This window comes from Flavobacterium sp. A45, assembly GCF_002001005.1.
Classification (GTDB): domain Bacteria; phylum Bacteroidota; class Bacteroidia; order Flavobacteriales; family Flavobacteriaceae; genus Flavobacterium.
The window spans coordinates 57,672-115,342 of record NZ_MUNX01000146.1; the positions used below are offsets into that span (position 1 = coordinate 57,672).

The 57,671-nt window shown below is 36.2% G+C and carries 43 protein-coding genes (2 of these 43 cut by a window edge); 19 read left to right on the forward strand and 24 right to left on the reverse strand.

All coding sequences use genetic code 11. The annotated features are described in order from the left end of the window. The 4 genes from B0E44_RS16750 to B0E44_RS16765 form a co-directional block, all read left to right on the forward strand. Positions 1–55, forward strand: the 3' end of a protein-coding gene (locus tag B0E44_RS16750; protein WP_077378369.1) for a UDP-glucose--hexose-1-phosphate uridylyltransferase. The gene continues 995 nt to the left of window position 1, outside the view; the window shows 55 of its 1,050 coding nt (coding positions 996–1,050); its start codon lies beyond the left edge, outside the window; its stop codon occupies positions 53–55. Next, on the forward strand, positions 56–3,181 hold the full coding sequence (locus tag B0E44_RS16755; RefSeq protein ID WP_077377902.1) for a glycoside hydrolase family 2 TIM barrel-domain containing protein: 3,126 nt from the start codon (positions 56–58) through the stop codon (positions 3,179–3,181). It begins immediately after the preceding gene. A 48-nt stretch (positions 3,182–3,229) separates the two neighbouring features. Beyond that, positions 3,230–4,261, forward strand: coding sequence for a UDP-glucose 4-epimerase GalE (gene galE, locus B0E44_RS16760; protein WP_077377905.1), 1,032 nt, complete (start codon positions 3,230–3,232; stop codon positions 4,259–4,261). Positions 4,262–4,581: 320 nt separating this feature from the next. Beyond that, positions 4,582–6,267 (forward strand): sodium/sugar symporter, encoded by a 1,686-nt coding sequence (locus B0E44_RS16765; RefSeq protein WP_077377908.1) that lies wholly within the window; start codon positions 4,582–4,584, stop codon positions 6,265–6,267. Between the two features lie 322 nt (positions 6,268–6,589). Here the strand turns inward: B0E44_RS16765 and B0E44_RS16770 are convergent, their stop codons facing one another. From B0E44_RS16770 to B0E44_RS16790, 5 genes are all read right to left on the reverse strand, one after another. Beyond that, a complete protein-coding gene (locus tag B0E44_RS16770) occupies positions 6,590–7,426 on the reverse strand; it encodes a polysaccharide deacetylase family protein (protein ID WP_254423314.1) in 837 nt (278 codons plus the stop codon). A gap of 238 nt (positions 7,427–7,664) precedes the next feature. Continuing rightward, entirely contained in the window at positions 7,665–8,105 is a 441-nt protein-coding gene (locus B0E44_RS16775) for a LexA family transcriptional regulator (RefSeq protein WP_077377911.1), read from the reverse strand. Beyond that, complete coding sequence (locus tag B0E44_RS16780) at positions 8,096–9,370, reverse strand: Y-family DNA polymerase (RefSeq protein WP_077377914.1); 1,275 nt, start codon at positions 9,368–9,370, stop codon at positions 8,096–8,098. The genes B0E44_RS16775 and B0E44_RS16780 overlap by 10 nt, the downstream gene beginning before the upstream one ends. A 128-nt stretch (positions 9,371–9,498) precedes the next feature. Next, positions 9,499–10,191, reverse strand: coding sequence for an NUDIX domain-containing protein (locus tag B0E44_RS16785; RefSeq protein ID WP_077377917.1), 693 nt, complete (start codon positions 10,189–10,191; stop codon positions 9,499–9,501). A 65-nt stretch (positions 10,192–10,256) separates the two neighbouring features. Continuing rightward, complete coding sequence (locus B0E44_RS16790; RefSeq protein WP_077377920.1) at positions 10,257–10,976, reverse strand: NUDIX domain-containing protein; 720 nt, start codon at positions 10,974–10,976, stop codon at positions 10,257–10,259. 393 nt (positions 10,977–11,369) lie between these two features. On the opposite strand from B0E44_RS16790, the gene B0E44_RS16795 reads away from it, so the two are divergent. From B0E44_RS16795 to B0E44_RS16865, 14 genes are all read left to right on the forward strand, one after another. Beyond that, positions 11,370–12,863, forward strand: a complete 1,494-nt coding sequence (locus B0E44_RS16795) for an FGGY-family carbohydrate kinase (protein WP_077377923.1) — start codon at positions 11,370–11,372, stop codon at positions 12,861–12,863. A gap of 4 nt (positions 12,864–12,867) precedes the next feature. Then, entirely contained in the window at positions 12,868–14,190 is a 1,323-nt protein-coding gene (gene xylA / locus B0E44_RS16800; RefSeq protein ID WP_077377926.1) for a xylose isomerase, read from the forward strand. 49 nt (positions 14,191–14,239) lie between these two features. Continuing rightward, positions 14,240–17,326: a TonB-dependent receptor gene (locus tag B0E44_RS16805; RefSeq protein ID WP_077377929.1), complete on the forward strand. Its 3,087-nt coding sequence runs from the start codon at positions 14,240–14,242 to the stop codon at positions 17,324–17,326. An 11-nt stretch (positions 17,327–17,337) separates the two neighbouring features. After that, positions 17,338–18,915 carry a RagB/SusD family nutrient uptake outer membrane protein gene (locus B0E44_RS16810; RefSeq protein WP_077378375.1) on the forward strand — a complete coding sequence of 526 codons (1,578 nt, stop codon included), beginning with the start codon at positions 17,338–17,340 and terminating at the stop codon, positions 18,913–18,915. A gap of 23 nt (positions 18,916–18,938) precedes the next feature. Beyond that, positions 18,939–19,784 (forward strand): hypothetical protein, encoded by an 846-nt coding sequence (locus B0E44_RS16815; protein ID WP_077377932.1) that lies wholly within the window; start codon positions 18,939–18,941, stop codon positions 19,782–19,784. Between the two features lie 234 nt (positions 19,785–20,018). Beyond that, positions 20,019–22,505, forward strand: a complete 2,487-nt coding sequence (locus B0E44_RS16820; protein ID WP_077377935.1) for a glycoside hydrolase family 2 — start codon at positions 20,019–20,021, stop codon at positions 22,503–22,505. A gap of 29 nt (positions 22,506–22,534) precedes the next feature. After that, positions 22,535–24,934: an alpha-xylosidase gene (locus B0E44_RS16825; protein WP_077377937.1), complete on the forward strand. Its 2,400-nt coding sequence runs from the start codon at positions 22,535–22,537 to the stop codon at positions 24,932–24,934. 87 nt (positions 24,935–25,021) lie between these two features. Continuing rightward, positions 25,022–27,028, forward strand: coding sequence for a glycoside hydrolase family 97 protein (locus B0E44_RS16830; protein ID WP_077377940.1), 2,007 nt, complete (start codon positions 25,022–25,024; stop codon positions 27,026–27,028). Positions 27,029–27,328: 300 nt separating this feature from the next. Next, positions 27,329–29,488 carry a glycoside hydrolase family 3 C-terminal domain-containing protein gene (locus tag B0E44_RS16840; protein ID WP_077377946.1) on the forward strand — a complete coding sequence of 720 codons (2,160 nt, stop codon included), beginning with the start codon at positions 27,329–27,331 and terminating at the stop codon, positions 29,486–29,488. Between the two features lie 6 nt (positions 29,489–29,494). Further along, on the forward strand, positions 29,495–31,069 hold the full coding sequence (locus B0E44_RS16845) for a glycoside hydrolase (protein WP_077377949.1): 1,575 nt from the start codon (positions 29,495–29,497) through the stop codon (positions 31,067–31,069). Between the two features lie 133 nt (positions 31,070–31,202). Further along, on the forward strand, positions 31,203–33,437 hold the full coding sequence (locus tag B0E44_RS16850; RefSeq protein ID WP_077377953.1) for a glycoside hydrolase family 3 C-terminal domain-containing protein: 2,235 nt from the start codon (positions 31,203–31,205) through the stop codon (positions 33,435–33,437). 93 nt (positions 33,438–33,530) lie between these two features. Beyond that, on the forward strand, positions 33,531–35,039 hold the full coding sequence (locus B0E44_RS16855; RefSeq protein ID WP_077377956.1) for a cellulase family glycosylhydrolase: 1,509 nt from the start codon (positions 33,531–33,533) through the stop codon (positions 35,037–35,039). A gap of 106 nt (positions 35,040–35,145) precedes the next feature. Beyond that, positions 35,146–37,095, forward strand: coding sequence for a sialate O-acetylesterase (locus B0E44_RS16860; RefSeq protein ID WP_077377959.1), 1,950 nt, complete (start codon positions 35,146–35,148; stop codon positions 37,093–37,095). Positions 37,096–37,256: 161 nt separating this feature from the next. Then, positions 37,257–39,665 carry a glycoside hydrolase N-terminal domain-containing protein gene (locus B0E44_RS16865; RefSeq protein ID WP_077377962.1) on the forward strand — a complete coding sequence of 803 codons (2,409 nt, stop codon included), beginning with the start codon at positions 37,257–37,259 and terminating at the stop codon, positions 39,663–39,665. 88 nt (positions 39,666–39,753) lie between these two features. On the opposite strand, the gene B0E44_RS16870 is transcribed toward B0E44_RS16865, so the two are convergent. From B0E44_RS16870 to B0E44_RS16880, 3 genes are all read right to left on the reverse strand, one after another. Continuing rightward, entirely contained in the window at positions 39,754–40,734 is a 981-nt protein-coding gene (locus B0E44_RS16870; protein WP_077378378.1) for a Gfo/Idh/MocA family protein, read from the reverse strand. Between the two features lie 10 nt (positions 40,735–40,744). Continuing rightward, the gene (locus B0E44_RS16875; protein ID WP_077377965.1) at positions 40,745–41,461 is read right to left on the reverse strand and encodes a DsbA family protein; all 717 of its coding nucleotides are present in this window, start codon (positions 41,459–41,461) and stop codon (positions 40,745–40,747) included. 94 nt (positions 41,462–41,555) lie between these two features. Then, positions 41,556–41,999, reverse strand: a complete 444-nt coding sequence (locus B0E44_RS16880) for a helix-turn-helix transcriptional regulator (RefSeq protein ID WP_077377969.1) — start codon at positions 41,997–41,999, stop codon at positions 41,556–41,558. A 331-nt stretch (positions 42,000–42,330) separates the two neighbouring features. Between B0E44_RS16880 and B0E44_RS16885 the strand changes: the two genes are divergently transcribed. Beyond that, positions 42,331–43,593, forward strand: a complete 1,263-nt coding sequence (locus B0E44_RS16885; protein WP_124019368.1) for a hypothetical protein — start codon at positions 42,331–42,333, stop codon at positions 43,591–43,593. 210 nt (positions 43,594–43,803) lie between these two features. On the opposite strand, the gene B0E44_RS16890 is transcribed toward B0E44_RS16885, so the two are convergent. The 16 genes from B0E44_RS16890 to aspS all read right to left on the reverse strand — a co-directional run. Continuing rightward, the gene (locus tag B0E44_RS16890; RefSeq protein WP_077377975.1) at positions 43,804–45,174 is read right to left on the reverse strand and encodes an NADH-quinone oxidoreductase subunit N; all 1,371 of its coding nucleotides are present in this window, start codon (positions 45,172–45,174) and stop codon (positions 43,804–43,806) included. 17 nt (positions 45,175–45,191) lie between these two features. Further along, positions 45,192–46,637, reverse strand: a complete 1,446-nt coding sequence (locus B0E44_RS16895) for a NuoM family protein (protein WP_077377978.1) — start codon at positions 46,635–46,637, stop codon at positions 45,192–45,194. Positions 46,638–46,646: 9 nt separating this feature from the next. Further along, a complete protein-coding gene (gene nuoL / locus B0E44_RS16900) occupies positions 46,647–48,530 on the reverse strand; it encodes an NADH-quinone oxidoreductase subunit L (RefSeq protein ID WP_077378381.1) in 1,884 nt (627 codons plus the stop codon). A 6-nt stretch (positions 48,531–48,536) separates the two neighbouring features. Then, on the reverse strand, positions 48,537–48,857 hold the full coding sequence (gene nuoK, locus B0E44_RS16905) for an NADH-quinone oxidoreductase subunit NuoK (RefSeq protein WP_077377981.1): 321 nt from the start codon (positions 48,855–48,857) through the stop codon (positions 48,537–48,539). After that, on the reverse strand, positions 48,857–49,366 hold the full coding sequence (locus B0E44_RS16910) for an NADH-quinone oxidoreductase subunit J (protein WP_077377984.1): 510 nt from the start codon (positions 49,364–49,366) through the stop codon (positions 48,857–48,859). Before B0E44_RS16910 ends, nuoK begins: the two co-directional genes overlap by 1 nt. Then, positions 49,366–49,911, reverse strand: a complete 546-nt coding sequence (locus tag B0E44_RS16915; protein WP_077377987.1) for an NADH-quinone oxidoreductase subunit I — start codon at positions 49,909–49,911, stop codon at positions 49,366–49,368. The genes B0E44_RS16910 and B0E44_RS16915 overlap by 1 nt, the downstream gene beginning before the upstream one ends. Before the next feature lie 124 nt (positions 49,912–50,035). Then, a complete protein-coding gene (gene nuoH / locus B0E44_RS16920) occupies positions 50,036–51,088 on the reverse strand; it encodes an NADH-quinone oxidoreductase subunit NuoH (protein ID WP_077377990.1) in 1,053 nt (350 codons plus the stop codon). A gap of 3 nt (positions 51,089–51,091) precedes the next feature. Continuing rightward, a complete protein-coding gene (locus B0E44_RS16925) occupies positions 51,092–52,123 on the reverse strand; it encodes a 2Fe-2S iron-sulfur cluster-binding protein (protein WP_077377993.1) in 1,032 nt (343 codons plus the stop codon). An 84-nt stretch (positions 52,124–52,207) separates the two neighbouring features. Next, complete coding sequence (gene nuoF, locus B0E44_RS16930) at positions 52,208–53,575, reverse strand: NADH-quinone oxidoreductase subunit NuoF (RefSeq protein WP_077377996.1); 1,368 nt, start codon at positions 53,573–53,575, stop codon at positions 52,208–52,210. Between the two features lies 1 nt (position 53,576). Further along, a complete protein-coding gene (locus B0E44_RS16935; RefSeq protein WP_077377999.1) occupies positions 53,577–54,107 on the reverse strand; it encodes an NAD(P)H-dependent oxidoreductase subunit E in 531 nt (176 codons plus the stop codon). Between the two features lie 76 nt (positions 54,108–54,183). Further along, complete coding sequence (locus tag B0E44_RS16940) at positions 54,184–55,422, reverse strand: NADH-quinone oxidoreductase subunit D (RefSeq protein ID WP_077378002.1); 1,239 nt, start codon at positions 55,420–55,422, stop codon at positions 54,184–54,186. Positions 55,423–55,445: 23 nt separating this feature from the next. Next, positions 55,446–55,979 (reverse strand): NADH-quinone oxidoreductase subunit C, encoded by a 534-nt coding sequence (locus B0E44_RS16945; RefSeq protein WP_077378005.1) that lies wholly within the window; start codon positions 55,977–55,979, stop codon positions 55,446–55,448. A 5-nt stretch (positions 55,980–55,984) separates the two neighbouring features. Continuing rightward, on the reverse strand, positions 55,985–56,533 hold the full coding sequence (locus B0E44_RS16950; RefSeq protein WP_077378384.1) for an NADH-quinone oxidoreductase subunit B: 549 nt from the start codon (positions 56,531–56,533) through the stop codon (positions 55,985–55,987). Positions 56,534–56,620: 87 nt separating this feature from the next. Next, complete coding sequence (locus tag B0E44_RS16955) at positions 56,621–56,986, reverse strand: NADH-quinone oxidoreductase subunit A (protein ID WP_077378008.1); 366 nt, start codon at positions 56,984–56,986, stop codon at positions 56,621–56,623. 235 nt (positions 56,987–57,221) lie between these two features. Then, on the reverse strand, positions 57,222–57,416 hold the full coding sequence (locus B0E44_RS16960) for a cold-shock protein (protein WP_077378011.1): 195 nt from the start codon (positions 57,414–57,416) through the stop codon (positions 57,222–57,224). Positions 57,417–57,525: 109 nt separating this feature from the next. Continuing rightward, a protein-coding gene (gene aspS / locus B0E44_RS16965) for an aspartate--tRNA ligase (RefSeq protein WP_077378014.1) crosses the window boundary here: on the reverse strand, positions 57,526–57,671 show its 3' portion. It continues 1,609 nt past the right edge of the window; the window shows 146 of its 1,755 coding nt (coding positions 1,610–1,755); its start codon lies off the right edge, out of view; its stop codon occupies positions 57,526–57,528.

The window sequence follows — 57,671 nt, forward strand, 5'->3', positions numbered from 1 at the left end:
GAAAAGTGCAGCAGTATTGAAAGCATTACCAGAGGTGCATTATAAAAACAAATAGATGAAAAAGTCAATCCTTTTAAGCTTTGTTTTTCTTTCTTTAGCTGTAGCGGCACAAGAAAAGAAAACGGTTAATGACTGGGAAAATCCAGAAGTATTCCAAATTAATAGAGAACCGGCTAGAGCGGCATTTTTGCCGTATGCTGATGAGTCGTCTGCTATTGCAGATGATTATATTCGTTCTCCGTGGTTTCTAAGTTTGAATGGAATGTGGAAATTCAATTGGTCTCCAACGCCAGATGAAAGGCCAATTGATTTTTTCAAAACTAATTTTAATACAACAAACTGGAAAGAAATTTCAGTGCCTGCTAATTGGGAACTGCAGGGTTATGGAATTCCTATCTACACGAATATTACTTATCCGTTTGTCAAAAATCCGCCATTTATAGACCATGCCGATAATCCGGTGGGTTCTTATAAACGTACATTTGAGTTGCCTGAAAATTGGAACAATCGTCGGGTATATATTCATTTTGAAGCAGGAACTTCGGCAATGTATGTTTGGGTAAATGGAGAGAAAGTAGGCTACAGCGAAAACACGAAAAGCCCAACGGAGTTTGATATCACTAAATATGTAAAAGCTGGTAAAAATCAGTTAGCTGTTGAGGTGTACCGCTGGAGCGATGGTTCCTATTTAGAAGATCAGGATTTTTGGCGTTTATCAGGAATCGACCGTGATGTTTATTTGTACAGTACAGCTAATATTCGAATTGCCGATTTTTTTGCGCGTCCAGATTTAGATGCTTCATATAAAAACGGAAGTTTATCTGTTGATGTAAAACTTCAGAATAAGAATTCGGCATCAAAAAACAATCAAACGATTGAAGCAAAATTGGTAGATAAAAACGGAACAGTGCTTTTTACAAAAGAAGTTAAGGTAAATGTAAAAGCCAATTCAGCAGAATCAGTTACGTTCAGCCAGAATGTTGAATCACCTAAATTATGGAGTAATGAAAATCCTAATTTATATACGCTATTGCTTTCACTGAAAGATGAAAATGGAAAGCTTATAGAAACGGTTGGGACTTCAATAGGTTTCCGCAAAGTAGAATTGAAAAACGGTCAATTATTAGTCAATGGTATTCGAATCATGGTTCATGGTGTAAATATTCATGAGCATAATCCTAAAACTGGTCATTATCAGGACGAGGAAACGATGATGAAGGATATTAAGATGATGAAAGAATTAAACATTAATGCCGTGCGCTGCAGTCATTATCCTATGAATCTGCTATGGGTAAAATTGTGTAATAAATACGGTTTGTTTTTGGTAGATGAAGCTAATATTGAGAGTCATGGTATGGGTTCTTTGAATTGGATTTCTGATTATGCTAATCATCCAGCTTATAGACCGGAATGGCACGCTGCGCACATGGATCGTATTTACAGTTTGGTAGAACGGGACAAAAATCAGCCTTCGGTTATTCTTTGGTCTTTAGGAAATGAATGCGGAAATGGACAAGTTTTTAAAGATGCTTACAAGTGGATTAAAAACAGGGACAAAACCCGATTGGTTCAATTTGAGCAAGCCATGGAAGAGGACAATACAGATATCGTCTGTCCGATGTATCCAAGTATTGAGTATATGAAAGAATATGCTGGGCGCAAGGATGTAAAACGTCCGTTTATTATGTGTGAGTATTCACATGCAATGGGAAATAGCAGTGGTAATTTTCAAGAATATTGGGATATTATTCACGGAAGTGAAAACATGCAGGGCGGATTTATCTGGGATTGGGTAGATCAGGGATTTGAAATGACTGATGAAGTAGGTCGTAAATATTGGTCTTATGGAGGAGACATGGGAAGCCAAAATTACACCAATGATGAAAACTTTTGTCATAACGGATTGGTTTGGCCAGACCGAAAACCACATCCAGGCGCTTTTGAAGTAAAGAAAGTATATCAGGATATTTTATTCAAAAGTGTTGATTTGAATAAAGGAATTATAGAGATTGTAAACGGTTTTGGTTTCACTAATCTTGACAATTATATTTTTAAATACGAAGTTTTAGAAAACGGTTTGGTTATAAAATCAGCTGTAATAGATGTAAATCTTGCTCCTCAATCCAAAAAGGAAATACAACTGGAATTACCTAAGTTAACTGCAAAAGACGGCACAGAATATCTTTTGAATATTTATGCTTACACACGCAATGGTACCGAAGTTTTACCTCAAAAATTTGAAGTAGCCAGAGAACAGTTTTCAATTGGCATTAATAATTATTTTGTTAAAGCCACAAAGAAAACTGCAAATCCTACGGTAAAAGAGACTAAAGATGAAGTTACGCTTAGTTCGTCAGGTGTTGAGGTCGTAATAAGCAAGAAATCAGGTTTGATTCAGGATTATAAATCAAAAGGAGAACGATTTTTCAATCAATTGCCAGTTCCAAATTTCTGGCGCGCTCCAACAGATAATGATTTTGGGAATAATATGCAGGCGGAAAGCAATGTGTGGAGAGCTGCAGGGAAATTCAGCAAATTGAATTCTTTAGAAATTAAAGAAATAGCTGGGAAATCAAGTGTTGTGGCTACTCTTTTCTTAAGGGATATTGCGTCTACATATACAATTGTTTATACGATGAATGCCGACGGAAGTTTAGAGATTTCAAATTCATTCAAGGCTGGTAGCAATCCATTGTCCGAAATGCCACGTTTTGGAATGATATTCTCTCTCAAAAAAGAGCTGGATAATTTTAATTTCTATGGAAGAGGTCCTTGGGAAAATTATCAGGATAGAAATACTGCTTCTTTTAAAGGAATTTATAGCAGTAAAGTTGCCGATCAATATGTTCCTTATACTCGTCCTCAGGAAAATGGTTATAAAACCGATGTCCGTTGGTTAACGCTTACAAATAATTCTGGAAGCGGAATCGAAATAAATGGTTTACAGCCTTTAGGAGTAAGTGCCCTGCATAATTACCCAGAAGATTTTGATCCGGGATTAACCAAGAAATATCGTCATATCAATGATATAACTCCTCGAAATGAGGTTGTAGTCTGTATTGATTTAGCCCAAAGAGGAGTAGGCGGGGATAACAGCTGGGGTGCATTGCCACATGAAAAGTATCTATTAAAAGGGAAGGAGTATAGTTATGGTTTTGTTATAAAACCTAAAAGAATGTAATTTATTGAGCAGTAGTTGAGCATTTATTAAAGATTAAAAAGAAATAAAATGAGTAAGATAGTAGTAACAGGCGGTTTGGGTTTCATAGGATCCCATACTGTTGTCGAATTGCAAAATCAGGGTTTTGAAGTTGTCGTGATTGATAATCTTTCTAATTCTTCTATTGAAGTTTTGGACGGTATCGAACGCATTACAGGTAAAAAACCTATTTTTTCTTCAATCGATTTGAGAGAAAAAATGGCTGTGCAAAATTTTTTTATGGAACATAACGATGTTGTAGGAGTCATTCATTTTGCCGCCTCGAAAGCTGTTGGCGAAAGCGTTAAAAACCCATTGTTGTATTATGAAAACAACTTGGGAGCCTTAGTTTATATTTTGCAGGAATTGGAGAAAAAGGCAGCAGCTCATTTTATCTTCAGTTCGTCTTGTACGGTTTACGGTCAAGCCGAAGTAATGCCAATTGCGGAAACAACTCCGATTCAACCGGCTTTGTCTCCTTACGGAAATACTAAACAGATAGGTGAGGAAATTATTTCCGATGTAGTGAAAGTAAGCGGCATTAATGCTATTTTACTTCGTTATTTCAATCCTATCGGAGCACATCCGTCTGGTGAAATTGGAGAATTGCCTATTGGTGTACCTCAAAATTTAGTTCCATTTATCACTCAAGCAGGAATGGGCTTGCGTGCCGAATTATCGGTTTACGGAAATGATTATCCAACAGTTGATGGAACTTGCGTTCGCGATTATATTCACGTAGTCGATTTGGCGAAAGCCCACGTAATTGCATTGCAAAGATTATTGGATGAAAAGAATGAAGAACCATTAGAGATTTTCAATCTTGGAACGGGAACAGGGAGTTCAGTATTGGAAGTGATTGCAGCTTTTGAAAAAGTGAGCGGACAAAAATTGCCATACAAAATCGTGGAAAGAAGAGAAGGAGATGTAACTGAGGCTTACGCCAATACCGATAAAGCGAATAACGTTTTGGGCTGGAAAACCGCATCTACTTTAGAAGAAGCCATGTCTAGTGCGTGGAAATGGGAACAAAAGATTCGAACAAGCCCAGAATTTGCATAGTAATAAGAATATTTAAACAGGATAATCGTACTGTTTGAAGTTGTTAAGGTGTAAATTTAAAATAAATGTAAAAAACACATTTATAAATGATGAAAATAAATATTTTTATTTTACATTTGGCTTCAATAATTCATAAAAAAAGAATGAAATTAAAACGCATCTGATATTTTACAGTTGATTACATTGTCGAATTGCAAAATTTTTTCTAAAAAAAGAAGTGTTTTTAATGCCAAAAAGAGCAGTAGATTTCAGATTACAAAATATAAGCATAAAGAATAACCACAATTTATTAATATTAATTCAATAACAACTATTTACTCATGAGCCAGAACCTAGCTTTTGCGGATTACGCAGTATTTATTATTTATTTTGTCGTGGTATCCACTTATGGATACATGATTTATCGCAAGCGTGAAAAAAATGAACACGATGCCAAAGCTTATTTCCTTGCAGAAGGAACATTGACTTGGTGGGCTATCGGAGCTTCATTGATTGCTTCAAATATATCGGCTGAACAATTTATTGGGATGAGTGGTGAAGGTTTCTTTTTGGGAATCGCTGTTGCTGCATACGAATGGATTGCTGCCATTGCCTTAATTATTATCGCTATTTGGTTTATTCCTGTTTATTTGAAAAACAAGATTTATACCATGCCTCAATTTTTGAAAACAAGATATAACGAATCTACTGCTTTGATTATGGCTGTTTTTTGGTTGTTTTTATATGTTTTCGTGAACTTGACTTCTATTTTATACTTAGGGGCTGTTGCTATCAACGGATTGGCAGGTGGAGAATATCTGCATACAATTATGATAGGTTTAGCAGTTTTTGCTTTGCTTATCTCTTTAGGAGGTATGAAAGTGGTAGCTTATACCGACGTAATTCAGGTGGCGGTTTTAATCATTGGAGGATTGGTAACTTCGTACATTGCTTTGACAACAGTTGCTAATTATTTTGGTTTTGGCCAAGATGCAATCGCCGGTTTCAATGTATTGATGGAAAAAGCGCCAGAGCATTTCAAAATGATTATTCCTAGGCCAACAGAAGCGTCTTCTCAGTTGGAAATCAATAAGTATCTTACTTTTCCAGGAATGATGTCTTATTTGGCAGGTATCTGGATTATCAATCTTAACTATTGGGGCTGTAACCAATACATCACTCAAAGAGCTTTGGGAGCTGATTTGCAAACGGCACGTACTGGTATTTTATTCGCAGGATTCTTGAAATTATTAATGCCAGTTATCGTAATGTTACCAGGTATTGCTGCTTTTGTTTTATATGAAAACGGACATTTACCTCAATTGGTTGGAGGAAAAGACGGAGCGTATTCTGCTATGTTAACGTTCCTTCCTACAGGTTTGAAAGGATTGTCTGTAGCGGCTTTGACAGCAGCTATTGTAGCTTCTTTGGCTGGTAAAGTAAACAGTATCTCTACTATTTATACTTTGGACGTACACAAAAAATACATTCAAAAAGATGCTACAGATAGAGCTCAGGTGAATATCGGGAAGTATGCTGTTTTTGCGGCGATGCTTCTTGCTGTTATGTTTACTTGGAATGATGTGCTAGGAATTGGTGGTGTGGGTGGTTTTACATACATCCAAAAATATACAGGATTTATTAGCCCAGGGGTATTTGCAATGTTTATTCTTGGTATGTTCTGGAAAAGAACGACTGGTACAGCTGCGATTGTAGGTGTAATTGCAGGTTTCTTATTGTCAGTTTTATTCAATGAATTTGCGCCAGCTCTATTTGGAAATGAAACTTTGTTGTATACTGCTTGGCCTAACGGACATGGCGGTTACGAAATTCCATTTCATATTTGTATGGGATTGTCATTTGTGTTCACAATGCTTCTTATGATTGGTATCAGTTTTGCCGGTCCAAAAGTGAATCCAAAAGCATTCGAATTGGATACAGAAATGTTCAAGATAAAACCTCAAACAACAGTGATGATTGTATTGACACTAGTAATTATTGCTGCCTTATACGTGAAATTCTGGTAATAAAATTTGTTAGTTATTTAAAAAGGGTGAAGCTAAATTCGTTTGGCTTCACCCTTTTTTTTTACGAAGGAGATTTTGTGCTTAAATCGTAATTATACCAAACACAAGTATAAATTAAACCAAATACTTTGCTCTCCCAAAGCGCTTCTTAAGGCTTGTTTTTTCAAGCAAAGGCGCAAAGTAACATGGTGATAAATTTTGCGACTTCGCGTCTCTGCGTGAGTAATTTTTAGAATAAAACTTGCAAAAAATTCTTAGTCTTATTGATAACAACGCATCTACAAAGTAGAAGTGTTGAACTAATTTATATTAGTGTTTGGTATTAATTAGTCTGCTGTTTTTGAATGTATTTACCCAAATCCACCATTGTCGTAACCCAGATGTCTTTTTCTCTGTTTTTTAAGTAGAGGAGTAATTTTTGATGTTCTTCTAAATCTACATTCATTGGATGTTCACCGCCAACACCATGAAATAAGAAAACAATAAACGATTCAGCCTTTTCGGCTTCTTCAATCTGGGCAATCATTTGTGCTGCGGTAGTTCCATCTTCTACAAAAGAATTGACATTGGCCAAATCTACAGTTTTTGCTCGAAGGAATCCTGATTGCACTCCTCTTGCGCCTACAAAATCCTTTTTCAGATAATCATAATAAAGCGTATCTCCAATTTTTAGATCGCCGCAGGGATAGGCAAAAGTGCGTTCAGATTTGCCATCAATATCTTTTAGAATTTGGTTTGCTGTTCGTATCTCTTTCACGGATCTAGCAACCGTATATTTAGAAAGATCGGTTTCTTTGGTTACAAAACCGCGTCCTGGCAAACTGCCGTCGCAGGGATGATTTAAGGTGTGGTTGCCTAATTCATGGCCTTTTTCAGAAGCAGTTTTCCATTCCTTAATTCTGTTTGTAACGACAGGCAAAGAGGCGATAAGATAAAAAGTCCCTTGGAAGCTGAATGAATTAAGCGCTGGGATTACTTTGTCCAGATGAATATTCAAGGCGTCATCATAGGTTAACACGACGGCACATTTTTTACCATTCCAGTTTTTGGATTCTTTTTGTGCAAAGGATATATTATTGACCAACAGCAATAAGGTAAGCATAAGGAAATTTTTGAATTTCATGGGAAATAAGTCTTGGATAGGGATTATAGTTGTCATAACGCCGCTTCTAGAAAAGCTTTGCTTTGTAAACATACCCACTATTTTTTATAAATCAAAAAGTTGAGGTGGCTTTTATATTGGCAGTAAGTGATTTAATCTGTGTAAATATTTTGAATGCTTAAAAAAAAACCGCGGTCGGTATAACCGCAAGGGTCGCAAAGAATTAAGCTAAGTTCGCTAAGTTTCGTGTTCCTTGCGCTTTCTTTGCGAACATTGCGGTAAAATGTTAAACAAGTTAGACTTTCTTTATCACATAAGTAACCATTCCCCAAATGATAAGCTGGTTTTCTTCGGTTACTTTTATGGGTTCGTAACTTGAATTTTCGGGCATGAGGTAAAGGCAGTCTTTTTCGACCTGAATGCGTTTTACAGTAAACTCGCCATCGATACAGCAAATCGCAATTTTGTTGTTTTGTGGTTCCAGACTTCGGTCGACAACCAAAACATCTTTGTCATTGATACCAGCGTCAATCATCGAGTTGCCTTTGACTTTTATATAAAAAGTTGCCAAAGGATTTTCGCTTAACTCTTTGTTCAAATCAATATTGGTTTCCATAAAGTCGGCAGCAGGCGAGGGAAAACCCGCCGAAACGCCTTCGTTTATGTACAGAATTCGCTCGTCACTTTCAAAGTCGGGACGGAAAAAAATAAGTTTTTGTTCTTTTTTTATTGACATTGTATTTCCAATATTTCTTTAAACTTGGTAGTGTATTTTGGAGAAAGATGATTCTGATTCATATTCCAAGTCAGGCTTAAATTTTGTGAGGCTAATTTTATTTTGGTGTCACCAATTTTGTGGTTCAGTCGATCCATCACTTTCATTAAAGCCAAATGTTTTGGATTTTCTTCTTCAAATAAATGAAACTGTTTTCGATTCTCATCGATCAATTCCGTGACGATAACTCCCGCTTTTTTGAATTTGATTCCCTCGTTGCCTTTGTGCAATTTCTTTAGCATTTCAACGGCTGCATTGGTTATGGTCAAAGTTGAATTGCTTGCAAAAGGTAACGTCACCGCCATATTAAAATAATATTTGGATGTTTTAACCGAATGTTTATCGACTACCAACATCACAATGATGGTGTGGCAACAAGAATGTTGTTTACGCAGTTTTTCGGCACAAACGGCAGCAAAAGTGGTTACCCGTTCTCGGAGTAAATCAAAATCGGCAATTTGTTTCGGGAAACTTCGGGTGGTGGTAATGCTCTTTTTTTGTTCGGCAATAGGTTCTAAATCCAAAACTGATTTCCCCTCCAATTCATATTTTAGGCGAAGGCCAACAACTCCCATTTCTTTCTTGATCCAGGCTTCGTGTTGCGGTTGGGTAAAATCGAGTGCGGTATTGATATTGCGTAGTTTGACTTTCTTGATGGTTCGGTAACCAATTCCCCAAACATCTTCAATTTTGGTCCATTTCAAGGCTTTAAGGCGTTTTTCTTCGCTGTCTATTACATAAACACCTTGGGTTCTATTTTGGAATTTCTTTGCGATTTTATTGGCTACTTTCGACAAAGCTTTGGTTTCGGCAAAGCCAATGCAAACCGGAATACCCACCCATTTCTGAACGCGGTTTTTCATTTGAAGCCCATATTCGTGATAATCCAAAACATTCAAGCCGTCAAAATTCAAGAAGGCTTCATCAATACTATAAATTTCTACGTTGGGAGTAAACTGCCCCAAAATGGACATCACCCGATTACTCAAATCACCATACAGCGGATAATTGGAAGAGAATATGGCAATGTTTTTTTCTTTAATCAATTCCTTAATTTGAAATGCCGGGGCTCCCATTGGCACTCCTGCAGCTTTGGCTTCATTGCTTCTTGAAATGACGCAGCCGTCGTTATTGGATAATATTGCAACCGGTTTTCCGTTGAATTTCGGTTGAAAAACACGTTCGCAGGAAGCATAGAAATTATTACAATCGACTAAAGCATACATGATGCAAAATTACGCAATACTGCCGTATGCTTTCGGATAACGAAAGTTAATTTTTAGAACTGTTGATAAGTCGTTTGGGTTAGTAATATGTTTTTTTGAATTCGCAATTCCTTAATTTTAATTGCTGACTAAAATTCAAAGTTGAAACCTTTCTCAGTCAGTTTTTCGTAAATTTCAGCATCAAATTTATACAGTTTTGCAGCTCTATGCGAAACATCCTGTTGCTTTTCATCCAATGGAACCAGCAATTTCATGTGCAGAATTTTTCTTCGGAAATTAGATTTATCCAATTCGATGCTTAGTATTTCTTCGTAGAGATGCATTAATTGCAATAATGTGAATTTTTCAGGCAAAAGATTAAAACCAATAGGAGCCTGTCGTACTCGATTGCGCAATTGTGTCAAGCTAAAGTCTAAAATTTCGTTGTGATCAAAAATCAAATTTGGTATATCTTTGATTTTAAACCATTTGGCTTCTCTTAGGGTGGCGCTGGCTTTTATGTTATAGTCTTCTCGGTTCACCAATGTATAATAGGCAATGGTTACAACTCTTTGGCTACTCACTCTGTTTGGATCGGTAAAAGCTTTTAATTGCTCCAAATAAATGTTGTCAAGGCTGGTTAGTTCATACAATATTCGCTGGGCAGCGTCATCGGCACTTTCCTCTTTTCGCATCCATCCTCCAAGCAATCCCCATTTACCAATACTTTCACCTTCTGCATGTTGCACCAGAAGAATTTCGAGGCTTTGTTTATTAAAACCAAATATAACGCAGTCAATAGTGATTCCTTCATTTGTTGATTCCTTATTGGCTATAGTCATATTATGGTTAATTTTTTTGATTTTTTATAAAGAAAAAATGCTTTTTTTGATTTTGCAAGTAAGCTTTAAAACTCAAAATTAAAACCTTTCTGAGTTAACTTATCGTAAATTTCAGAGTCAAATTTATACAATTGAGCGGCTCGGTGAGATACATCCTGTTGTTTTTCGTCCAGAGCAACCAGTAATTTCATGTGCAGAATTTTTCTGCGAAAATTTGATTTATCCATCTCAATTCCTAAAATTTCTTCATACAAGTGCATGAGTTGCAGTAAAGTGAATTTTTCGGGTAGCAGATTAAATCCTATTGGCGCTTGACGCACTCTATTGCGCAGATTTTTTATGCTGTAGGATAGAATTTCATTATGGTCATAAATTAAATCGGGGATTTCATTAATCTTATACCATTTTGCATCCGAAGCCGTAAAACCTGCTTTAATATTATAGTCTTCTCTTTTTACTAGAGCATAATAACCAATGGTAATTACCCTTCTAAGCGGAAAACGGTCGGGTTCTCCAAAAGCTTTTAACTGTTCAAGGTAAATATTATCCATACCGGTAAGTTCGGCTAACAAACGGTGAGCGGCGTCATCGGGACTCTCTTTTTTGTTTATCCAACCGCCGGGTAATCCCCATTTTCCTTTACTGATACCTTCGGCATGTTGTACCAAAAGCACCTCCAGTATGCCGTTGTCAAAACCAAATATGACACAGTCAATAGTAATGGCGTTCATGGCAGATTGCTCTACGATTTGTATTAAATCTCGGTCGATAATTTTTCCACCCATAGCCTTACAAAGTTTAACGCTAAATTAATATTTTTTTGAAGAGTCTTGTTGTAGACAAAGAAATATATTTTGTAGAATAATAGCGATTAAATTCCTTTTTGCATTCAAAATTTAATTTTTTTTCTGTTTTTAATGCAAATAAATATTAACTACTTAATTGTCAGATATTTAATTGTTTGATAATGTTTTAAATTCCTATAAAAACTACTCCACAATATAGGATATCGGTAAAAATAGAATCGTTTTATTATCAATTAGAAATATTTAAACGCAAATTTTTGCTAATATGAAAAATATGTTTTACACTTGTAGTCAAATTAACCATAACGTTATGGTTTTTTTGACCAAAAGTGTAAAAACGATTAGGGAATCAATCATAAAATAGCTTATAATATGTATTTTTTAGGAATCGATTTAGGGAGTTCATCCATAAAATTATCGGTATTTGATGCTGATAAAGGAATGACTGTTGCTTCGGTAACAGCTCCTGAATTTGAGATGGATATCATTGCTTCAAAATTTGGCTGGGCGGAACAAGATCCAAATAAGTGGTGGGAATACGTGAAAAATGGTATTCAAGCTCTTGGTTCAAAAAATCATATTGATTTAAAAAAAATTGCAGGAATCGGGATTGCCTACCAAATGCATGGTTTGGTATTGACTGATGAAAATATGAATCCAGTTCGTTCTTCGATTATTTGGTGTGACAGTAGAGCGGCTAGCATAGGAAATGAAGTTTATGACAGAATGGGACACGAATCCTGTCAACAACAAATACTTGGAAGCCCGGGAAATTTTACGGCCTCCAAATTAAAATGGGTTCAAATTAATGAACCAGAGATTTTTCAAAAAGCGGTTTACATGATGCTTCCGGGCGATTTCATAGCTGCAAGACTATCCGGAAAAGCACAAATAAGTACTTCGGGCTTATCGGAAGCCGCTTTATGGAATTTTTCAAAAGGAACTCTGGCAACCGAAGTGTTGCAGGCTATGGGGCTTCCCGTAGATAAGATTCCTGAAATTGTGCCCAACTTTGGGTATCAAGCAACAGTACACCCAGATGTTGCAGCAGAATTAGGATTGAGTTCAGATGTAAAAATAACATACAGAGGTGGTGACCAACCCAATAATGCCATGTCTTTGAATGTATTGAAACCTGGAGAAATTGCAACAACAGCAGGAACATCGGCAGTGGTTTATGCTGTAAGTGACCAAGATGTTTACGACAAAGAAAATCGTATCAATACCTTTTTGCATGTCAATAATACCGAGGCTCAAAAAAATAACGGGGTAATGTTATGTATTAATGGCTCTGGAATTTTGTACCAATGGCTGCGTAAAATTATGTCGACTGACAGAACTGGTTTAATCGCTTATGAAGCGCTGAATGCCGAAGCGGCAAAAGTAAGAGCAGGAAGTGAAGGCTTGCGTTTTTATCCTTTCGGAAATGGGGTTGAGCGTATTTTCAATAATAAAAATGCTAATTCCGGAATTCAAAATTTAAACTTTAATATTCATCAGTCAGGACATCTTATTCGCTCTGCTTGTGAAGGAATTGTCTTTGCCATGAATTACGGTTTTGATGTAATGAAATCGGTAGGCGCATCTGGAGAAATAGTTCGTGCTGGAAATGCAAATTTGTTTTTAAGCCCTGTATTTAGAGAAATCTTCACCAATACTACACAAACCACATTAGAATTATACAATACCTCCGGATCCGAAGGTGCTGCCCGAGGTGCTGCTTATGGTTTTGAGTATTATGCTTCTTTGGATCAGGCTTTTGACGGTTTAAAATGCATAGAGAGAATAGAACCGAATCCTGTATTGACTTCTCAGTATCAGGAAATATACCAAGAATGGAAAAATCATATTAAACTAGAATCATAATATAATGAGCACAACAAAACAATCTTATTTTGAGAACATCGATACCATAAAATTTGAAGGTAGAGAAAGTACGAATCCGTTAGCTTTCAAATGGTATGATGCAAATCGCGTAGTAGCCGGTAAAACGTTAAAAGAGCATTTGCGTTTTTCTATGGCTTACTGGCACACCTTATGTAACACAGGAGGTGACCCTTTTGGTGCAGGAACTGAAACATTTGAATGGAATAAAAGCGAAGATGTTATTCAACGTGCCAAAGATAAAATGGATGCAGCTTTTGAATTCATGAGTAAACTGGGTATACCGTATTACTGTTTTCATGACATTGATATGGTAGACGATGCGCCTACTTTGGAAGAATTTGAAACTCGTGTAAAAGCATTGGTGGCTTATGCAAAAATCAAGCAGAAAGAAACAGGAATCAAATTGTTATGGGGAACTTCAAACTTATTTAGCAATCCTCGCTATATGAATGGAGCTTCTACCAATCCAAATTTTGATGTAGTGGCTTATGCTGCAGCCCAAGCCAAAATTGCGATTGACGCAACGATTGCTTTAGGAGGAGAAAATTATGTATTCTGGGGTGGTAGAGAAGGATATATGAGTCTTTTGAATACTGATATGAAAAGAGAATTGGAACATATGGGACGTTTCTTGACTATTTGTAGAGACTATGCCCGCAAACAAGGTTTCAAAGGAACTTTCCTTATTGAGCCAAAGCCAATGGAACCGATGAAACATCAGTATGATTTTGATGCGGCTACAACTTTAGGATTTCTTCACAAACATGGACTTCAAAATGATTTCAAATTAAATTTAGAAGTAAATCACGCAACTCTTGCAGGACATTCTTTCGAACATGAATTACAAGTGGCTGTAGATGCTGGAATGTTGGGAAGTATTGATGCCAATCGTGGAGACTATCAAAACGGATGGGATACGGATCAATTCCCTATTGATGTTTTCGAAATTACCCAATCTATGTTGTTGATTTTAGAAGGCGGAGGAATTCAAGGCGGAGGAATCAACTTTGATGCAAAAGTGAGAAGAAATTCGATCGATATCGATGATAAATTTATTGCTCATATTGCAGGAATGGATGTTTTTGCCAGAGGACTTATCTGTGCAGACCATATTTTAAAAAATACAAACTATAAAGAATTACGCCAAAAGCGTTACGGATCATTTGACGGTGATAACGGAGCCAAGTTTGAAAGAGGAGAGCTCTCTCTAGAAGATCTTAGTGCCATTGCCCGTGCAAAAGGAGAGCCTCAACAAATAAGTGGAAAACAAGAATTATTTGAACAAATTATTGCCAATGCTTTTTAAAATAAATTCAAAACATTACTAACACAAAATAACCAATTCTTAAATTATTATGAAAAGAAAATATTGTACATCGACAATGCTTCCCTTTTGTATGTCACTCCTGTTTAGCGTTTTTATGCTGCAGTCGGGTTTTGCACAACAGAAATCGCTTTCTGTTACTGGGAAGGTAACTTCTAAAAGTGATGGCGTGGGTATTCCCGGCGCAAATATTACTGTAGAAGGAGGAGGAGCAAGTACATCGACGGATTTTGACGGTACTTATAAAATTACTGTAAAATCAGATGACGTATTAAAAATTACTGTTTTGGGGTACAGAACCCAAAATATTTCGGTTAATAATCAATCGATTATTAATGTTGCCTTACAAACAGAAACTTCAGACCTTAAAGAGGTAGTTGTTATCGGGTACGGAACACAGAAGAAGAAAGTTTCTACAGCTGCGACTTCAGTAGTTTCGGCCAAGGATATTCAAGCTGTTGCCGTTGGGGACGTAGTGAATGCTTTGCAGGGGCAAAGTTCGGGTGTTAATGTTACCTCTTCTTCTGGACAACCAGGAGCGGGAATGGTAATCAACATTCGTGGGGTAGGAACTGCAGGAAACAATTCTCCGCTATATGTTGTAGACGGTGTGGTTGTCGATAATGGTATTGGATATTTGGATCCGTCTTCTATTGAAAGAGTCGATGTCCTAAAAGATGCAGCGGCAGCTTCTATTTATGGAGCTAGAGCAGCCAATGGTGTTGTATTGGTAACAACCAGAAAAGGAAAAGACGGTAAAATGAATGTAGCATTGAGTTCATACACAGGATTCCAACAAGTAGCCAAAAAACTAGATTTGTTGAATACTCAAGAGTATACTACTATTATGAATGAAGCAAGAGTAAACTCAGGACTTTCTCCTTTGTACACTCCAGCACAAATCGCCTCTTTCCCAAATCACGATTGGCAGGAAGATTTGTTTAATGAAGGGGCTATGAAACAAAATCACTCTTTATTGATTACAGGTGGTGATAAAAAATCAACTATTGCAACTGGATTGTCATATTATGGTCAAGACGGACTTATTGGTAGTCAAAATAATCAATCTAAATATGGTCGTACCACTTTTACTGTAAATTCAACTTCAGAGGTTATCGAAAACCATTTGAAAATAGGAGAGAATTTCTCTTATGCAAATATCGAAAGTAGCGGTGTTTCTGATCAAGGAATTTATAGTAACAGTATCAGAGGATTTTTGAATGCAGCGCCAATAGATGCAGCTTATGACTCGAATGGGGATTTTGCACATTCTATTATTGCCTCAGATATCAGTAATCCACTTGGGTCATTGTATTACAACAATTTTAATGAAAATAAAATTGACCGTTTTGTAGGTAACATTTTTGCGGAAGCGAAATTTTTGAAAAACTTTACATTCAGAACTAGTTTTGGTGTAGATATTACAGATAGTGCTTATCGTTCATTTACTCCGGTATATTCACTTTCTTCTAACAATAATACGACGGTATCTAGTGTAACCCAAAGTTCAAATAAAGGGTTGGGTTGGTTATTCGAGAACACGTTGCAATACAAAGTATCTTTAAATGATGTTCACCATTTTGATGTATTGGTTGGAACGTCAGCAAAGGAAAACACTTCAGAATATATGAGTGGTACGGGTAAAGATTTGAATTTTGATGATTTTGAGCATGCTTATTTGAGTAATGCTACAGACCAAACTTCAAATACGGTATCTGGAGGACGTTATGATTACAATATGCAATCTTATTTTGGACGTTTATTGTATGATTATGACAATAAATATTTATTCTCAGCTACAATACGTAGAGACGGTTCTTCCAATTTTGGACCAAATAACCAATATGCAGTATTCCCAGCGTTTTCAGCTGGTTGGAATATTGATAAAGAAAGTTTCTTCCCAGAAAACGATGTGGTAACCAATCTTAAACTTAGAGGGAGCTGGGGACAAAACGGGAATGATCAATTTGCTAAGCAATTTGCTTATATGTCAACGATAAGTTCTTATGACAAAAACTATCACTTTGGTACAACTGATGAAACATTGCAAGTGGGATCTAGCCCAGATGCGATTTCTAATCCTGATTTGAAATGGGAAACATCTGAGCAACTGGATTTAGGATTTGATCTTACTTTGTTTTCTTCATTGACTTTTACTTTTGATTATTATGATAAAACAACCAAAGATTGGTTAGTACAAGCTTCGGTTCCGGATATCGCAGGAGCTACAGCGCCTTTTATCAATGGTGGTGATATCAATAACAAAGGATTGGAATTTGGTTTAGGTTATAGAACAAACTTCGGAAAGGATTGGACTTTCTCAGCAAATGCAAATGCTTCTTTCAACAAAAACGAAGTACTTAGAATTGCTAATGCTGAAGGAATCATTCACGGGGATTCAAATTTGTTGTTCCAAGGAATGGATGAAATCAACAGAGTTGAAGTTGGAAAACCAATTGGGTATTTCTACGGATTAAAAACAGACGGAATTTTTCAAAATGCATCTGAGCTAACTTCTGTTCAGCCGAATGCACAGCCTGGAGACGTTCGTTTTGTGGATCTAGATGGTAATGGAAAAATCGATGCCAATGACAAAACCGAAATTGGAGATCCAAATCCTGATTTTACTTATGGTTTCAATATGGATATATCTTATAAAGCGTTTGATTTCTCTATTTACACTTATGGTGTGGCAGGAAGCCAAAATGTTTTTGGAGTTCATGATTATACTCGTGCCTATAATAATTACACAACTAGCATCTTAGGCAGATGGACAACTGAAGGTACTTCAAACAGTATTCCAAGAGCTACTTACGGTACAGATGCCAATGGAAATTACACGAAATTCTCTGATTTGTATGTTCAAAATGCTGATTTCTTCAGAATTAAATCGGCTACTTTGGGTTGTGATTTGACAAAATTAACAGACAACCTTAATTTCTTCAGCAAGTTCAGACTTTATGTAGCGGCAAATAACTTATTTACGTTTACAAAATACCAAGGAATGGATCCAGAAATTGGATTTGGAAACAGTAACCAATCATGGGCCAAAGGTATTGACGTAGGATTCTATCCACAGCCAAGAACATACATGTTGGGTCTTAATGTTAACTTTTAAAAATGAAACCGATGAAAAAATATATAAAACTATTTGCAGTTTCGAGCTTATTCGTATTGGCGGCATGTTCCAATGATTTTTTGGAAAACGAACCCTATACCGAAAAAGTAACCGAGAATTTTTATAAAACACCAAAAGATGCTTACGAAGGACTTGTTGCCATTTATGACATATTACAGCGTGAAGCTTACGGTGGGCCTTTATTGATAAGCGAACAAGCTTCGGACAATTGTTTTGGAGGATATGGAATCGCTGATGCTCAAGGGGATGTAGAATGGGATCGTTTTTTATATGTGTCAGACAAGGACATGAATAAAGATGCATGGAAAATACCTTATCAAGGAATTTATAGAGCAAATATCCTGTTAGAAAATTTGGATAAAATAGATTGGGGAACCGATACTGCATTGAAAACAAAATACGAAGCAGAAGCCCGTTTTTTAAGAGCTCATTTTCATTTTCAATTGGCCAAAATGTTTGGAGACATTGTACCATTAGACAAAACAATAACTTCAGCCGAATTTTATTCTCCAAGAGCGACTCCAGAAGTAACGTATGCATTAATTGCTAACGATTTAAAATTTGCTGCTGATAATTTAGGTAGCGATAACTATTCACAACCTGGAAATGCTAATTATGGTCGCATTACTAAATGGGCCGCTGAAGCTTACCTTGCAAGAACATTTTTGTTCTATACGGATTATTATAAAAAAGCGGATTTAGCGGGTGTAGTTTCCAAAGCGCAAGCAGTAACTTATATCAATGATGCTGTAAATAATAGTGGACATGCTCTAGTAGCCGATTTTGCTCACTTATGGCTTGCAGCTTCTCTAGAAAATTTTGCTGGCGAAGGAAATACTGAAATAGTTTGGGCTGTTCGTTTCAACGGATCAGGTAAAGGAGATTGGAATCTGCACGAAGGAAACCGTTTCCAGGTAAATATTGCTCCTCGTGGTGGTACTATAGGACAATACGGAACAGGATGGGGTGGCGCCACTGTTAATCCTAAACTGTATAATGCTTATGGAGCAGGGGATACTCGTAGAGATGCTACGATTATTAATTTCTCTGGAGAAGGTTTGAATTTTGATGCTCAAGCTAGAGAACAACGTCAGTATACAGGTTATGCATGGAAAAAATATTGTCCAATTACCGATGCAGCTGGAAAAGCTATTGTAGAGATCAATGGAGGAAATTTCCAAATTGATAACTATCAAGATTTAGCTGTAATTCGTTTTTCGGATGTGCTATTGATGGCATCAGAACTTAATTTAGGAACTAATGATGGTTTTGCTCAAACGTGTCTTGATCGAGTACGTGACCGTGCTTATAAAGATGCAACACATCGTATAGTAGTTTCTAAAACAGTAATTATGGAGGAACGCCGTTTGGAGTTGGCTCTTGAAGGACAACGCTATTTTGATTTAATCAGACAAGGAACTGCAGTAGCCAAAGCTGCCATTGACAATGTTGATGCCGATCCTCAGTTTAATATCACTTTTAGACCAGAAACATTGGGTTGGTTCCCATTACCTCAATCTCAAGTCGTGCTTTCAAACGGGGCAATGTCTCAAAACCCAGGTTGGTAATTTAACTAATAAAAAAAGAAACTATGAAACGTAAACTATATATACTTGTAGCTGCAATGGCTCTGGGTTCAGTTTTTTCTTGTGAACCTATTGAAGATCGCGATAGCCTTCCGGCAATAACTTATACCGAAGCCACACTTAATCATACCGAAGTTGTATCAGAGAATACACTGGTTATGACAAATAATGACAAAGATGTTACTCCTTACTGGTCAGTTACTGATGCGGCGGGAACAGAGATTGGACATTTTAATGCTAATTCCTCTTCTGTGACAATTCCTTTTAAAGGGACTTACACAGTAACTTATACTGCTTATACAAGAGGTGGAGCTTTATATACTCAACCAAAAACGATAACTATTGCCAAAACTGATTTGTCGTCTATTACTACTGATCCAAAGTGGGCAATGCTAACCAATGGAGCTGCAGGAAAAACTTGGGTACTAAACATGGCCAACCCTATGGGATGGGCAGGATTAGAATATCCAGGTACATCTGGCGATAACTGGAATTGGTTTCCTGATTATGCGAGTAACAGTTGGGTAATGGAAAACAAAGATTGGGGCGAAATGCACTTTGACCTTAATGAGGCTTATAATGTTTCCGTAAAACAAACCGCAATTGTAGGTACTTCTCAGACAAACAAGTCAGGAACTTTTGTGTTTGACATCCCAAATAATAAATTAGTTTTTAATGGAGGAGTAGAGATGCTTTATGGTGGGGATTATTATGCAGATGTTAGTAATTGGACTTCTGTACACGTTATTAAAATTACTGAGACTGAACTGGAGTTAGGAGTGGTTCGTGACCAAAGTAGAACTGGAGAAGGGAAATGTCAAATCGTTTTCCGTTACAAACCAAAGCCATAATAGAATGATTATTTAGGTTAATGCAGTTTTTGGGTTTTGAAATGGGTTTTGCAACATCAAGAGATAGGATTCATACACTAGCTCTTGATGCCAATCCCAAAATGACAAGTATCGATTTTAAAATTGAAACATGATTTAGAACTAAAAGTAATAATAATGTATCGATAAGTAGTGTTATTTAAACACTTATCGGTACATTTATATTCCTTTAAAAAAAATAGAATTTTTAGAAAAATGAAAAAAATAAGCGATTTTATACAAGTGTTGGCATTATTGGGAATTACAGTTCTAGTAATGTCCTATACTGGCAAAGAAAAGGGAACTGTTCCCAATTCTAGAAAAGTGGCTTTCAATTCAAATTGGAGTTTTCACTTAAACGACAGTATAAAAGACAAAGATACAATCAGCAATTCTACAGCTTGGAGAACATTAAATTTGCCGCATGATTGGGGTGTTGAAGGGAAATTTGACGAAAAAAGTCCAGCTGGTTATGGCGGAGGCGCTCTTAACGGAGGCTTAGGGTGGTATAAAAAAACATTTAAGATTGCTATTGAGAATAAAGAAAAAATTACTTCAATCATTTTTGATGGAGTTTATAAAAACAGCCAAGTCTGGATAAATGGTCACTATCTTGGCAAACGCCCAAATGGGTATCTTGGTTTTCAATATGACCTTTCTCGGTATTTGAATTACGGAGATAAAAACAATGAAATTATTGTTAAGGTTGACAATTCAAAACAACCTAATTCACGCTGGTATTCCGGTTCAGGGATATTTAGAAATGTATGGTTGGAAACAACAGATAAATTACATGTTGATCAGTGGGGAACTTACATTACAACCCCGAAAGTTACTGCCTATAAAGCTTCGGTAAATATTGAAACTATGATTAAAAATCAAAATTCAGTTTCTAAAAATGCAATAGTAACTACTACTATTTTAAAAAATGACACTAAAGTAACATCTGTTACTCAAAATATAGCAATCGCAGCAAACGCAAATCAAGTTCTTAATCAAAATGTTTTGGTTAATAATCCTGTTTTATGGTCTGATGAAAAACCAGAACAATACACTTCGGTTACAACAATTAGCGTAGACAGCAAGATTGTTGATGAATACAAAACAGACTTCGGAATTAGATACTTCAAATTTGACCTAAACAAAGGGTTTCTTTTAAACGGAAAACAAGTCAAAATCAAAGGGGTTTGTATGCACCATGATTTAGGGCCATTAGGTTCTGCAATCAACACAAGAGCCATCGAACGCCAGTTAGAAATTCTTAAAGGAATGGGGGTAAACGGAATTAGAACTTCTCATAATCCGCCTGCTCCAGAGCTTTTAAACCTTTGCGACAAAATGGGTTTTATCGTTATGGACGAAGCATTTGACATGTGGAAAAAAGCCAAAACCAAATACGATTACAGCCTTGACTGGGATCAGTGGCATGTTAGAGATCTACAGGATCAAATCCTTAGAGACCGAAACCATCCCAGCATTTTTATGTGGAGTATCGGAAACGAAATTCCAGAACAATGGAGTGATGAAGGCCCAGTAATTGCGAAAGAATTATCCGCAATTGTAAAAAAGTTGGACACTACAAGGTTGGTTACTGCTGGAATGAATCCTGCCGTTAATATGGATATTGATGCCGTAACACTGCAATTTGAAAAGTCTAAAACCTATTTCAATAAATTAGCAACTTCGGGAGCTTTGGATATTATAGGCTATAATTATGCACATCAAACTTTTGAGCACCATCAAAAAAACTTTCCTAATGTCCCTTTCATAGCAACCGAAACGACTTCTGCTCTTGAAACACGTGGTTATTATGATGCGGTTTCGGATCAGATTAAGAAATGGCCGGTAAGATGGGATCTTAAATTCACCGATGGAAATCCAGGAAACACCGTTTCGGCTTACGATCAAGTGCAAGCGCCTTGGGGTTCAACCCACGAAGCGACTTGGAAAGTGATGAAAAAACACGATTTCCTTGCAGGAATGTACATTTGGACTGGATTCGATTACATTGGAGAACCAACTCCTTACGAATGGCCGTCTATCAGTTCGTATTTTGGAATTGTGGATTTAGCTGGTTTCCCGAAAGATGTTTATTATATGTACCAAAGCGAATGGACAAACAAAACGGTTCTTCACATCTTCCCGCATTGGAATTGGACAGCAGGACAAAATGTAGATGTTTGGGCTTATTACAATAATGCTGATGAGGTTGAATTGTTCTTAAATGGAAAATCAGTTGGCATCCAAAGTAAAAAAGGTGACGATTTGCATGTAATGTGGAGAATTCCTTTTCAGCCAGGAACTTTAAAAGCTGTTTCTCGTAAAAATGGAAAGACAGTTTTAGAATCCGAAATAAAAACAGCTGGAGAGCCGGCAACTTTTAAATTGTCTGCAGATAGACCAACTATCAAAGCTGACGGAAATGATTTGTCTTTCGTAACTGTAGATATCACTGATGCAAATGGGGTGCTTTCGCCAAATGCCAATAACGAAATTCAATTTTCATTAAAAGGAAACGGAACAATCGTAGGAGTTTGCAGCGGAGATCCTGTTAGTCATGAATCGTATAAAGGTTCAAAACACACTGCGCTTAACGGAAAATGTTTAGTTGTTGTTCAGTCGGGTACCAAAAGCGGTAAAATAGAATTAACAGCTCAAGCAAATGGTTTAAAACAAAAGACAATTGTAATTACCACCAAATAAATATTAACTAATAACCAAAAATAAACACAATGAAGAAAATACAGATAGCTTCCTTATCGCTTTTTATGGGATTTGGTTTGTTGCTTTCGCCAAAAGCTTCGGCACAGATTCAAAATGCGGATGTGTTAAACGCACCAATAGATATCAGTAAGGATTTTGAGAATTATTTGAATACCTTTTATTTTGCTGATGAGTTAGCTAGTTTTGATCCTGCAACAGGAAAAGGAACTATAAAATATTTGCGTTACAATTATCAAACACGTCAGGCTTTCAACAATATGATGATGAAGCCGGCTGTTGTTCCTGCCAATGAATTTCCAACAACGGAGTATGAAGTTTCTCCTGAATTGCCTTTTGAAATTCAGTTTGTATCGGATCGTTCCATTCGTATCAAAACGACTTCTGGACCACAATTTCATCCACAAAAAGAATCATTGATGTTGGTTGACGGAGTTGCTCCGAATCACCCGGAATTATGGAAATCTTCTAAAATCGAAGGCGGTTATAAATACACGAGTAAACATGGTACTGTCGAGATTTTGTCAAAACCATGGCATGTGAAAATTTATGACGAAAAAGGAAAATTACTAACGAGTACGCTTCATAATTCTGATTTCGCAAACGGATATACACCATCACTTCCTTTTTCATTTGTGCGCAGAAACAGTGATTATTCTAGAAGTATGGGAGCTGCTTTTAGTTTAGAACCTGACGAAAAAATATTTGGTTGCGGGGAATCTTTCACTCAATTTAACAAAAGAGGTCAAAAGGTAGTTTTATGGACAGATGATGCCAATGGTATTCAAAACGAAACTATGTACAAGCCGGTTCCGTTTTATATGAGCAGCCGTGGGTACGGAGTTTTCATGCACCATTCAACACCTATTACAGTTGACTTTGGAAGATATTTTGGAAGTGCCAATGAAATGTACATTGGAGATGATGAAGCCGATTTGTTTTTCTTCATCGGAGAACCAAAAGAAATATTGGATGAATATACCAACTTAACAGGAAAAGCTGCAATGCCACCGCTTTGGTCATTCGGTTTCTGGATGAGCCGTATTACTTATTTCTCTGAAAAAGAAGGCCGTCAAGTAGCTAAAGATTTACGTGCTTACAAAATCCCAACAGATGTAATTCACTTTGATACAGGCTGGTTTGATGTAGATTGGAGAAACAACTATGAGTTTGCTAAATCTCGTTTTCCTGATGCTCAAAAAATGATGTCAGATTTGAAAGACGATGGATACCATGTGTGTTTATGGCAATTGCCTTACTTCACTCCAAAGAATACATTGTTCAATGAAATCATGGACAAAAATTTGGCAGTAAGAGACCGCAAAGGAAATCTTCCTTATGAAGATGCTGTATTGGATTTCTCAAATCCTGAAACAGTAACTTGGTATCAAGGAAAATTGAAAAAATTATTTGACCAAGGAGTTTCTGTTTTCAAAGTAGATTTTGGAGAAGCTGCACCGCCAGAAGGAATTTACCATTCAGGACGCACTGGTTTCTACGAGCATAATTTATACCCATTGCGTTACAACAAAGCGGTTGCCGAAATTACTCAAAAAGAAAAAGGATATACTTTAATCTGGGCTAGAAGTACTTGGGCTGGTAGCCAGCGTTACCCGTTACATTGGGGTGGAGATGCCGAAACAAGCAATGGAGCAATGTCAGCCGAATTAAGAGGAGGACTTTCATTAGGATTAAGCGGTTTCAGTTTCTGGAGTCATGACGTAGGAGGATTTGCAACCAAAGCACCTGAGAATTTATATAGAAGATGGACACCGTTCGGGATGTTTACTTCACACGTAAGAAGCCATGGAGAGCCTCCGCGCGAACCTTGGTTGTACAGCAAAGACTTCTTGGAAGGATTTAGAAAAGCAGATAATATGCGTTACGAATTAATGCCATATATCTATGCTCAGGCTAAAGAAAGTTCTCTAAAAGGATTGCCAATGATGCGTGCTTTGTTTTTGGAATATCCAAATGATCCAGGAGCTTGGTTAGTAGATAACGAGTATTTATTTGGTTCAAGTATTTTGGTAGCACCGCTTTTTGAAGAGGTAACCGAAAGAGATGTTTACCTTCCTGAGGGAACTTGGATTGATTACCAAACAAAAAAAGTGTACAAAGGCGGATGGCATAAAATCCAAGCTGGCGAAGTACCAATCGTAGTTTTAGTAAAAGACGGAACTGCACTTCCTCATATTGGTTTGGCTCAGTCAACCAAAGATATGGATTGGAGCAAATTGACTTTAAAAGTTTATGCATCTGATGCTACAACAACTGCTACTGCAAAAGTTTTCTTGCCAGAAAGCGATGCAGTACAAACAATTACTGTTTCCAAAAAAGGAAACAGCTTTGAAACAACATCAAATCCATTAACTGGAAAAACCACTTTCAAAACGGAGTGGATAAAATAATTAAGTTGAGTTTTGTTTAGATTGAAAATCGGGGGAAGGTAAGTTAGTGCTTCCCCCTATTTTAAAAAATATATTAAAAAAAATACCATGTTAAAAAAAATCATACTTCCGGCATTTTTAGCAGCACTGACAGTTGTTGGTACTGTACAGGCTCAAAAGAGCAAATCTTACGAACTGGCTTCTCCAGGAGGGATAAACAAAATTAAATTTAACCTAGATAAAACAGCTCCAAAATATGAAGTTTCACACGGGAAAACCCAAGTGATTACTCCATCGGATATGGGTTTTACGTTAAAAAACAATGATGACTTCAGTTCAAATTTTGAAGTGGTTGATGTAAAAAATACATCTTTTGATGAAACTTGGGAACAGGTTTGGGGAGAAAAGAAAAAAATAAGAAACCACTACAATCAAATGGTGGTGCAGTTACAGCAAAAAAACAGCGCAAAGCGCAAACTGGAAATTCAGTTCCGTGCTTACGATGACGGAATTGCTTTTAGATATGTGTACCCAAATCAAGGAACGAAAGACAGTATTTTCATCATGGATGAAAAAACGACTTTCAATCTAAAAGAGGAAGGAAAAGCGTGGTGGATTCCAGCTTATAAAGAAAATCGTTATGAGTATTTATATCAACAATCAAGCATAAACGCGATTGACACTGTTCATACACCATTAACAATCGAAAGCAAAAGCGGATTGAAATTAAGTTTTCACGAAGCAAATTTGATTGATTACGCAAGCACAACATTGGTAAACAACACGGGAACACAATTAAAAACTGACTTGGTGCCTTGGGCTGATGGGGTGAAAGTAAGAGTAAAAGACGCATTCACTTCTTCTTGGAGAACTATTCAAATTGGTGAAAAATCAGGAGATTTAATCGATTCTTATTTGATTCTAAATCTAAATGAGCCTAACAAAATGGGTAATCCATCCTATGTAAAACCATATAAATACTTCGGAATTTGGTGGGGAATGCATATTGGGAAATATACTTTTTGGGAAAGCGACAAACAAGGAGCTACCACTAAAAATGCAAAAGAATACATTGATTTTACTGCCAAAGAAGGTCTCCATCATTTACTGATAGAAGGATGGAACAAAGGTTGGACACCAGCTTGGTATGAAAACCACATGCACATGTTCAGCTTCACGAAAAGCGCTGATAATTTCGATTTAGAAAAAGTAGTTGAATACGGAAAACAAAAAGATGTAGAACTTATTGGATACCATGAAACGGGTTCGAATTTGATTAACTATTTGAAACAAATTGACGAAGGTTTTGCATTGTACAAAAAATTAGGAATCCACACCGTGAAAATCGGTCACGTAGGTTCAAAATTAAACATGAAAGAATGGCACCACGGACAATTTGGAGTAAATTATTTCAGATACGTTTTGCAAAAAGCAGCTGAATATGATTTGGCAGTTTTCTATCACGAACCAATAAAAGATACTGGAGAACGCAGAACCTACCCAAATATGTTGGCTAGAGAAGCAGCAAGAGGACAGGAATACAACGCATGGAGCGAAGGAAATCCACCAAACCACGTTGTTATTTTGCCATTTACCAGAATGTTGTCTGGGCCAATGGAATACACGCCTGGGGTTTTGGATGTAGAAATCAAACAAGGATATCCTGGAAAAAGAGTTCACGGTACAACAGCACAGCAATTGGCGATGTATGTAACTTTTTATTCGCCTATCCAAATGTTGGCCGACCTTCCTGAAAACTACGCAGTGCCAGGGTACCAATTCTTAAAAGACGTTCCAACGGATTGGGCAGACACTAAAGTTTTAAATGCCGAAATCGGAGAATACTTGACAACCGTTCGTAAAGACCAAAACAGTGAAGACTGGTATTTGGGAAGTATGACCAATGAAAAAAGTAGAGATTTAAAAATTTCATTGTCTTTCTTAGATCCAAGCGCCACTTACGAAGCGCAGATTTATGCTGATGCCAAAGGAACTGATGAAACTCATAATCCTCAAAGTGTTGCCATTACTAAACAAACAGTAAAAGCTTCGGATAATCTTGAATTGCATTTAGGAGGAGCTGGAGGAACAGCCATCCGATTCAAAAAACTATAAATTAAAAACACCCTCCCATTTTCTCAGGATGATGGGAGGGTTTATAAATATATTTTGGGCGTGTCCCAAGGGCCGGGCTATTCGTTGCAATCTTTTTTTATCCCGCAAAAAGGCGGGAAAAAAAAGGATTTCCACTGCTATCCCTCACGCAAATTCTATATTAATTAAGAAATTTTGTGCTTTATATGTAAATGAAAATCTGTGTAAATCTGCAAAATCTTCGTGCCAAAATGATACAGGAATCCTGTTTCTTAAAAATAAATAACCTTTAATATGAAAAGGCTTTAGTCAATAATTAAAATGAAAAAAATTATATTTTATTTATTCTTTATATTATTTGTTGTGCCTCTTTTGGCGCAAAAAAAACAGCAATATCCTTTTCAGAACCCCAATTTGGAAACCGAAAAACGTATAGACAATCTTTTGTTTCTAATGACTCTGGAGGAAAAAGTAGCGGTATTAAGCACTAATCCTTCTGTTCCAAGATTGGGAGTAGTTGGTACGGGTCATGTGGAAGGATTACACGGATTAGCACTTGGCGGTCCAGGCGAATGGGGAGGAAAAGGAAAAGAACCTTTAACTACAACCACTTTTTCGCAAGCTTATGGTTTAGGAGAAACTTGGGATGTCGATTTGATTCAGAAAGTAGCTCAAGTGGAAGGATTTGAAGCTCGTTTTGCTTTTCAAAAATACAATCGTGGAGGCTTGGTAATCCGAGCTCCAAATGCAGATATTGCAAGAGATCCACGCTGGGGACGCACAGAAGAAAGTTATGGAGAGGATGCTTTTTTAAATGGAACGCTGACCGTTGCTTTTGTAAAAGGACTTCAGGGAAATCATCCAAAATATTGGCAGTCGGCTTCATTGATGAAACACTTTTTGGCAAACAGCAACGAAGACGGCAGAACCTACACTTCATCCGATTTTGATGAACGTCTTTGGAGAGAATATTATTCTGTTCCTTTCAGAATGGGAGTTATAGAGGGCGGTTCACGTGCCTATATGGCAGCGTACAACAAAGTAAACGGAATTCCAGCCACAGTACACCCGATGCTGAAAGACATTACTCAAAAAGAATGGGGACAAAACGGAATTATCTGTACTGATGGAGGCGCTTTCAAATTATTGCTTTCGGATCATAAATATTATGAAGATCAATATTTGGGGGCAGCCGCAGTTGTAAAAGCAGGAATCAATCAGTTTTTGGACGATTATAAAGAAGGAGTAAACGGAGCAATTGCCAAAGGATATTTAACCGAAAAAGATATTGAGGCTGAAATTCGAGGTAATTTCCGAGTGATGATAAAATTAGGAATGCTCGATGCTTCTGATGAAAATCCGTATGCAAAAATTGGTATCGGTAAAGACACAATAGATCCTTGGAAAAGGGAGGAACATAAAAGAATTGCATTAGAAGCAACTCAAAAATCAATTGTACTGCTTAAAAATGATTCAAAGTTTTTGCCTTTGCAAAAAGAAAAAATAAAAACGCTTGCCATAATTGGAACTCGTGCCGATCAGGTGCTTTTGGATTGGTATAGCGGAACACCTCCTTATACGGTAACTCCTTTGCAGGGAATTAAAAATAAATTAGGTTCAAATGTTGAAGTTTTATATGCAAAAAATAATGCAGACGGAAAAGCTGCTGCAATTGCTAAAAAAGCCGATGCAGTTATTGTGATAGTTGGAAATCATCCGGTTTGCAATGCTGGCTGGAACGATTGTCCGGTTCCGAGCGAAGGCAAAGAATCAGTTGACCGCCAGTCATTGACATTGGAACAGGAAGATTTAATCAAGATTGCTTATCAGGCGAATCCTAAAACGGTAGTTGCCTTAATCAGCAGTTTTCCGTACGCTATTAATTGGACGCAAGAACATGTTCCGGCTATTGTGCACATGGCACAAAACAGTCAGGAATTGGGAACTGCCCTTGCAGATGTTTTGTTTGGAGATTACAATCCCGCTGGTCGTTTAACACAGACTTGGGTAAAAGACATCACTGATTTACCTGATTTATTGGATTATAATATTCGCAACGGAAGAACCTATCAGTATTTTAAAGGAAAACCTTTGTATGCTTTTGGCCACGGATTAAGTTACACGACTTTTAAGTACAATTCGATAAAAATCAATTCAGAAACGATTACCAGTAATGGCGATCTAAAAGTTACGGTTTCAATCACAAATTCTGGAAATACAGACGGCGACGAAGTAGTTCAATTATATGTTAAACATTTGGATTCAAAAGTTGAGCGTCCTGAAAAAGAGCTGAAGGCATTTCAAAGAGTATTTTTTAAAGCAGGAGAAACGAAAGACGTTTTATTAACTGTCAGAGCCAAAGATTTACAATATTGGAATGTCGCAAAACAACAATTTGAGTTAGAAAAGAATACGATTGAACTGCAGATTGGATCAGCTTCGGATGTAATTCATTTAAGCAAAAAGATAAATGTAAAATAATAATATATGAGGAAAAATTTATTACTACTGATTGTTTTATGCTGTCTAAACAATGTTTCAACGTTTGGACAAAATAATTCAGATAACAGAACTATAAAGGTTAATTATAATGATGTTAGCGGGAAAATGAACACCATGTTCAAAGAATGTATCGGTGCCGGACGAGCAAATGAAGGACTGCGCGCCGATTGGCAGCAGCAATTGGCTTTGGTCAAAAAAGAATGTGATTTTAAATACATCCGTATGCATGGTTTATTGACTGATGATATGGCTGTGTATCGCGAGGATAATAAAGGAAATCCAGAATACAACTACCAGTATATTGATGCCTTGTATGATTTTCTTTTAAGTATAAATATCAAACCTTTTGTGGAATTAGGTTTTATGCCATCAGCATTAGCGAGCGGAAGTCAAACTATTTTTTGGTGGAAAGGAAATGTTACACCTCCAAAAGATTATAAAAAATGGGAAGATTTAATTCGCAATCTTACCGCTCATTTTACAGAACGCTACGGAGCCGATGAAGTAAAAACCTGGTATTTTGAAGTGTGGAATGAACCTAATCTTACACCTGGTTTTTGGACAGGAACACAGCAGGAATATTTTAAATTATATGAGTCTGCTGCAAAAGCTGTCAAAAGCGTAAATCCTGCTTATAAAGTGGGTGGTCCTGCAACAGCCGGAGCGGCTTGGGTGCCGGAAACAATTGATTTTTGTTCTAAAAATAATGTGCCAATAGACTTTATTTCGACACATACGTATGGTGTTGGGCAAGGTTTTTTAGATGAATTTGGAGGCTCTGGAACGGTTTTGAGTAAAGAAGCATCAAGCGTGAGCGGAGATGTAATTAATTCGCGCAAGCAAATTTCGGCTTCCGCAAAACCCAATCTCGAATTGCATTATACCGAATGGAGTTCATCCTATACACCAGCCGACCCAATTCATGACAGTTACCATTCGGCGGCTTATATTCTTCAAAAATTAAAGCAAGTAGGAAATGCTGCAAATTCGATGTCTTATTGGGTTTTTACGGATATTTTCGAAGAGCCGGGACCTAGATTCACGCCTTTTCATGGAGGATTTGGTTTGTTGAACACTCAAGGTATTAAGAAACCAGCTTATTTTTCATATTCACTTTTGAATAAATTGGGAGAAAATGAGCTTAAAAATACGGATACTTCTTCTTGGGCTACTAAAAACGATAAGGGCGATGTGCAGGTTTTGTTTTGGGATTTTACTTACACTTTGCCAGATGCAATAAACAATCAGCAATATTATATAAAAGATTTACCTTCAAAATCCAAAGGAGAGGTTAAAATTGAAGTGGAAGGATTGAAAAAAGGGAAATACAATCTGGAGATTTATAAAGTCGGTTATAAAGTTAATGATGCTTTTGCAGATTATTTAGCGATGGGCAAACCTAGCCAATTAACTATTGAACAAGTAAAATCAATCAAGAAAAATAATAATGGTGAGCCAATTGCAATTGAGAAAATAAACATTGATGGCACAGGAAAGTTTAGTAAAACGTATAAGATAAATGAGAACGATGTTGTCTTTTTTAATTTTATAAAACAATAATCGCAAAAGGAAGTGTTCTGCTGAATCCTAATAGATCAATAAATAATTGTAAATAAATATAGTAACACCTATGGTTTGAACTTTTTTTGAGAAATCCAAAAAGGTTTAAGTCTAAAAATTAAATTATCTAATTATGAAAAATAAACTAATATACCTATCGGTAGCTATTGCATTCGTAGCTTTCACTTCCTGCAAGAATGAAGTGAGCGCTCAATCTGATTCAAACGAGACGAAAGGCTATGAGGGAAAGGAAATAACTGCTGAATTTGACGCAGAAATTGACAAATTGGTTGCTCAAATGACACTTGAGGAAAAAATTGGAATGTTGCATGGTAATAGTATGTTTACCAGTGGAGGGGTTAAACGTTTGGGTATTCCAGAATTAAAAATGGCTGACGGACCACTTGGAGTCCGTGAAGAAATTTCAAGAGATAATTGGTCGCCAGCGGGATTAACAAATGATTTTGCAACTTATTATCCAGCCGCCGGAGCTTTGGCCGCCACTTGGAACACTGAAATGGCTTACACTTTTGGTAATAGCGTGGGGCAGGAATTACGCGCAAGAGACAAAGACATGTTGCTTTCGCCTGCAATTAATATTGTAAGAACGCCGCTTGGAGGACGTACTTATGAATACTTAACAGAAGATCCTTTTTTAAACAAAAAAATGGCGGTGCCAATGGTAGTTGGTTTACAGGATAACGATGTAATGGCATGTGTAAAACACTTTGCTGCCAATAACCAGGAAACCAATCGCGATTTTGTGGATGTTCAAATTGATGAAAGAACTCTTCGCGAAATTTATTTACCTGCATTTGAATCTGCTGTAAAAGAAGGTAAGGCATACAGTATTATGGGAGCTTATAATAAGTTTAGAGGTGAGTATTTATGCGAGAACGATTATATGCTGAACAAAGTATTGCGTGATGAATGGGGCTTTAAAGGTATTGTAGTTTCGGATTGGGCTGCGGTGCATTCTACTGTAAAATCTTTAAATAACGGATTGGACATTGAAATGGGAACTCCAAAAAAGTTCAACGAATTTTTCTTGGCAGATAAATTAATCGCAGCCGCCAAAGCTGGTGAAGTTTCAGAAGCTGAAATTGATAAACATGTAAAACGAATATTACGCAGCTTGTTTCAAGTAAAAGCAATGGGAGGAAAAGATCGTGTGAAAGGCAGCATTGCAACCGAGGCACATTATCAAGATGCTTATAAAATTGCAGCAGAAGCAGTTGTTTTATTGAAGAACGAGAACAATGCATTGCCTTTAAAATTGGAGGACGTGAAATCCATTGCGGTAATTGGAAATAATGCGACGAAGAAAAATGCTTTGGGCGGATTTGGGGCCGGAGTAAAAACCAAAAGAGAGGTTACCCCTTTAGACGGATTAAAAAACAGGTTGCCATCTTCAATCAAAATTAATTATGCCGAAGGATATTTGGAACGTTATGATGAAAAAAATAAAGGAAATTTAGGGAACATAACATCAAATGGGCCTGTAACAATCGATAAGTTAGATCCAGCTAAATTAAAGGAAGCTATTGATGCCGCTAAAAATTCGGATGTAGCCATCATTTTTGCAGGATCAAACCGTGATTATGAAACCGAATCTTCAGACAGAAGTAGCCTTAAGTTACCATTTGGTCAAGAAGAATTGATTAAAAAAGTATTGGAAGTGAATCCAAAAACCATTGTAGTTATGGTTGCAGGCGCTCCTTTTGATATTGAAGAAATAAAAAACAAAACAAATGCTTTGGTTTGGAGCTGGTTCAACGGTTCTGAAGGAGGAAATGCTTTGGCAGATGTGTTGCTAGGAAAAATAAACCCATCGGGTAAATTGCCTTGGACAATGCCTAAAAAATTAATGGATTCTCCTGCTCACGCTACCAACAGTTTCCCCGGTGACAGAACAGTAAACTATGCCGAAGGAATTTTGGTAGGTTACCGTTGGTTTGACACCAAAAAAGTTGAGCCACTTTATCCTTTTGGATATGGATTATCGTATACCACTTTTGCTTTCGATAATGCTAAAACAGATAAGAAATCATACACTGTTGATGAAACAATTACAGTTTCATTAACGGTTAAAAACACTGGAAAAGTGGATGGAAAAGAAGTGGTTCAATTATATGCTTCTAAATCAGATTCAAAAATTACCCGAGCTGCCCAAGAATTAAAAGGATTCCAAAAAGTATTGGTTAAAACTGGAAATTCTGAAACGGTAACGATTAAAATTCCGGTAAAAGAGTTAGCCTATTATAATGTTGAAACAAAAAAATGGACGGTTGAGCCTGGAAATTATACTTTGAAATTAGGGAGTTCTTCTCGTGATATTAAAAAAGAAGTAAACGTAATCGTTAAGTAGTATTCGCATTTCTTATAATTTGAATTCAGAATCTGCAGTGGATTTTCATTGCGGATGCTGTATTAACTAACCATAAAAACCAAAATTGCGAAAATGAAAAAAAAAGTAAAAAATCGATTATTTATAACCCTTTTATGTGTTGTTTTTTTTGGTATTTTGGCTTGTAGTTCCGATTCAGGAACGGATAAAAAGCCAGAAACAATTACGATTTCAGCAGATGCCAGTAAAATTGATTTTCAAACAAAAGGGAATGCAGTTGCTGTAAAAGTTACCACTAATGCAACTGCTTGGACGGTTGCCACTTCAGATGCTAGTTGGATTCAGTTGAGTCAACTTTCTGGAGGGACAGGCACAACTTCATTTAATATAACAGCTTCGGAGAATACGACTGCTGCAACAAGAACAGCGGTAATTACAATTAGCACTAACCAAGTTGCATCGGTTCAAATTGCAGTTTCTCAGATTGGAGCTGCAGTTGTTTCAGGTTTGTACCCTAGCTATAATACTAGTCCAATTGCAGACGATGTGACTGGAATGGGAAGCACAGCTTCAGAACTGGCGGCTAAAATGAAGTTAGGCTGGAATATTGGTAATACATTGGAAGCAACTGGCGGAGAAACAGCTTGGGGAAACCCAAAAGTTACTAAAGCGCTGATTGATTTGGTTAAAGCAAATGGCTTTAATGCGATTCGGATTCCGTGTTCTTGGAATCAAAATTTAGCTAATTCAACTACTGCACAAATCAAAACCGAATGGCTGAATAGAGTAAAAGAAGTAGTTCAGTATTGTGTGGATAATGATATGTATGTTATTGTGAATATTCACTGGGATGGTGGATGGTTGGAAAACAACATTACCGATGCCAAGAAGTCAGAAAATAATGCCAAGCAAAAAGCCTTTTGGGAACAAATCGCTACTCATTTAAGAGGTTTTGATGAGCATTTACTTTTTGCCGGTGCCAATGAACCCAATGTTGAGAACGCAGCCCAAATGGCAGTTTTAACATCTTATCATCAAACATTTATTGATGCGGTACGTTCGACAGGAGGCAAAAATGCATTTCGTACTTTGATAGTTCAAGGGCCGTCAACAGATATCGAAAAAACCAATAAATTAATGACAGTTTTGCCAACGGATAAAACAGCTAACCGAATGATGGCTGAGGTTCATTATTATTCTCCTTGGAATTTTGGAGGTTTAACTAAAGATGAAACCTGGGGTAAAATGTTCTATTATTGGGGAGCAGGTTATCATTCTGCAATCGATACAGAGCGAAATGCAACCTGGGGTGAAGAAGCTGATTTGGAGAAAAACTTCAAATTAATGAAAACTCAATTTGTAGACAAAGGAATTCCTGTTGTATTAGGAGAGTTCGGCGCAATTCGTCGTACTACTTTAACTGGCGATGCTTTAACTTTACATCTGGCTTCAAGAGCTTATTATTTGAAAACAGTTGTGAAACAAGCTAAAGCAAATGGATTGTTACCTTTTTATTGGGATGAAGGAAGTTTGGGTGATAAAGGTTTTGGAATCTTTAAAAGAAGTGATAATACTGTATTTGATACTCAAGCTCTAAATGGATTGCTCGATGGATTGAAGTAACTTTGGAGTTATTAAGTTACGGAGAGATTCTAAGATTCTAAGTTTTGTTAAAGCTTAGCGTCTTAGAATCTTAGTAGCTTAGAATCTTTTTAAAAATATAAAAAAAATGAAAAAAAGTATTGTATTTCTATTTTTGATGGTCAGTATATTGGCAAACGCCAATGTCCGTATGCCATTACTATTTTCTGATGGAATGGTTTTGCAGCGTAACAAAATAATTCCAGTTTGGGGTTGGGCAGATCCCAATGAAAAAGTTGAAGTTCATTTTAATAAACAAACCAGAACCATCATAGCTGATAAAAATGGTAAGTGGACTGTTGGTTTAAACGCCGAAAAAGTAGGTGGGCCTTTTGAATTGACCATAACCGGGAAAAACAAAATTGTCATCAAAGATGTTTTGGTTGGTGAAGTCTGGATATGCTCAGGACAATCCAACATGGAATTTCAGGTGTCAAAAACAATAAATGCTCAAGCTGAAATTAATGATTCTAATTATCCTATGATTCGTCATTTTGGGGTTGCCCAAGATTTAAGCGGGACTCCAAAAGAAGATTTAAAAGCAGGTAAATGGGAAGTTAGCAGCAAAGAAACCGTTGGAAATTTTACAGCCATTGGCTATTATTTTGCTAAAAAATTATATGCAGAATTAAAAATTCCAATCGGGATTATAAATACATCTTGGGGCGGAACCAATGTAGAAACTTGGACAAGCCGTCAAGCATTTGAAAAAAGCGAAGAATTCAAAGATATGATTGCCAATGTGCCTTCTGTTAATATGGATGCCATTCTTGAAACCTATAAAAAAACGATTTTAGAAAATCTCAAAAAAGTTCAAGGTTTTGATGTCACAATGGCAAATGAAAACCAATTTAAAGAGATGAATTTTGATGATAAAAATTGGCCAGAAATCAAAGCACCTTCACTTTGGGAAAATCAGCAATTAGGAAATATGGACGGTATCGTCTGGATGCGAAAAACAATAACTCTTTCCGCTGACGATATTAAAAACAAAGCTACTTTATGTCTATCAAAAATCGACGACGAAGATATTACCTATGTAAACGGAATTGAAATTGGCAAAAACACCCAATATGATCTAAAACGCGTTTACCTAATACCTGCAAATGTTCTAAAAGAAGGCAAAAACACCATTGCAGTAAGAATCGTAGATAATGGAGGTGGCGGTGGTATTTACGGAGAATCAGCCGATTTGAAATTAAACCTAGGCATTAAAAACATACCACTTGACGGACTTTGGAAATTTAATGTGGTAAATGTGAGAGTTTCAGTTTCGCCAAACAGTTATCCTTCGTTATTGTACAATGCGATGGTAAATCCGTTGATTCCTTATGCTTTTCAAGGGGTTTTGTGGTATCAGGGAGAAGCCAATGTTTGGAGAGCCAATCAATACAAAAAAGCTTTCCCATTAATGATTACCGATTGGAGAACCAAATGGAATCAAGGCAATTTCCCATTCTATTTTGTGCAATTGTCAACCTTTGATGAATTTGGCGGAAACAGTACAAAAGGAAGCCGTTGGGCCGAACTTCGCGAAGCACAAACCGAAACGCTGAAAGTACCAAACACAGGAATGGTTGTAACTACGGATATTGGAAATGCAAAAGACATTCACCCAACAAACAAGCAAGATGTTGCAAAACGTTTAGCAGCTATCGCCTTGAATGACGTTTATGGAAAAAAACAAGTTAACAGTGGACCAATGTATAAGTCAATGGATATCAAAGGAAACCAGATTATAGTAAGCTTTGCGTCCATAGGGAGCGGATTGTCATCAACGGATAAAACTGGAAATCTAAAAGGTTTTGAAGTTGCAGGAGCCGATAAAGTTTTTTACCCTGCCAAAGCTGCAATTAAAGACAATAAAGTAGTAGTTTCCAGCGAAGCAGTTCCAAATCCAGTTGCGGTTCGTTACGGTTGGGCAGATGATGATACAGAAATCAATCTTTTCAATAAAGAAAATTTCCCGGCATCTCCTTTCAGAACTGATAATTGGGAAATGATGACGGCTAATGAAATCTATAAAGTCAATAAGTAATTATTAGGGCGTGACCACATTTACAAAAGGCGCTATTTAACATACCGCTTATTGCGCGCCTTTCGTAAATGCGGTCGGGCTATCCGCACTACTTCGGTAGTTAGCTTTTATCCCTCACGCAAGCAAAGAAGACATAAGATGTTCAAAATAAGTAACAATATATGAAGTTAAATCTCTTAAATAAACTGTTTTTAGTTTTCATCTTTTCCATCTTTTGCAGAAATGCAGTAGCGCAATCCACCAATGTTCTTTGGTACAAACAGCCTGCTGAATTTTTTGAAGAAAGCCTTGTTTTAGGAAATGGAAAAATGGGTGCAACTGTTTTTGGCGGAGTGCAGTCAGACAAAATTTATCTGAATGATATCACGCTTTGGTCGGGAGAACCCGTAAATGCGAGCATGAGTCCCGAAGCTTATAAAAATATACCAGCCATTCGCGAAGCATTAAAAAACGAAGACTATAAATTGGCCGAAGAACTGAATAAAAAAGTTCAAGGCAAAAATTCCGAGTCTTATCAACCACTAGGAACGATGGAAATTAACAATTTCCACACAGGAAAAGCTTCTAATTATCACAGAGAATTGGATATTTCGAATGCTATTTCCAAAGTCAGTTATGAAATTGACGGCGTAAAATATACCCGCGAATACTTTGTTTCGGCTCCAGACCAAATTATGGTTATCAAATTGACAAGCAGTAAAAAAGGAACTTTGAATTTCGATATCCATTCAAATAGTCTGCTAACTTCAAATACCGAAGTAAAAAACAATCTGCTTACTCTGACCGGTGTGGCACCGATTCATGAAAACGCAGGCTATTCCGTTCCGCTTCTTTTTCTGGCGCAAAAAGAAAGAGGAACGCGTTTTACTAATTTGATAAAAATTAAAAACACAGATGGCTCAATTGTAAGTTCCGCCAATAGTTTGGGTTTAAAAGACGGAACCGAAGCCTTGATTTATGTGTCCGTTGCTACCAGTTTTAACGGTTTTGACAAAAATCCCGCTACCGAAGGAATTAATGATAAAGCGACAGCATCTACTAATTTGAACAAAGCTTTTGCAAAATCATTCGATAAATTAAAACATTCACATATTGCTGATTATCAAAAATTTTACAGCCGAGTAAGTTTGAATCTAGGAAAAACAACAGCTCCGGATTTGCCTACAGACGAACGCTTATTGGGATATGCCGACGGAAACGAAGATAAAAATCTAGAAATTCTGTATTTTCAATATGGACGTTATTTGCTAATCAGCAGTTCAAGAACCTTGGGAGTTCCAGCCAATCTGCAAGGACTTTGGAATCCGCATTTGCATGCGCCTTGGAGCAGTAATTACACTATGAATATCAATCTGGAAGAGAATTATTGGCTCGCCGAAAACACGAATCTTTCCGAAATGCATTTGCCTCTTTTGGGTTTCATTAAAAATCTTGCGGTAACAGGTAAAGTAACGGCGAAGACTTTTTATGGAGTTGACAAAGGTTGGGCTGCTGCACACAATTCTGATATTTGGGCAATGACTAATCCCGTGGGGCAGTTTGGAAAAGAAGATCCGATGTGGGCTTGTTGGCCAATTGCAGGAGCTTGGCTAAGTACGCACATTTGGGAACATTATGTTTTTACTGGAGACAAAAACTACTTGAAAAATGAAGGCTATCCGTTGATGAAAGGAGCGGCAGAGTTTTGTTTGGATTGGTTGGTAATTGACAAAAACGGAAATTTAATTACTTCACCATCTACTTCACCCGAAAATCAATACATCACTCCCGATGGTTTTGTTGGAGCAACTATGTATGGAGGAACAGCTGATTTGGCAATGATCAGAGAATGCTTTGATAAAACCATAAAAGCTTCAAAAGTTTTAAATGTTGATGCCGAATTCAGATCAAAGCTTGAAACGGCGCTTTCCAAATTCTATCCTTACCAAATAGGCAAAAAAGGCAATTTGCAGGAATGGTATTTTGATTGGGATGATAAAGATCCAAGACATCGCCATCAGTCGCAATTGTTTGGACTTTTTCCAGGTGATCACATTACCCCATTGAAAACACCTGAATTAGCAAATGCTGCCAAAAAAACACTGGAAATAAAAGGCGATGAAACTACAGGCTGGTCAAAAGGTTGGCGCATCAATCTTTGGGCAAGACTTTGGGACGGAAATCGTGCCTATAAAATGTTCAGAGAATTGCTTCGTTACGTAGATCCCGATGGAAAGAAAACGGAGAAACCAAGAAGAGGAGGAGGGACATACCCAAATTTATTCGATGCGCATCCGCCATTTCAAATAGACGGAAATTTTGGAGGAGCAGCTGCGGTTGCCGAAATGTTAGTGCAGTCTGATGAAAATGAAATCCGATTACTGCCTGCTTTGCCTGATGCTTGGGAAAGCGGATCTGTAAAAGGAATTTGTGCGAGAGGAGGCTTTGAAATTTCGATGGAATGGGAAGCCAAGAAGCTAAAAAAGGTTTCGTTGTTTTCTAAAAACGGAGGTAAATCAATACTTGTCAGCGGTAATAAAAAGCAAGATGTCATTTTGAAAAAAGGTCAAAAGATTGAAATAGTTTGGTAATAATAGTTAACACGAATTTCACTAATTAGCACGAAAAACTATTCGTGCTAATTAGTGAAATTCGTGTCTAAACTTTTTATTCGTTTAATTAGTTTCCAATAATCTGATCCATCACCCAGCTAGTATGTGCAGCTGTAAATCCGTTGGATGGATGTTTTTGATTTCCTAAAAGATCCTCCCGCATTTGCTCCACATGATACAACTGAATATTTTCGGGATGAGTAATGTTGTGAGTAGTTTCGCCAGCAGCAGTTTTTAGGATTATAGGGTGATTTTCAAATACGGAGAAAGTAATTTTTCCTTCACTGCCATAAATTTCAACAATATCTTCGCGTTCGAAGGAACCAAAATTCCAGCTTCCACTTCCTGTAACTCCAGATTCGTGAAGCCAGTTTGCCACCGCAGCATCTTTTGAAGTATATAACCCTTGCTGATTAAGGCTAATTCCCGAAACTTCTTTTATTGGACCGAGATAATGAATGAATAAATCCAATCCGTGGCTGGCTAAGTCATCAAAATAACCTCCTGTAGCGATTTTTATGTCCGTTCGCCAGTTGTATTCGCCTGAACGGTCTTGATTAGTTGTGGGCTTGCTTAAATGCCATCTGATATGTCTAATTTCTCCAATGGTTTTCGAATCAATCCATTTTTTTATTTGCTCAAATCTTGGAAGTGTCCTTCTGTAATAGGCAACAAATACAGGGATGTTTTTTGATTCAAAGGCTTCAGCAATGGCTAAACAATCTTGATAGTTTGGAGCCAATGGTTTTTCAATACAGCATGGTTTTCCAACTTCAGCCACTTTTAATCCATAATATTTATGGGTGTCGGGCGGTGTTGCAATATAAACAGCATCAATTTCGGGATCATTTATTAAAGCATCTGCATCTGTATAGAATTTAGGAATGCCATGTCGTTTGGCATAATCTTTTACTTTTTCCGGATCTCTGCGCATTACTGCTTGAATAGTAAAACCTGTTGTTTTTTGATAGGCTGGACCGCTTTTTAGTTCGGTAACATTACCACATCCAATTATTCCCCAACGGATTGTTTTTGTATTTTCAGTCATAGTTTTTGTGTTATTCACATCCATCGATACCACAGCTGTTTTTATCTGAGGTATTTTGAAGTTTTAGTTTGGTTTCAAAGTTTCCTTCTTCCCAGGCTTTTTCCAATGTTTTCAAAAAGACTTCCGTCGGCTGTGCTCCAGATACTGCGTATTTATTATCAAATACAAAGAATGGAACTCCAGTTACGCCTAATTCTTGTGCCTGTTGCTGATCTTGTCTAACCTCTTTTGTGAAGATATCTGTATCTATGAGCTGTTTAATTTCGTCAATGTGCAAACCGGCTTTTTGCCCAATTTCCTGTAGCGTATTCCAGTCATTGACATTTTTTCCTTCGGTAAAATAGGCCTTGAAAAGCAGTTCTTCTAAATCATTAGAGCGATTGTGCTTTTTTGCTAAATGCAGTAATCGGTGAGCGTTTAATGAATTGGCCAAGATTGCTTTTTCAAAATGGAAATCCAAGCCGTTACTTTTAGCTGTTTGAGTTGTGTTTTCCAGCATAGACTGAGCCCAATCAATATCTCTACCATATTTTTCAGCCAAATGATCGGCAATAGTTTCACCTGATGTTGCTACAAAGCGGGGATCCAATTCAAAACTTTTCCATTCTATTTCAATGGAATCTTTGTTTTCAAATTGTGTTATGGCTTCTTCTATTTTTCTTTTTCCTATATAACAAAATGGACACATTACATCTGACCAGATTTGTACTTTCAATTGATTTTTCATATTTGTTTTTTTATCGGCACAGCCAAATAATTTAAAGTGCAAAATTAGAGAAATTGAATTTCGAACTTTTATAGTTTAAGATTTTATTATAAAACTATTCAATATTGCTTTGATTTAAGTCACTTTTTTTGTCTGGAAACTGGTAGTTGAATTCCTTTAAATGTAATTTATCTCTTTTTGCAATTTTTGGAGTGGGTGGAAGTATGGCAATTTCAGCTTCTTTAGAAAGTATTTTATTCGATAAATAATTGGTTAAGTACTTCTTGAGAATTTGTATTTTTTCTACTTCAATCGAATAAATAGTTTTTTTTCCAACATTCTTTACATTTAATAAGTCAGCTTTTTTTAATTCTAATAAATGTTTGGATATTGTGGATTGTGCTAACGGAATTAAGGAAACAATTTCCCCGCAGGTTCTGTTGTTTTTATTCCATAAGAGTGTCATTATCTGCATTCGGGTTGGATGACCCAATGCTTTGCAGATTTCGGCGATTGCGTTTGTTTCCTGATCGAAATCTTGTCTTTTAGTTGTTCCCATGTCTCCTTTATTTCATATCGTAATTTAGCGATTATAATTGATATACAGTGTGTTGTTCTGTTTTTTTTATATGCCTAATATATTTCTAGATACTTACTGATACTTTTCTTATAAAAAATCTTAAGCATGATTTTTAGACTGTCAACTTTGTAATAAAAATCAGGTAAAAATACGTATAGGAGACAATTTTTTAATCAATAGCTTTGAAAAAAGCAAATAAGTAATACGTTCTTAAATTGTGAGATTGGTTTTCTTTTTGAAGTTTTCAAGTCTTAGTTTGATACATATAATGTCCCAACATTTACCTTTTATTAATTTAAACTTACCAATTATGAAAAGTATTTTCAGTGCCCTTTTTAGTTTGTTGTTGTTTACTCCTTTTATATACGCTCAAAAAAATCAGATAAAAGCCGCCCAAAAGGAATTGAAAGCAGGTAATTCAGAACAGGTAATTGCAATTTTGGCTCCTGTTGAATATTTGATTAGTAACTCTCCGGATGAAGAAAAAATCCATTTTTACTACACAAAAGGCTCCGCTCTATTGGATTTGGCAGACAAAAACATTAACACTTCTAAGTACCTTTCACAAGCGGTTACGGTGTTTAATGACTTGATTGTAGTTGAGAATGAATCAAACCAAAACAAGTATACTTCCGAGGCAATCGAATCACTTCATAAAATTAAAGTGGGACTTGTAAATAGTGCCATTGAAGATTCAGCAGTTAAAAACTTTATAGAAGCTTCGAATAAATTTTACCAAGCCTATCTAATAGATAAGAAAGATACATTACAACTTTATAATGCTGCAGTTAGCTATAAAAACGCTAATGAAAATGACATGGCTCTGAAATGTTTTGAAGAATTGAAAGCCATGAATTACTCTGGAAACATTGAGGTCTATATTGCTTATAGCAAAAGTAAATTAAAAGATGAGTATTTTGCCACATTGAAAGATAGAGATACTCAAATTCTAAACGCAACTCATTTAAGACCAAGACAGGTATTTCAATCTAAAAAGGCTGAAATTTATAAAAGTATTGCTATGATTTATATCCAAAAAGGTTATAAAGAAATTGCATTGAAAGCAATATCACAGGCAAGAAATCTTGATGGACAAGATTTGTCATTAGCCTTGCTTGAAGCCAATTTATATTTGGAAATCAAAGATTATGATTATTTCGACAATCTAGTGTCTGTTATAATAGAATCTAATCCCGACAATGCGGAGTTAATTACGAGTTTTGGTGCAAATTGCCAAAATGAACATTATTATGAAGGAGCGGAATATTATTATAAAAAGGCTATTGAAATAAATCCGGAATATGCTGATGCTTATCTGGGACTTTCGTCATTAATGATAGGGAAAAGTATTAAAATAGCAAACCAAATGAATGATTTAGGGTCTCCAGTTTTTGATAAAAAGGCCTTTGCAGATTTGAAAACACAAAAGGAACAAATTGAAAAAGGGGTATTCCCTTATCTTCAAAAAGTGGTTAGTATTGATCCTTTTAACAGTAGTGTAAAACAATTAGTGAACAGTATTAATATGACAAACAGTTATAAATCATCCAGAGCTTTGGCATCTGATGAATAAACAATTTATACTATTGAAAAAAGGGTATAATTATCAACTAGATTATATCAAAATGAGAGCTCAATAGCTTGCAATAGTATAATATTAAGTTTTGAGTTGAATTAGATTAGGGTAAAAAACCATCAATTATTGCAATTGGTGGTTTTTTTATGAAAAAAAGTCACTAACAATAAATATCATTAGTGACTTAATATATTTTTTTTTAAAAACTTATGCTAATAGATCTAAAATCAATGAAGGAAACAATCCTATGACAATGTTTAAAACAATAGCAATAACGGCAACTGCATAAATCAAGAATGGTTTTCCTGTACGAGTTTCGTTCGGTTCTTTGGTATACATTGCCAAAATCAATTTGAAGTAGTAACCAACACTTATAATTGAGTTGATAACCGCAAATATAACCACCACTAAATAACCTGCTTGAATGGTTTGGCTAAACAAAACCAATTTAGCAAAGAAACCTGCAAATATTGGAATACCCGCCATAGAAAGCAATGAACCTGTTAAAATAGCAGCCAACAAAGGATTTGTTTTTCCTAAACCGTGAAAGTTTACAACATCTTCGTTTTCTCTGTTTTTGCATACATATAATATAACGCTGAAAGCAGCAATACCAGACAATGAATAAGCAGAAGCATAATACAATAAGCTTCCTGCTGAAGTTGATAAACTCAATAATGTCATCAACATAAATCCAGCATGTGAAATACCTGAAAAGGCCAGCATACGTTTCACATTGACTTGTCTTAATGCCATGATATTACCAACAGTCATAGATGCAATTGAAACAACTACCACTACAATTTGGAATGCATAATTGATATCGGCATTCATGCTAGATAACAATTTATAAAGTGTCGCTATTGCCACAACTTTTGCCAAAGTACTCATTAAAGTTGTCGTCAAAGTTGGAGAACCTTCGTAAACGTCTGGAGCCCAAAAATGAAATGGAACGGCTGCGATTTTGAATAACATTCCGATTGTAACCAAAACAATTCCGATTGGGAACCAAATAGGAAGCTCAGCCGATTGAGACATATCGCTAATTTCTACAATGTCGAATGTTCCCATCGCACCATAAATCATACAGATACCAAATAAAATAATTCCAGATGCAAAAGATCCCATCAAGAAATATTTCATACCAGCTTCATTACTCTTTATGTTTAATCTGTTGCTTGCGGCAAGAACATAAAGCGATATGGATAATATCTCTATTCCTAAGAAGAACATAGCCAAATTTCCAAAAGAAACCATGGCAACTGCACCAGATAATAAGAATATTTTAATGGCGATATAATCAGAAAGTTTACTTTGGTGATTATCATAGAAATTATGGCCTAAAGCAACCAAAAAGATAGTTAGTACTATAAACAAACTTGAAAAAGAAACTGAAAATTTATTTACTACAATCATGTTGTTGTAGTAACTCGCTGGAGAATTAAATTCAGAAACTGTAAGTCCTAGAATGGCTAATAGTCCAATGATTGATATTGGAATAATGGCTTTTCTAAAATCGAAGATTTCAAATATAAGGCATAAAACACCTAATCCTATTATAGCTATTAATGTTGTCATTTATATTATGCTTTTACTTAATTGTATTTATTAATAGTGTTTAAAATAGTCTCTAGACTTGGTGTTATCAAATCATTGATTGGTTTTGGGTACATTCCGAAGAAAAATAAAACCGCAATAATAATTACCATTGTCAAACCTTCAGAGAAAGTAATGTCGGCAAATACTTTTGTGTTAGTTTCTCCAAGCATTACGTGTTGGAACATTTTCAACATATAATAAGCTCCCAAAATAATTGTTGTTCCACCCAAAATTGCAAACCAAATATTTATTTGAGAAAGGCTGTACAATACTGTAAATTCTCCAATAAAGTTAAAAGTTGTTGGCAAGGCCACAGAAGCTAGTACCAAAATTAAAAACATTGAAGTGAATTTTGGTGATTGAGAACGAATACCACCCATTTCTGAAATTAGTCTTGTTTCGTATCTTCTAAAAATGATTTCAGCAGCAAAAAATAATCCAACTACCACAAAACCGTGGGCAATCATTTGTAAAACGGCACCTCTAAAACCATCAAGGTTTAAAGCATAAGTTCCGGCAGCAATTAATCCAACGTGAGCAAGGGAAGAATAAGCCAATAATTTTTTCAAATCTTTTTGTCTCAATGCAACAATAGAGCCATAAATAACACCGGCAATACCTACACCGATGAATATAAACATGTATTCTTTGGCTGCTAAAGGAGTCAAAGGCAATTGCCAACGGATAAGGCTATACAATCCCATTTTTAGCATAATACCGGATAAAAGCATAGTTCCAAGAGTTGGAGCTTTTTGGTAAACATTCGCCTGCCAAGTATGAAAAGGAATTAAAGGAATCTTAATTGCATATGCTAGGAAGAAAGCCGTGAAAATCCATTTTTGCTCGTTAACAGTTAAGTTCAATTTGTATAAATCCTCGATTAAGAAGCTTCCATTTGCTTTTTGATACATATAAATAAATGCAACCAGCATGAATAATGAACCGGCAAGAGTATAGATAAAGAATTTAACTACTGCTTTTTTACGTTCTTCAGCATCGCCATTACCCCAAATCAAAGCGATAAAGTAAATAGGAATCAATGATAATTCCCAGAAGATATAATATAAAAGACCATCGCTTGCCAAGAAAGTCCCTGTCATTGCAAATGACATAAACAATATAAGAGAATAAATTGCTTTTGAATTTTTGAAATCATTACCAAAAGAAGATAAGATTATAATGGCAGTCAAGGCAGTTGTCAATAAAACCATGGCTAACGACAATCCGTCGGCTTGTAATGCAAATGAAACTTTAGGTAATGTAATCCATTGGCTGCTGTAGCTAATGTTTTCGCCTAAATTAAAATGGTTTAACAAAACTATTGAGCAACCTGCAGCCGCTAATCCGAAAAACAATGCCACTTTTGGAGCAAGCTTGTCACCAGCTAAATAAGTTGCAAATGCGCCAACTAAAAGGATGATTAATATTAGAGATACATTCATAGTATATAATTATTGAGCTAGAAATAAAAATGAAACAATGGCACACATGCCTAAAACAAAAGCAAATAGGTATAGTCCAACACTTCCATTCTGTAATTTTTTACCTTGGTAACTAAGTTCGCTGGTTACTTTTCCTAATCCAAAAACTAGGGTAGAAATTCCTGTTTCAACATAGTCCCTAAAGAATTTTGATAAACTATTTACAGGCGCTACAAACACTGAATCATATATTTCATCAACGTAGTATTTGTTGTAAAGCACTTTTGATAATCCAGTAATTTCAGCGTCCTCACTCGGAACTGTATTTTGTTTGATGTATTTAGCATAAGCAATCCCAATTCCTACTAGTCCACCAACAACGGCAATTGCCATTAGCATGTATTCTGTGGTTCCCAATGTATGTTCTTCTGATGTCGCTTTCGCAAAAAGTGGAGCTAAATAATGGTTTAACCAACTGTTGCCAGGTAAACTGATCAAACCTCCGATAGTAGCCAAAATAGCCAATACAATTAAAGGGAATGTTATTAAAGCAGGGCTTTCATGTAAATGATGTTTTTGTTCTTCAGTTCCTCTAAAGTCATTAAAGAAAGTTAGGAACATCAATCGGAACATATAGAAAGCAGTCATTATAGAAGCAACAGAAGCAACAACCCATAGTGGGATGTTATGATGGAATGCCGTCATCAAGATTTCATCCTTAGAAAAGAAACCTGAAAACAAAGGAACTCCCGAAATTGCCAATGATGATATAAGCATTGTCCAAAAAGTGATTGGCATGGCGCTTTTCAATCCACCCATTTTACGCATATCCTGTTCTCCGTGCAAGCCATGAATTACAGATCCAGATCCAAGGAACAAACAAGCTTTGAAGAAAGCGTGAGTGATTACGTGAAATATTGCTACTTCATAAGCACCTAATCCCAATGCTAGAAACATTAAACCCAATTGAGAAACGGTAGAGTAGGCTAATACTTTTTTAATATCATTTTGAACCAAACCAATAGTTGCGGCAACTAATGAAGTTACACCTCCAATTACGGCAATTATTGTTTGTACTTCTGGTGTTAAATCAAATAAGAAATGCATTCTTGATACCATAAAAATACCTGCAGTAACCATTGTTGCAGCATGTATCAATGCCGAAACCGGAGTAGGCCCTGCCATCGCATCAGGTAACCAAGTGTATAATGGAATTTGTGCTGATTTTCCACAAGCTCCGATAAACAATGCCAAAGCAGCGATGCTTAACCAAAGTGTATCAACATTTGAGGCTCCAGCAATAGCTGTTTTTAAAGTAGCAAAATCCAATGTAGAGAATAAACTTCCTAAGATAAATATCCCGATTAGCAATCCTAAATCCCCAATACGGTTCATGATAAAAGCTTTTTTTGCAGCATCATTGTAATCTTGGTTTTTATACCAAAATCCAATTAATAGGTAAGAACAAAGTCCAACTCCTTCCCAACCAATGAACATTACCAATAAGTTGCTTCCAACTACTAGGGTAATCATAAAGAAGATAAACAGATTCAAATATGCAAAGAAAGAATGCATTTTCTCGTCATCATGCATATAGCTGATGGAGTATAAATGAATCAACGAACCAATTCCAGTTACAAACAATAACCATAAAATTGATAATTGGTCTAGTAAAAATCCAAAACTAACATTGAAGTTACTAATCTGAATCCAATCAAATAATTCAATTGATATGGCTTGTTTCGTTTGGTTGATTTGTAGAAAAAAGGAAATCGTAACAATAAAAGAAATCACTACCGAAAGGGTTCCGATGATTCCTGAAACAGATTTTCCTAAACTTTTCCCGAAGAAAACATTAATTAAAAATCCTAAAAAAGGAGTTAATAGTAAGACTAAAGCTAAATTGGTATCCATTGCCATTTATCCTTTTAAGTTTTTTAAATTATCGATGCTAATTGATCCAATATTTCTAAATATCGAAACTAATATGGCTAGTCCTACTGCAACTTCAGCTGCTGCTACTGCCATGGAGAAAAATACGAATACTTGTCCTTGTGCGTCTTGATGGTAAGTAGAGAAAGCCACAAACAATAAGTTAACAGCATTCAACATAATTTCAATAGACATAAACACAATGATGGCATTTCGTCTGTATAAAACCCCAAAAATCCCAATACAAAATAGTGTTACACACAGGAAGATATAGTTCTCTATACCAATTTGAGTTAAAATATTGTTCATTATTTTTCTAATTTTTCTTTTTTAGACAATAATACAGATCCAATCATCGCTACCAATAATAGAATAGAAGCAAATTCAAAAGGCACCATATATTCGTTCAATAATGCTTTTCCTAATACTTTTATCGATTGGTAATCTTCGCCCGTATAATCATATTCTACAATAGGTTTAGAGTCGATAAATATTTTTATTAAAACCAAACAAACCAAACAAAAGGAAACAATTGCACCCAATCTCGTGAATCTCGGCTTATGAACTTCATCAGCCTCATTAAGATTCATCAACATTATGGTAAACAGTAATAAAATCATAATCGCCCCAGAATACACAATGATATGTACAATTGCCAAAAACTGTGCGTTCAATAATAAATAATGTCCTGCTATAGAGAAAAAACAAATCACTAAGTAAATAGCACTATGAATTGGGTTTCTACTAAAAATAGTTAAAAATGCTGTTAGCAATGTGATTGCAGACAATACGCAAAATAGAATAAGTACTGTTGACATTAGTTAGCGATTTTAGGTTGAGTGTTCTTAATAGCCATTTCTAGAGGCATAACTAGTTTGTCTTTTCCAAAAATGAAAGATTCCCTGTCATAACTAGCAGGAACCAATTCTTTGGAGATAGTCAAGTAAATAGCATCTTTTGGACAAGCTTCTTCACAAAGTCCACAAAAAATACATCTCAACATATTGATTTCATAGATTTCAGCATATTTTTCTTCTCTGTACAAATGCATCTCGTCAGCTTTACGCTCACCGGCTTTCATTGTAATGGCTTCAGCAGGGCAAGACAAAGCACATAAACCACAAGCTGTACAGTTTTCTCTACCTTGTTCATCGCGTTTCAACATATGTTGTCCACGATAGACAGGGCTCATCTCACGAACTTGCTCAGGATATTGAATCGTTGCTTTTTTTCTGAATAAATGCTTCAGCGTAATGATCAAACCTTTCACAATCGCAATCAGATACATGCGTTCCAAAAAAGTCATCTCCTTGTTGGAGACCATTTTTTTTCTTCCTGATAAGGATATAGTTTCTATTGACATTTTATATTTTTTATTTGTAGCTAATCCTGCTATCCGTTGCAATCTTTTATGTTTTAAAGAAAAACATAAAAGGATTTCCACTTCTATCAGGGCTAGTCCCCGTTAACATCGTGTTTTGGTTCTATTAAAATCCGAAATAAACAGCTATTTCACTTCTCAAAAGCACAACTCCAGTAATCATAATATTTATTATCGCAAGCGGAATCAAAATTCTCCATCCCAAATGCATTAATTGGTCATATCTAAATCTTGGTATCGTCCAACGAACCCACATGATAAAGAAAATAAAACCACATAATTTAATGAAAAGGGCAGCCATTCCTAATACGTTGGCAATATTTACGCCCCAGTTTTCCAATACCCATCCCATTCCAGGATAATTGTATCCACCAAAAAACAAAACGGCTAAAATTGTAGAGGAAACAAACATATTTGCATATTCGGCAAATAAATAGAATCCCATTTTCATAGAGGAATATTCCGTGTGGTACCCACCAATCAATTCCGATTCACATTCTGCCAAATCAAAAGGTGTTCTGTTCAACTCAGCAAAAGAACAAATAAGGAAAATTAAAAAAGTAAGTGGCTGATACAGCACATTCCAATGCCATTCTGATTGTTGTAATGAAATTTCTCTTAAGCTTAAAGTTCCTGTCATCATAATCAAAGCGATTATGGACAATCCCATGGCAACTTCATAAGAAACCATTTGAGAAGCAGCTCTAATTGCACTCATCAAAGAGAATTTATTATTAGAAGCCCATCCACCAATCATGATGCCATAAACTCCCAACGAAACAACTCCAAAAACATACAATATGGCAACATTTACATCAGTTGCCTGTAATAAAATATCTCTTCCGAATAAGTGTAATTTGTCTCCCCATGGAATAACAGCACTTGTCATCAAGGCTGTAGCCATTGCGATTCCAGGTCCTACAAAAAATAAAAATTTATTGGGTGTGTTTGGTTCAAATTCTTCCTTCGAGAACAATTTTAAACCATCGGCAAGCGGTTGGAATAATCCCAATGGTCCCGCTCTGTTTGGACCGATTCTGTCTTGCAACCAAGCGGCTACTTTACGTTCTGCCCATGTGGAATACATTGCCATCAACATAGTAAGGGCAAAAACCACTACAATAACAACACTCTTTTCTATAATAAATGTACTTTCCATTTCTTAAGATTTTTGAGTGTTAGTGTCCAAAGGATTGGCTGCCATACTTATTTTTTTTCTGTCTTGATCTCTACCCAAAAGAATATTTTTCTCAGTAGCAATTTCTACTTTTTCTAATTTTTGAGTGTAGTTATTCTGATTGATAACTGAATCCTTTTCAAATTCACGTGGTCCTTCAATTACCCAGTCAGAAACTTCTTTTTTGTCAAAACGACAAGTATTACAAATGAATTCTTCTACTTCATGGAATTCGTCTTTACGGCCAGTAACACGTTGAATTTCGTTTCCAAACATCCAAACAGTTGTTTTACCGCAACATCCTGGAGTCGTACATTCTCTGTGTGCATTATAAGGCTTGTTAAACCAAACTCTTGATTTGAATCTAAAAGTTTTATCAGTCAAAGCACCAACTGGACAAACATCAATCATATTTCCAGAAAACTCATTAGTTATAGCTTTTGAAATACAAGTAGAAATATTGGCGTGATCACCACGATCCATTACTCCATGCACTCTGTCGTCAGTCAATTGATCGGCTACTTGAACACATCTTTGACATAAAATACAACGATTCATGTGTAATTGAATATTTGGACCGATATCTTCAGGTTCAAAAGTTCTTTTTTCTTCAATAAAACGGGATTCTGATTTTCCGTGTTCGAAGCTTAAATTTTGTAAATCACATTCTCCAGCTTGATCACAAATTGGGCAATCTAATGGGTGATTGATTAACAAAAATTCTGTTACTGATTTTCTTGCTTCCTGAACTCTTGGAGATGCTTTACTGGCGATTTCCATTCCGTCTTGACAGCCTGTTACGCAAGAAGCCATTAGTTTTGGCATTGGTCTTGGGTCAGCGTCACTACCTTTGGTAACATCCACTAAGCAACAACGGCATTTTCCACCGCTCCCTTTTAGCTTAGAATAATAGCACATTGCTGGCGGAACAACTTCTCCACCAATCATACGCGCAGCCTGCAAGATCGTTGTTCCTGCTTCTACTTCAATTTCTTGACCGTCTATGGTTACTTTCATTCTATTTTTGTTTAAAAGTTTATAAGTTTAAAAGTTTAAGTGTTACCACTTCTAACTTCTAACTTCCAACTTCGGACTTTTAAATTATACTATTACTTTAGAAACTAGGTGCTTCACTTTTTCAAAAGGTTCTGCAACAAAATGATCTCTATTTTTTATTTTTTCCGGAAAACGTATATGGTACTCAAACTCATCTCTAAAGTGACGAATAGCTGCGGCTACTGGCCAAGCTGCTGCATCACCAAGCGGACAGATAGTGTTTCCTTCAATTTTGCTTTGGATACTCAATAACAAGTCGATATCTTCTTCGCGTCCGTGTCCGTTTTCTATTCTATGCAATACTTTTTCCATCCAACCAGTACCTTCTCTGCATGGGGTACATTGTCCACAACTTTCGTGGTGATAAAAACGGGAGAAATTCCAAGTATTACGAACGATACAAGAGGTGTCGTTGTAAACGATAAATCCTCCTGAACCCAACATTGATCCAGTGGCAAAACCACCATCACTTAAGGATTCGTAAGACATCAAGCGATCTTCGCCTGCTGCAGTTTTATAAATTAAATGTGCCGGTAAAACAGGAACAGAACTTCCTCCAGGCACAAAAGCTTTCAAAGGACGGTCAGAACTCATTCCACCTAGATATTCATCAGAGTTCATGAATTCATAAACACTTAGTCCCAATTCAATTTCATAAACACCAGGATTTTTCACATGTCCTGAAGCAGAAATTAATTTGGTTCCTGTAGATCTACCGATACCGATTTTAGCGTAATCCGCTCCTGAATTGTTTACAATCCACGGCACAGCAGCAATTGTTTCTACATTGTTTACTACGGTTGGATTAGCCCAAAGCCCAGAAACGGCAGGGAATGGCGGTTTGATACGGGGGTTTCCTCTTTTTCCTTCCAATGATTCAATCAAAGCAGTTTCTTCACCACAAATGTAAGCTCCGGCACCACAATGAACATGCAGTTCTAAATCAAATCCAGAACCAAGTATATTTTTTCCTAAAAAACCAGCTGCTTTTGCTTCAGCAATGGCTCTTTCCAATATTTTGAAAACCCACATATATTCTCCACGAATGTAGATGTATGAAAGGTTGGCACCCAAAGCATAGCTGGAAGTAATCATTCCTTCTATCAATAAGTGAGGAATAAATTCCATCAAATAACGATCTTTGAATGTTCCTGGTTCAGACTCATCGGCATTGCAAACCAAATGTCTTGGTTTTCCTGATTTTTTATCAATAAAACTCCATTTCATTCCGGCAGGGAAACCAGCACCACCACGACCACGTAATCCAGAAGTTTTTACTTCTTCTACAACTTCGTCAGGAGTTAAGGTTTTTAAAGCTTTTTCTACCGAAGCATAACCACCATTTTGACGGTAAACTTCATAGGTTTTAATCCCAGGAATATTGATTTTATCTAATAATATTTTTTGTGACATCTTATTTATCGTGTAATATTATTTTATCGTCTTTACAATCGGCAATTAGCTGGTCGATTTTTTCTTTGTTCAAATGTTCTTTGTAAAAATCTCCCAATTGCATCATCGGAGCATAACCACAAGCACCTAAACATTCAACTCCTCTTACTTCAAAAAGACCGTCAGATGTAGGTTGTCCCACTTGAACGCCTAATTTTTCACAGGTATAATCCATTAAATCCTCAACACCGTTTAAACAACAAGGTGAAGTTTGGCAGAATTCAAACATGTATTTGCCAATAGGTCTTTGATTATACATGGTGTAAAAAGTAACTACTTCATACACTTCGATAGGTTTGATATGTAAAATTTCGGCAACTTTATCTTGTAATTCAATACTCAACCAATTGTCGTGAGCGTCTTGAACTTCGTGTAAAACGGGAAGTAAAGCTGATTTTCTTTTGTCTTCAGGATAATGACCAATTAATTCATTGATGCGGGACATCAATGCTTCGGTCATGTTTATTTCTTGTTTGTAATGTGTTCTTTCCATCCTAATATTTTAGATTTTAGATTTTAGATTTAGATTTTTCAATCTGCATTCTCAAATCTGTATTCTGCAATCTTTTTTATGCGTCTAATTCTCCAGCAATAACATTTAAACTTGATAAAATAACAATGGCATCAGATAACATTGAACCTTTAATCATGTCTGGATAGGCTTGATAATAAATAAAACAAGGTCTTCTGAAGTGTAATCTATAAGGAGTTCTGCTTCCGTCTGTAACCAAATAAAAACCAATTTCTCCATTTCCACCTTCAACAGGATGGTAAATTTCGGCAACTGGAACAGGAACTTCACCCATCACAATTTTGAAATGGTATATCAAAGATTCCATATTTGTGTAAACATCTTCTTTTGGAGGAAGGTAGTATTCAGGAACTTCAGCATGGTATTCATTTCCTTCCGGCATTTTATCTAATGCTTGACGGATAATGCTTAAACTTTCCCAAACTTCAGCATTACGAACGCAAAAACGATCGTAAGTATCTCCTGATTTTCCTACTGGAACGATGAAATCAAAATCTTCGTATGAACTGTATGGTTGTGCCACACGAACATCATAATCAATTCCGGCAGCACGTAAATTTGGACCTGTAAATCCATAAGCCATTGCTTTTTCAGCAGTGATCGATCCAACATTTACAGTTCTGTCGATAAATATTCTGTTTCTTTCAAATAAGTTTTCAAATTCTTTCCAAGCGACCGGAAAATCTCTTAGAAAATCGTCTAGTTTTCTAAAAGCTTCTGGTGACCAATCTCTTTCGAAACCACCGATTCTTCCCATATTGGTGGTAAGACGCGCTCCACAAATTTCTTCGTAGATTTCGTATACTTTTTCTCTGAATTGGAATACATAAAGGAAACCAGTATAAGCTCCAGTATCTACTCCAAGAATTGAATTACAGATTAAGTGATCTGTAATACGAGCCAATTCCATTACAATAACTCTTAGATAATCAACTCTTTTAGGGACTTTGATATCTAGAAGTTTTTCAAGCGTCATCCACCATCCCATATTATTGATAGGTGATGAACAATAGTTCATTCTGTCAGTAAGTGGTGTGATTTGGTAAAAAGGACGATTTTCGGCAATTTTTTCAAAAGCTCTGTGGATGTAGCCAATGGTTGGTTCTGCATCAAGGATTTTTTCACCATCCATCAACAAGATATTTTGAAAAATACCGTGCGTAGCTGGGTGTGTAGGACCTAAATTCAGAATAGAAAGCTCGCTTCCATCTTCATTGTGTCTCTCTTTGATTATTTTAGCATAGCGATGCTCTGGTGGTAATAATAGTTCTGACATTTATCTAATGTGAAAAATTATATTTATTTTTTTAGCTCTTGGTTGATTGTTGTTCTTCCAAAATACCTATCATCTTTATCTGTCCTTCCACTGTCTTCCATTGGAAATTCTTTACGCATAGGGAAAGAAATCATCTCATCCATATTCAAAATACGTTTCAACTGTGGATGTCCGATGAAATTGATTCCGAAGAAATCATAAGTTTCTCTTTCCATCCAATTGGCACACAAAAAGATGTTTGAAATACTTTTAATTTCTGGATTTGAACCGTTTATGAATGCTTTAATTCGGATGCGTTTGTTTTCGTACCAGTTGTGTAAATGATAAACTACTGCAAATTGACTGTTTTCTTCGTTGTCAGGGTAGTGTACCGCACATAAATCAGTCAAAAAGTGAAAACGTAAAGTAGGATCATTTTTTAAATAAAGAACTACAGCAGTAATAATGTCTGAATCCGCTTCAAATGCAAAAATGTCTTTATCTTGATTGAATCCTAAAACCTTTGAACCAAAAGTTTCTACTAATTTATCTTGAATTTCTGTTGTTTCTAAAGCCATTTTACTTATTGAATGTTATAAGATGCCAATAATTCTTGGTACTCTGGTGAACTTCTTCTTCTTACAGATTCGCTTTTTACTAAGTCTTGTAATCTCATAACTCCATCCACAATTTGTTCTGGACGTGGTGGGCAACCAGGAACATATACATCAACAGGAATTACTTTGTCAATTCCTTGCAATACTGAGTAAGTATCGAAAATTCCTCCCGAACAAGCACAAGCACCAACTGATATTACCCATCTAGGTTCTGCCATTTGTTCGTACACTTGACGTAAAATTGGAGCCATTTTTTTGGAGATTGTTCCCATTACCAATAGCATGTCGGCTTGACGAGGAGAGAAACTCACTCTTTCAGAACCAAAACGGGCTAAATCATAATGCGAAGCCATTGTTGCCATAAATTCGATTCCGCAACAAGAGGTTGCAAAAGGTAAAGGCCAAAGCGAATTGGCACGTGCTAATCCAACAACGTCATTCAGTTTTGTAGCAAAGAATCCTTCACCAACAACACCTTCTGGAGGGGCTACCATATTTATTTTTGAATCGCTCATTTTAATTTTTTTATTTTGAACGTTGAATTTTAAATTTTTGAATATTTCAATTAATTTATAATTCAGCATTTATAATTTAAAATATTTTTATTCCCACTCTAAAGCTTTCTTCTTGATGATATAGAAAAAACCAACCAAAAGAAGCATCATAAAGATAATCATTTTTATCATTCCTTCAATTCCTAACTCTTTGAAATTCACGGCCCAAGGATATAAAAATATCACCTCGACATCAAAAAGAACAAACAAAATAGCAACTAAAAAATATTTTACCGAAAAAGGAATTCTTGCATTTCCTACAGATTCAATACCACATTCGAAGTTTTTGTCTTTATTTTCCGATGATCTTTTTGGTCCAAGCTTGCCTGAAATTATGATGATAGCTATGACAAATCCTACAGCTAAAACAAGCTGCATGAAGACTGGGATATAGTTTAATTGTTCAGATTGCATAATTGTCAATTTTTGCTTTAAATTAAGCGACAAAGATAGCTTTAGTGTAATTAAAACACAAGTTTTACAGCGAATTTAGTAGGGACATTGACTTGATATAATCCTAATTTTTAATGATTATAAATAAGGATAGTGACTACTGTTTTTTTAGAATGGGCACAAAAAAAAACGTTCCGAAACTAATCGGAACGTTTTTTAGACGCTTTTTGCAAAAAATATGTAACTATTTTTATGCTTAAAGAACTGCAACTTTAGCAGCAACTTTACCTTTTCTTCCTTCTTCTTCTTCATAGCTTACTCTGTCACCTTCGCGCAATTCTTCCGCGTTGATTCCTGATGCATGAACAAAAATGTCTTTTCCTGTTTCTTCGTCTGTAATGAATCCGTAACCTTTAGATTCATTGAAAAATTTAACTGTACCTGTACGCATTGTAATAGTAATAATAATTTATAATGAGGCAAATGTAATCTTTAATCTAATACGAAAACCATTCTCATAATATTTTTTTTCTAAAATTATTGATATTCAACCTTTTCACCTAATTTGTTAAATTTAATTTAATATGTAATTCCTTTAATTGTGATTCGTCAATAACAGACGGAGCGTCAATCATTACGTCTCTTCCAGAGTTGTTTTTTGGGAATGCAATAAAATCACGAATAGTCTCTTGTCCCCCTAAAATAG

What these genes read in the sequence shown, in the direction of transcription:
- B0E44_RS16755 (WP_077377902.1), top strand. Translation starts at nt 56, where the DNA reads ATGAAAAAGTCAATCCTTTTAAGCTTTGTTTTTCTTTCTTTAGCTGTA.
- galE (WP_077377905.1), top strand. Translation starts at nt 3,230, where the DNA reads ATGAGTAAGATAGTAGTAACAGGCGGTTTGGGTTTCATAGGATCCCAT.
- B0E44_RS16765 (WP_077377908.1), top strand. Translation starts at nt 4,582, where the DNA reads ATGAGCCAGAACCTAGCTTTTGCGGATTACGCAGTATTTATTATTTAT.
- B0E44_RS16770 (WP_254423314.1), bottom strand. Translation starts at nt 7,426, where the DNA reads ATGACAACTATAATCCCTATCCAAGACTTATTTCCCATGAAATTCAAA.
- B0E44_RS16775 (WP_077377911.1), bottom strand. Translation starts at nt 8,105, where the DNA reads ATGTCAATAAAAAAAGAACAAAAACTTATTTTTTTCCGTCCCGACTTT.
- B0E44_RS16780 (WP_077377914.1), bottom strand. Translation starts at nt 9,370, where the DNA reads ATGTATGCTTTAGTCGATTGTAATAATTTCTATGCTTCCTGCGAACGT.
- B0E44_RS16785 (WP_077377917.1), bottom strand. Translation starts at nt 10,191, where the DNA reads ATGACTATAGCCAATAAGGAATCAACAAATGAAGGAATCACTATTGAC.
- B0E44_RS16790 (WP_077377920.1), bottom strand. Translation starts at nt 10,976, where the DNA reads ATGGGTGGAAAAATTATCGACCGAGATTTAATACAAATCGTAGAGCAA.
- B0E44_RS16795 (WP_077377923.1), top strand. Translation starts at nt 11,370, where the DNA reads ATGTATTTTTTAGGAATCGATTTAGGGAGTTCATCCATAAAATTATCG.
- xylA (WP_077377926.1), top strand. Translation starts at nt 12,868, where the DNA reads ATGAGCACAACAAAACAATCTTATTTTGAGAACATCGATACCATAAAA.
- B0E44_RS16805 (WP_077377929.1), top strand. Translation starts at nt 14,240, where the DNA reads ATGAAAAGAAAATATTGTACATCGACAATGCTTCCCTTTTGTATGTCA.
- B0E44_RS16810 (WP_077378375.1), top strand. Translation starts at nt 17,338, where the DNA reads ATGAAAAAATATATAAAACTATTTGCAGTTTCGAGCTTATTCGTATTG.
- B0E44_RS16815 (WP_077377932.1), top strand. Translation starts at nt 18,939, where the DNA reads ATGAAACGTAAACTATATATACTTGTAGCTGCAATGGCTCTGGGTTCA.
- B0E44_RS16820 (WP_077377935.1), top strand. Translation starts at nt 20,019, where the DNA reads ATGAAAAAAATAAGCGATTTTATACAAGTGTTGGCATTATTGGGAATT.
- B0E44_RS16825 (WP_077377937.1), top strand. Translation starts at nt 22,535, where the DNA reads ATGAAGAAAATACAGATAGCTTCCTTATCGCTTTTTATGGGATTTGGT.
- B0E44_RS16830 (WP_077377940.1), top strand. Translation starts at nt 25,022, where the DNA reads ATGTTAAAAAAAATCATACTTCCGGCATTTTTAGCAGCACTGACAGTT.
- B0E44_RS16840 (WP_077377946.1), top strand. Translation starts at nt 27,329, where the DNA reads ATGAAAAAAATTATATTTTATTTATTCTTTATATTATTTGTTGTGCCT.
- B0E44_RS16845 (WP_077377949.1), top strand. Translation starts at nt 29,495, where the DNA reads ATGAGGAAAAATTTATTACTACTGATTGTTTTATGCTGTCTAAACAAT.
- B0E44_RS16850 (WP_077377953.1), top strand. Translation starts at nt 31,203, where the DNA reads ATGAAAAATAAACTAATATACCTATCGGTAGCTATTGCATTCGTAGCT.
- B0E44_RS16855 (WP_077377956.1), top strand. Translation starts at nt 33,531, where the DNA reads ATGAAAAAAAAAGTAAAAAATCGATTATTTATAACCCTTTTATGTGTT.
- B0E44_RS16860 (WP_077377959.1), top strand. Translation starts at nt 35,146, where the DNA reads ATGAAAAAAAGTATTGTATTTCTATTTTTGATGGTCAGTATATTGGCA.
- B0E44_RS16865 (WP_077377962.1), top strand. Translation starts at nt 37,257, where the DNA reads ATGAAGTTAAATCTCTTAAATAAACTGTTTTTAGTTTTCATCTTTTCC.
- B0E44_RS16870 (WP_077378378.1), bottom strand. Translation starts at nt 40,734, where the DNA reads ATGACTGAAAATACAAAAACAATCCGTTGGGGAATAATTGGATGTGGT.
- B0E44_RS16875 (WP_077377965.1), bottom strand. Translation starts at nt 41,461, where the DNA reads ATGAAAAATCAATTGAAAGTACAAATCTGGTCAGATGTAATGTGTCCA.
- B0E44_RS16880 (WP_077377969.1), bottom strand. Translation starts at nt 41,999, where the DNA reads ATGGGAACAACTAAAAGACAAGATTTCGATCAGGAAACAAACGCAATC.
- B0E44_RS16885 (WP_124019368.1), top strand. Translation starts at nt 42,331, where the DNA reads ATGAAAAGTATTTTCAGTGCCCTTTTTAGTTTGTTGTTGTTTACTCCT.
- B0E44_RS16890 (WP_077377975.1), bottom strand. Translation starts at nt 45,174, where the DNA reads ATGACAACATTAATAGCTATAATAGGATTAGGTGTTTTATGCCTTATA.
- B0E44_RS16895 (WP_077377978.1), bottom strand. Translation starts at nt 46,637, where the DNA reads ATGAATGTATCTCTAATATTAATCATCCTTTTAGTTGGCGCATTTGCA.
- nuoL (WP_077378381.1), bottom strand. Translation starts at nt 48,530, where the DNA reads ATGGATACCAATTTAGCTTTAGTCTTACTATTAACTCCTTTTTTAGGA.
- nuoK (WP_077377981.1), bottom strand. Translation starts at nt 48,857, where the DNA reads ATGAACAATATTTTAACTCAAATTGGTATAGAGAACTATATCTTCCTG.
- B0E44_RS16910 (WP_077377984.1), bottom strand. Translation starts at nt 49,366, where the DNA reads ATGTCAACAGTACTTATTCTATTTTGCGTATTGTCTGCAATCACATTG.
- B0E44_RS16915 (WP_077377987.1), bottom strand. Translation starts at nt 49,911, where the DNA reads ATGTCAATAGAAACTATATCCTTATCAGGAAGAAAAAAAATGGTCTCC.
- nuoH (WP_077377990.1), bottom strand. Translation starts at nt 51,088, where the DNA reads ATGGAAAGTACATTTATTATAGAAAAGAGTGTTGTTATTGTAGTGGTT.
- B0E44_RS16925 (WP_077377993.1), bottom strand. Translation starts at nt 52,123, where the DNA reads ATGAAAGTAACCATAGACGGTCAAGAAATTGAAGTAGAAGCAGGAACA.
- nuoF (WP_077377996.1), bottom strand. Translation starts at nt 53,575, where the DNA reads ATGTCACAAAAAATATTATTAGATAAAATCAATATTCCTGGGATTAAA.
- B0E44_RS16935 (WP_077377999.1), bottom strand. Translation starts at nt 54,107, where the DNA reads ATGGAAAGAACACATTACAAACAAGAAATAAACATGACCGAAGCATTG.
- B0E44_RS16940 (WP_077378002.1), bottom strand. Translation starts at nt 55,422, where the DNA reads ATGTCAGAACTATTATTACCACCAGAGCATCGCTATGCTAAAATAATC.
- B0E44_RS16945 (WP_077378005.1), bottom strand. Translation starts at nt 55,979, where the DNA reads ATGGCTTTAGAAACAACAGAAATTCAAGATAAATTAGTAGAAACTTTT.
- B0E44_RS16950 (WP_077378384.1), bottom strand. Translation starts at nt 56,533, where the DNA reads ATGAGCGATTCAAAAATAAATATGGTAGCCCCTCCAGAAGGTGTTGTT.
- B0E44_RS16955 (WP_077378008.1), bottom strand. Translation starts at nt 56,986, where the DNA reads ATGCAATCTGAACAATTAAACTATATCCCAGTCTTCATGCAGCTTGTT.
- B0E44_RS16960 (WP_077378011.1), bottom strand. Translation starts at nt 57,416, where the DNA reads ATGCGTACAGGTACAGTTAAATTTTTCAATGAATCTAAAGGTTACGGA.